Origin of the sequence: Vibrio sp. 10N.239.311.G01, assembly GCF_041465805.1 — a bacterium.
GTDB lineage: Bacteria > Pseudomonadota > Gammaproteobacteria > Enterobacterales > Vibrionaceae > Vibrio > Vibrio crassostreae_C.
This window is the reverse complement of sequence record NZ_JBFSRM010000021.1, coordinates 1-57,671: the sequence shown is the minus strand read 5'-3', so window position 1 is coordinate 57,671 and position 57,671 is coordinate 1. Positions and strand designations below refer to the sequence as shown.

Sequence of the window (57,671 nt, the reverse complement as noted above, 5' to 3'; positions counted from 1 at the left end):
CCCGCCGCCACACAACACGGTTTTAGCTGAACCCGGCATCGATTTTTGGCTCTTGGAGCGAATCGACAATAGCATTTGCAACGCCAACACCAAAACAATCACACCAAAGACTTTTGGTAAGTATTGAGCTGGAATTACATCGGCCACGAAAGAGCCGAGGAAGCCACCTATCACCACACCTGGCATCAACCATTTAACGACAAACATCTCTACGTTACCCAACTTTAGATGGTTAATCGCAGACGATCCCGACGTAACGATGATGGTTGATAGCGAAGTAGCCAATGCCATTTGCATCGCAAACTCTTGGGGGATACCCGCTTTAGGAAGCAAAAACAGTAAGGCAGGAACAACCAGCAAACCACCACCAATGCCTAGCAAGCCTGCTAAAACACCAACAATAGCACCAAGGCCCGCTAACAAGCCTATCAGTTCATATGACACGTTAAATCCTATTTTTTACCTGCTCGAATGAAGCCTGTAAATTCACGCTCTTCGAAATAGTTCAGCATCATACTATAGATGTCACTACCATACGGTTTTGAAAGTGCCTTATTTGCCAAATCCTGTAATTCAGCCAAGTTCGATTGACGAATCAAATATTTGGTTCTTGCGACATTCGAGGTATTCATACTTAACGTCTCATACCCCAATCCAATCAATAGCAGCGCGCCCATCGGGTCACCGGCTAACTCGCCACAAATACAAACAGGTAATTGATATTGCTTACAAGTATCATGAATTTGTTTTAATACCATGATCACCGCAGGGTGCATTGATTCATAGACATCGGATACTCGTGAATTGTTCCGATCAACCGCTAATAAATATTGGGTTAAGTCGTTGGTACCGACTGAAACAAAGTCGACCTTGTGCGCAATCAGCGGCAGTATGTACAGCATGGATGGCACTTCAATCATGATACCAACGCGAGGCATACGCACTCGGTTATCAAGCTCATGCACTTCATCATACGCTTGTTCAATCAACTGTAGCGCGTCATCCAACTCCTGTGCACCAGAGATCATCGGCAGCAAAATACTCAAGTTATGGCTTTCACAGCTCGCACGTAGCATGGCACGTAACTGAATAATAAAGATGTCAGGATGATCGAGCGTAAACCGAATACCACGCCAACCAAGGAATGGATTGTCCTCTTCGATAGGAAAATACGGTAAGGCCTTATCACCACCGATATCGAGTGTACGCATCACCACTTGTTTCTCTGGGTAGCTTGCCAGTACAGAACGATACTGCTTGAATTGTTCATCCTCTGACGGGAATCTTTGCTGCAACAAGAAAGAAATTTCAGTTCGATACAGCCCTACGCCATCAACGCCTTGGTTGATAGCGATGTTAGTGTCTGCACTTAAACCCGCATTAAGCAGAATCTCGACTTGCTTGTTGTCTTGCGTTTTTGCCGGTAGGTACAGCTCGCGATTGACCATAGAGGAGAGCTCACTCTCTTCTAGAATCAGCCCTCGATACTCTTTGAGCAGGCTTTTAGTCGGCTCAATAAAGATCTCACCGCTATACCCATCAACAATCGCTCGCTTGCCATTAGCTTGAGCTAGGTTGAGGTTTACCCCCATGACGGAAGGTATGCCAAGCGCTCGAGATAAAATCGCTGCGTGCGAGTTCGCCGCCCCTTCCAAGGAAATCACCGCTAAGAGCTTTTCTTTGGGAATAGACGCTAATACCGAAGCGGTTAACTCACGAACCACTAGGATAATCGGCTTCTCTAACGTGCGAAGTTCATGTTCAGAGTTGTGGAGGAAATAGAGCAGCCTTTGTCCGAGCTCTCGGATGTCTTGTGCTCTCTCACGAAGATACACGTCCGACATACGAGCAAAGCGATTAGAATAACTCTCTACAACCTGTCTTAGTGCCCAATCGGCTTTATCGCCTTTCTGGATTTGGCTTTTTAGATCCTTACGCAGCATAGGATCGTTGAGTAAGTGAGTAAACAGGTCAAAGATCGCCAACGCATCTTTATTGATTTCGCTATCTAAGCGCTTTCGCATGCGCTTAAAGTCATTGAGGGCGTTTTCAACCGCTACCGCCAACAACTCATGCTCTCTCTCTATATTGAGCGTCGAAGCAGGATAAACATCGGTGAGTTCAGGCTGAGTGTTGTCCCACCATAAGTCACCAATCGCCACGCCCGATGAAGCTGCAATACCTTTAGTAGCCGGTAGCTTCTGTTGCTCTAACAGCCAATGGCCTTGAGTTTGGGCGTGCGCCACAATAACTGCAAGTTGTGCAGAGAGCGTGACAAGGAAGGATTCTTCCATCTCACTAAATAAACGTGGGGTCTTCTGTTGAATGACCAATACACCGAGCACTTGCTTGCGGTGGATAATCGGAGTACCGAGAAAAGAGTGATAGACGTTTTCTCCAAGCTCTGGAAAAAACTTATAAGCAGGGTGAGCAGACGCTTGTGCAAGGTTGATAGGTTCAGCACTTCTTTTAACAAGGCCAACCAGACCTTCGTCAAAACCAATGTGAATGCTATTGCCTTTGAAGATCAGGCCTTGAGTTGCCATCAACTCAAGGCGCTGCATATCATTATTTGCCAAATACACGGTGCAACATTCCGTCTGCATCGCACTGCATGTCTCTTTAACCAAAATATCAAGAGCCGTCGACACATCTTCAACTCTTGATACGTGTTCAACTATTTCCCTTAGTTGACTGAGCATGCTTAACCTCTACGCAATTTGCGCTTTCCTTTTATTTTTCGCTCTTTAAACGGCATTGCTAAAGATGCGAACTCTTTCATCGCTCGACGGTAAACATCTCGCTTGAAAGAAACAACTTGTCGAACTGGGTACCAGTAACTCACCCAACGCCAACCATCAAACTCAGGTGTACTTCCACGCTGCATATTGATATGCGATTCATCGCAATCTAAGCGCAAAAGGAACCACTTCTGTTTTTGTCCAATACAGACAGGTTTAGAATCCCACCGAACCAGTCGTTTGGGTAGCTTGTAGCGTAACCAATGACGACTTGTCGCGACGATCTTTACATCCTTTTTAGTAAGGCCAACCTCTTCATACAACTCGCGGTACATTGCCTGTTCCGGAGTCTCACCTTCATCTATTCCCCCTTGAGGGAATTGCCATGAATGTTGCCCGTATCGTTTAGCCCAGAAGACCTGACCATGGTTGTTACAGATTACAATACCAACATTTAATCGGTAACCATCGCCATCTATCACTGGCCAACCTCTATCTAAATTTTTAATTACTCTGATTTTTCCACATATCCCCAATCGGAGCAAACTTAGTGACGTGATAAGCGCTATATTTATGAATAATAACTAGGAATATGGATAAGTTTTGCTCAAATTTTAGTTACCCACACAATAGTGAGACATAGACCACATTTATTCACCTTTTCTGTGAGTAACTATGTGAAGAATTACCCGCAATCGTTTTTTTTAATCCATAGATTCATCAACACCAAAAACAACAAATCAGTCAAAATAATTTTATTATTATATAAATCAGTAAATTAAAATAACATTCTAGTTTTAAAAAACATTAGAAATGTAAAAGATCTTTCAGAAACCTGACATGGTTAAAGATCAACCACTCCGATGTTTATCCACACTACTAAGTGAAAGATTCATTTTGAACCCCATTTGGCAAGCATTTTATCCACCATAAACCCCTGTTTATTTATCCACTAAATTAATATTTCAATTAATTACCTTTATGTCCTGTGGATAACCCTGAGTTTGATCCCTTTTCTCGCAAGGAGATCATTTCTTAACCAGTCGTCATATGGTGATAACTTCTGATAAAATCATTTTTTTGATCATGCCTTTTATTATGAAACCAGAACCACAAACACAACAAGAGCTGTTAGACAGAGCCTACGCGATTGCCGGAATGACTTTCAAAGAGCTCGCTGACGAAGCCGAAATGGACATGCCGAACGACCTAAAGCGTGATAAAGGCTGGGTTGGACAGCTTTTGGAATGGCACTTAGGCGCACCTGCTGGCAGTAAGCCAGAACAAGATTTTGCCAAACTAGGCATCGAGCTAAAAAGCATTCCGATTGGCTACTCTGGCAAGCCACTCGAAACCACCTTTGTTTGTGTTGCGCCACTGATGGGCGTACAAGGCATAACATGGGAAACTAGCCACGTTAGAAATAAACTGTCTAAGGTGTTGTGGATCCCTGTCGAGGGAGAAAGAGAGATCCCGCTAGCAGAGAGGCATGTAGGATCCCCATTATTATGGACACCTAGCCAAGCTGAAGACGAACTCTTGAAGCGAGATTGGGAAGAACTGATGGAGTTGATCGTTTTAGGCAATGTTGAACAGATAACAGCAAGACACGGTGAAGCACTGCATTTACGTCCGAAGGCTGCTAACAGTCGTGTGTTAACGGAAGCTTACGGTGCAAGCGGAAAACCTATCAAAACTAAACCACGTGGTTTCTATCTGCGAACTCAATTCACCCATAAATTACTGACAACACATTACGCATAGATCGTTTAATCGAGCCTCGATAGCCAAAACTATCAGTGCGTTAAAAAACAGTCTGGAATTAGAATCAATATCTCGCTACCAACGCCTCTTAATGAGGTTTGAGCGCCAGTTCAATATCACAGTAGCTTTGGCTTAGCTCATTACCAAACTCATCATAGGCGTTGTGTAAGCGAAGATACGCCTTTTCAAAGCCGAGCCGGAGTAACTCCTCTTTCACTTGATCCAAGGATCCAAAGTGAAGCGGCTCGCCGTCTTGCTTTACCGGTTCTAGCTTATGTTTGTACTCCACCGCCAATAGATATTCTGAAATATCAGAACAGCCAATAACGTACACTTTGGGTGTTTGATAAGAGTCTTTGTGCTCTCCATGTAACCACATGTCTAACTGATGCTTTTGCATAACCGGCCTCCCTTGCTCTCTATAGCTTAGTAGAACTCTATTTCTTTACTAGGGCACGTTGATTTTTCTCGATTAAAAAAACAAAAAAGAGAAGCCAATGCTTCTCTTTTTTGTCCAGTTCTAGTTCAAAAGCGCTCACTTTTGACACCTAACTATCACCGTCAATGATTTAGGGGGTTGAAAGGTGCGATCAACCCCGAAAGATTACGTCGGTATTCGCGCGCTAAGAACACGACGAAGATGACGAACGCGACGTTCAATGGTGACAACTTCAGGCTCAGAGAAACCAATTGGACGACCATCGGCTTCAAGGCCAATATCTCTTAGCAAATGAGTGTTGTGCCAAGGTAGGTCTAGTGAACTACGACGTACTTTTCGCTGCCATTCCCGCTCTTCACGACGAAGATCGGCACGGATAAGGACTGTTGCTAATTTTAAATATACTGAGTGACGCATAATAACTCTCCAGTTGTTGAGTCAACTGAGGAAAAATAGCGTGTTAGATAGTATGAGGGCTTCTCACTTAGCTGCTATTTTTCCGCAGCCAAATAAGGATACGGATCTATTAGTTAGGTTTATCTTGGGTGTTTCGATCGGCTATGGCTGATGTGAGTGACATATCAGTCACCATGTCAGTACACGGATCAAACGACGCGCAAATATGCTGTATAAAATCGAAATGTTTCATTTGCGCCTCCAAGCTAACTAAGAAATCCAAAAAGAAATGGGGTAGTGAAAGCAGACAAGTCTTTGTTAAAACGCTGCTTTCACGGTTAAAGTCTAACCAAGTGAGTATATTATTCAACCGCTAATTGGCTCACATTTTTAAAACAATGCATTCACCTGGAATATCAGTTGCATATTCATTTATATATAAGATATTCACTATTATTATATAAGATCACAGAACATATCTCTTAGTGACCTAGGGGGCATCTCTCAATTGTTCGAATGTGAACACAGCGACTAACAACAAAAAGAGCCACGCATGATGCGTCGCTCTTAAATTTACACTAACAGATTGAATCACTTAGCAAAGAATTCTAAATAACGCCCTCAGAAATAAGGCTGTGTTTATTCAATAAACGGTACATCGTTGCTCGTGATACTCCGAGCTCCTTAGCAGCCAACGAGACCTGTCCACCGTAAGATTCCAATACAATCAACAATGCATCGCGCTCTGAACGCTCACGAATGCTTTTCAAACTGCGACGTTCATCATTCTGTTTTGGTAAATCCAGTTGGTGATCCTCAATGATCACAGCATCAGACATCAACACAACACGCTTAATCTGATTCATCAGCTCACGCACATTTCCAGGCCAATGGTATCGATTCATCGAACGGATAGCATCGTCTGAGAAGCTCTTCGCTTGAGCATTAAACTCTTTCGAGTACTCACGCAGAAAATGATTCGCCAGTACTGAAATATCGCTCACACGTTCTTTTAAGCTTGGAACATGAATACGCAGAACATTGATATAGTGATAAAGCTCTTCATTGAAGTCGCCCTCGATCAACGCCTTCTCGATATCAGAGGAGTTCGCGGCCAGAATACGCACATCGACAGATTTAGGTCCATTCGCAGTTTCAATCTTACCTTCTTGTAGAAAGCGCAACAGGTTCAGTTGTTGATTGCGTGGCATCGCTAAAACATCATTAAGCAAGATGGTTCCGCCATCGGCTTCTTCCAACATACAAGGCGCAGTCGCTGACTGTGCTGATATGCCAAACACCTCGGCCTCTATTCTCATTTCAGACAAGGCACGACAGTTAACCGTTAAAAATGGTTTCTGTGCTCGCGACGAATTTTGATGAATCGAGCGTGCAATCGTCTCTTTACCAGCCCCACTCTCGCCATAAATCAAGATACTGACATCAGTCGGCCCAATACGCTTTACTTGGTCTCTCAAGCGCTTCACGGCCACAGAATCGCCTAGCAGTCCCATGTTGTTATTGATGCCGTAGTTTGGCCATACCTTCTGCTCAAGCTTAAGCATACCCAGTTGGTGACCAATGGTACTCAGCAATTGAGCATCTGGGATTGGTGCCGTGAAAAAGTCGATACAGAAGTTGACGATAAACTGGCAGATCGTATCAGAGCTTAATTGAGATTCACGGATAAAGGCGAGCCATCTCACCTGCTTGTTATTGCTCACAAGGTTAGCAATACCGTTGAGACTGAACTCATCATGACTAAGATCGACAATACCAATACATGGGCCAATATCAGCAATCAAAGCATCGGCTTTTCGTAAATCTGCACACTGGGTACACTGCCAACCCACTTGTTCTAACACTGATAACCAGGGTTCGTACGCACCACCAACGACGATAAGAGAACCTGGTAAGGAATCCATCTTAAATTGAGTTCCCATCCTTCTTCCTTATTCTATTTTTATTTAAATCAGACTAATACGAGTCACTGCTTCATCGTTCGACAAAATGCCGCGAGAGCGTATTCAGCGCAGAGACGTATAGTAGTGAGACTATCTTAGATTTTATGTCTCAATAGTAAGACTATGTCAGAAATAACGATTTTTCGAATCAAGAGTGCGGTACAGACTAGGTTTTGAAGCCCCAAAACAGAAAAAGCCACCCGAAGGTGGCTTTTTAATTACATAGGCTGTTACGCCCTATAAGCGAGAATTACGCCTGTGGACGCATTGCCGGGAACAAGATCACGTCACGGATTGTGTGCGTGTTTGTAAATAGCATTGCTAGACGGTCGATACCGATACCTTGACCCGCTGTTGGCGGTAGGCCGTGCTCTAGTGCAGTAATGTAGTCTGCATCGTAGTACATCGCTTCGTCATCACCCGCGTCTTTCGCGTTAACTTGCGCTTTGAAACGCTCGTCTTGGTCTTGTGCATCGTTAAGCTCAGAGAAACCATTCGCAACTTCACGGCCACCGATGAAGAACTCAAAACGGTCTGTGAAGAACGGGTTGTCATCGCTACGACGAGCTAGAGGAGAGATGTCCGCTGGGTAGCCAGTGATGAACGTTGGTTGAATTAGCTGAGGCTCAGCCGTTTCACCAAAGATCTCTTCTAGAAGCTGACCACATGTCCAGAACGTTTCTACGTCTACGTGTACAGATTTTGCGATAGCAACCATCTTTTCACGGTCTTGTAGGTCTGCTTCTGTTAGCGCTTGAATCTCAGCGTGCTCAGGGTTGTAGTGTTTGATTGCATCGAACATGCTCATGCGAGCGTAAGTGCCACCGAACTCAACCGTTTCGTCACCGTAAGGCATAGAAGTAGAACCAAGAACGTCCATTGCTGCCGTGCTTAGCATCTCTTCTGTCAGATCCATAAGGTCTTTGTAGTCAGAGTACGCTTGGTAGAATTCCATCATTGTGAATTCTGGGTTGTGACGTGGAGATAGACCTTCGTTACGGAAGTTACGGTTGATCTCGAATACACGGTCAAAACCACCCACCACTAGACGCTTAAGGTAAAGCTCTGGTGCAACACGTAGGTACATGTCGATGTCTAGTGCATTGTGATGAGTGATGAACGGACGTGCAGTTGCGCCACCCGGGATCACGTGCATCATTGGCGTTTCAACTTCTAGGTAGCCTTTCGCGCTCATGAAGTTACGGATTGAAGATACAAGCTTAGAACGCACGATGAATGCATTACGAGAATCTTCGTTCACGATTAGGTCAACGTAACGCTGACGGTAACGCATCTCTTGGTCAGTTAGACCGTGGAACTTCTCTGGTAGAGGACGAAGTGCTTTAGTCAGCAATTCAAACTCTTCCATGTTCACGTAAAGGTCGCCTTTACCTGATTTGTGAAGCGCACCTTTAGCACCGATGATGTCACCGATATCTAGGCCTTGGTACTTCTCTTTCAGTACTTTTTGAACGTCTTTCGCTGCGTATGCTTGGATACGACCAGAAGTTTCTTGAATCGCAAGGAATGGACCACGCTTCGCCATAACACGACCAGCGATCGCAACGATGTGGTTAAGCTCTTCTAGCTCTTCCTTAGTCTTCTCACCGAATTCCGCTTGAAGATCGCCAGCTAGGTGCTCACGACGGAAGTCATTTGGGTGACCGTTAGCTTTGCAGTTTTGGCGGATGTGATCCAGCTTGCTGCGGCGCTCAGCGATTAGTTTGTTCTCTTCAGGTGAAGAAGCTTCTTGTGCGTTTTCGTTTTGAACAGCATCAGTCATTAGAGATGTACCCTGCTTTTAAAATTTGGACCGCTATATTTTTGCAAATATAGGCATTTTTACCAATATTATTGGTAAAGCTTAATAGTTGATAAAGCTTACAGACCTGATTTCAGGCTAGCTTCAATAAACTTGTCTAAGTCACCGTCAAGAACCGCTTGAGTATTACGGTTTTCGATGCCGGTGCGTAAATCTTTGATACGAGAATCATCCAGCACGTAAGAGCGGATTTGACTGCCCCAACCGATGTCTGATTTCGTCTCTTCGCTCGCTTGTTTTTCAGCATTTTGTTTTTGAATCTCAAGTTCAAAAAGCTTAGCACGTAGCTGCTTCATCGCTTGATCTTTGTTCTTATGCTGCGAACGGTCATTCTGACACTGAACCACAGTGTTAGTCGGAACGTGAGTAATACGTACCGCTGATTCCGTGGTGTTTACGTGCTGACCACCAGCGCCAGAGGCACGGTATACGTCAATACGTAGGTCAGAAGGATTAATGTCGATCGTAATGTTGTCATCAATCTCAGGATAGATAAACGCAGATGCAAATGAAGTATGACGACGACCACTTGAATCAAATGGTGACTTACGAACTAGACGGTGAACACCAGTCTCTGTGCGTAACCAACCGTAAGCATACTCACCAGAAATACGTACCGTTGCGCCTTTAAGGCCAGCAACATCGCCATCCGACACTTCGATAACTTCAGTCTTGAAGCCTTTCGAATCTGCCCAACGTAAGTACATGCGCAACATCATTGAAGTCCAGTCTTGAGCTTCTGTACCGCCCGAACCTGACTGTAAATCGATGTAGCAATCTGATGCATCGTGATCACCAGAGAACATACGACGGAATTCCAGCTTCTCTAGCTTAGCTTCAAGCTCGGCCAGTTCTGGTTCAATTTCATCGAACGTTTCTTGATCTTCTTCTTCAACCGCAAGCTCTAATAGGCCATCAACATCCTCAACACCTTGGTCAAGTTGGTCGATCGTTTCTACTACCGCTTCCAATGCAGAACGTTCTTTACCTAGCGCTTGAGCACGCTCAGGTTCGTTCCATACATCCGGTTGTTCTAATTCTGCGTTTACTTCTTCTAGACGCTCTTTCTTAGCGTCATAGTCAAAGATACCCCCTCAGGATATTTGTGCGCTCAGACACATCCTGCAGACGGTTTTTTATAGGATTGATTTCAAACATTTTAGCTCATCATTTATGAGTAGAATTTAACCGAAGAATTGTACTCAAAAGTGTGACGGAGATACAGAATTTTTTAGAGTGGTGAACCAAGATTCAACAACTTAATGGGATATAAAATTGACAGGCATAAAAAACACGTAAATTTTGTAAGGGCAGGAAGGAAAACAAGCCCTGTTTTTGAACAGAGCTTGTTGAATTTGGCACTATATGATGAGCATTATTGAGCCCAAAATCACTATTTGGCTTCGATATGATCAATCATCAGCTGCAACGATTGGTTGCCGCGAAATTCGTTGATATCGAGCTTAAATGCAAGATGAACGGTTTTTACTGATGCATCAGGCCAGCGACGTAGGTCGACGTTAAAGGCAATACCGTCAATCATCACATTGGTTGGGTGGCCTTTGTAGAGCGGCTCAAGCATCAGCTTAAGGTGCTTTTCACCCACCAGCTTTTGGTGCAGCACTTTAAACTCACCATCGAAGATTGGCTCAGGGAAAGCTTGTCCCCACGGGCCACCTGAACGCAGCGTTTCAGCGGTGTGCATCGAGAACTCTTCTGGTAACAGCTCACCATCAGACAAGATAATGCCCTTCAGTGCTGTTTCTCCAAGTTCATTCTTCACCACATCATTGAACAGCTTGCTGAAGCGTTCAAAGTCCTTTTCCATGATGGTTAAACCAGCCGCCATTGCGTGGCCACCAAATTTAAGAATCAAGCCAGGGTTTTGAGTATCAATTCGGTCCAATGCATCACGCATGTGCAGACCCGGAATTGAACGACATGAACCTTTGATACTGCCTTCGCCGCCATCTGCAAACGCAATCACTGGGCGGTGGTATTTGTCTTTGATACGCGAAGCCAAAATACCAATCACACCTTGGTGCCAATCACGTTGGAATAGTGCCAAGCCAGAAGGTAGGTCGTCTTTACCAAATTCAAGGCGCTCACAAAAAGCCATCGCTTCTTGCTTCATACCCTCTTCGATCTCTTTACGTGTTTGGTTCAAGCCATCTAACTCACTCGCCATTCGACGAGCCGCATGGATGTTGTTACTCATTAGCAGCTCAACACCAAAAGACATGTCGTCTAATCGACCAGCTGCATTGATACGAGGACCAAGAGCAAAGCCAAAGTCAGACGCCACCAAACGCTTAGCGTCTCGCTTAGCAATTTCGATCAAGGCTTGAATGCCCGGACGAGCTTTACCCGCACGAATACGTTGCAAACCTTGATGAACTAAAATTCGGTTGTTTTCATCGAGTGGAACCACGTCGGCAACCGTACCCAGCGCCACAAGGTCAATCAGTTCCATCAACTTAGGTTCTGTCATGCCGCGCTCTGCAAACCAACCCAATTTACGCATGTGAACACACAATGCCATCATCAGGTAAAAAGCGACACCAACCCCCGCTAGGGCTTTCGAAGGAAAAGCACAACTTTCAAGGTTTGGGTTAACCATAGCATCGACCATTGGCAGTTCATTGCCCGGCAAGTGATGATCGGTAACCAGAACCTCTAGCCCTTTCTCTTTAGCAAAGCGAACACCTTCAATTGAAGATACACCGTTGTCGACCGTCATGATCACTTCAGCACCAAGCTCGATTGCCTGTTCAACAACCTCAGGGCTCAAGCCATAACCATCTTCAAAACGGTTTGGTACCAGATAGTCGACGTTAGAGCTGCCGAGCATACGTAACGCTAAAACAGACAGCGCCGAGCTGGTCGCGCCATCGGCATCAAAGTCACCAACAATGATGATGCGTTTTTGCTGCTGAATAGCTTTGAACAACAGCTCAACCGCAGCATCAATGCCGCCCAGTTTTTGATAAGAGTGCAAGCCTTTCGCTGCTGTCTCTAGTTGGTCGGCACTGTCGATTCCACGACTCACATAAATGCGCTTTAACAAGTCAGGTAAGTGAGCAGGTAAGACTGAAATGTCGACCTCAGGACGGCGTTGGATCTCTATCATATAAAAATGGGCCCGATATCAATCAGGCCACTCCTTAAATCAAAAACATGGGGGATAAATTGGCAATACAGAAAACGAGATTATTGCTCTAAACGTTGAAGAAGTTGTGCTGGCGGTAAGTAACCACTCACCAACTCACCACTTGCTAGCACGATAGCCGGTGTGCCATTGATGCCAAGCTCACGACCCAGTTGGTATTGTTTAGCAATGATCTGCTTTTGCTCTGCTAGGTCTTTACCAGACGCTGGCATTTGACGGTTTACTTTAGCGTCATGCATCGCTGTTTTTGGATCATCTGACGCCCAGATTGCTGCCATTTGATCGGCAACTTGCCCTGTCGCACCTTGGCGTGGGTAAGCCATGTAACGAACGGTGATACCCAAATCGTTGTAGCCTTGCATTTGGCTGTGCAGACGAACACAGTAGCCGCACGTAATGTCAGTAAATACCGTCACAACATACTTTTCGTTATCGGCTTTGTATTCAATAACCGTATCCGACATCGCTGCCACTTTTTCAGCATTCAGCGGAGCTTGACGCTCAGCCAAAACATCACTGAACTTTCCGTTTTCATCCAAAGAGTAAAGAGTGCCGGCTAGAAAGTGATCGCCCTCTGGAGAAGAAAAGATAATGCCGCTGTTGGTTTGAACTTCTAAAAGACCATCGATATCCGAAGGCACAATCTTATCGACCTTAATACCGATTTTTTCAAAACGCTTAGTTAACGCAGCTGTATCAATAGCTTGAGCTGGAGCAGCTTCTACGGCTGTTGATGTTGTTTCTACTTTCGCTTCTGATGCATTACATGCAGTAATCATAAGAGGAAGCGCTAGTAGAGGAAGACGGCGTAATACGCTCATTAAGTTCACCTTAAAAATAAATGGATTTAAGCACGTGGGTGATGCTGCGCGTGAATTTGCTTCAGCCTTTCAGTCGCCACGTGAGTATAAATTTGGGTTGTCGATAAGTCACTATGCCCAAGTAACATCTGTACGACCCTGAGATCTGCGCCATAGTTCAGTAAATGCGTCGCAAAAGCGTGTCTCAATACGTGTGGTGACAACAGCTCTGTATCGATCCCAGCGACGACCGAGTAGTGCTTAATACGATACCAGAACGTCTGACGGGTCATTTGCTTGGCGCGTTTACTCGGAAAAACCACATCAGAACTGTTTTCGCCAAGTAGATGTGGACGACCTTGTTCAATAAAAGTCTCTATCCAATCCACCGCATTTTCGCCCATTGGTACTAAGCGCTCTTTGCCACCCTTACCAATAACACGCACCACGCCCTGTCTTAGGCTGATGTTTTCCATCGTCAAGCTAACCAGTTCTGTCACACGCAAACCGGTTGCATAGAGTAACTCAAGCATCGCCTTATCGCGAAGCTCAATCGGATCGTTCGGATCTGGCGCATCGAGCAAAGCATCAACCTGCTCTTCGCTCAAATCTTTCGGCAAGCGTTGCGGCAGCTTCGGGCTGATCAACAAGGCACTTGGATCATCGCCTCTGATTTTCTCGCGGTGCAAATATTGGAACAAGCGACGAATCGCCGACAACATACGGGCACGAGAGGTCTGCTTAAAATCGGCGTCGGCTAACCAGCCTTGATAATCCTGTAAACCTGAAAGGCTAATGAAGTCGAGGCGGTAATTGTTCTTTTCCATCCACGCTAATAACTTGGACAAATCGGTACGGTACGAGACAAGCGTATTCTCCGATAATCCTCGCTCCATCCACATAGCATCTAAAAACTGCTCAACGAGACCGTGGTCTGCGCTCTGCCCTTGAGGCGACTGCATAGTGTTACTCACAATATTGGAAACTGTTTTGAGAGTATGCCAGAGCAAATATGAATGCCATAAAAATTACGACTTGAGCGGATAATCGCTGCAATCGAAGTCGATTTATGGTTAGAATTCGCCATCTGAAATTAAAATCGAACGTTTGCTATGAAAATTGGATTATTTTACGGCTCAACCACCTGCTACACAGAAATGGCAGCAGAGAAAATTCGCGGCATTATTGGTGAAGACCTAGTTGATATCCATAACGTGAAAGAAAGCCCTCTTTCATTGATGGCGGACTACGACCTTTTATTGCTGGGCATCTCGACTTGGGACTTCGGTGAAATCCAAGAAGATTGGAATGAACTGTGGGAAGACATCGCAACCACGCCTATGAAAGGCAAGGTTGTGGCTCTGTTTGGTTTGGGTGACCAAGAAGGCTACGGCGAATGGTTCCTAGATGCGATGGGTCTATTGCATGATGAACTGAAAACCGCGGGTGCAGAGTTTGTTGGCTTCTGGCCAAACGATGACAGCTACGAATTCGAAGCGTCTAAAGCGTTAACCGAAGACAAATCTCAATTCGTTGGTTTGGCGCTTGATGAAGATTCACAATACGAGCTAAGCGACGACCGTATCGCAAGCTGGGTTGAGCAAGTACTGGTTGAGTACAGCGAAAAGCTATAACCAAACAGAAGTACTCCCGGCTAAGTAGCTAACCAAGTAACTAGCTGGATATAAAAAGACCACAGAATACAAAAAGGCCTCATTACTGCGAAGTAATGAGGCCTTTTCTATTTCATCTCGAAGGACAATCTAATCTCAACGGAAGATTAAACAGTCTCTTCAGCCATCTCTTGTTCTGTTGACTTGCCAACAAAGAACATACAGATGATTGCAGCCGTTGTTGGAAGCAACCAACCCATACCGATCTCAAACAGTGGCAGCATCTTAAGTGCAGACACGTCTACACCCGCTACTTTAGCGCCATCAATAAGAGCAAACAGCAGTGACACTAATACCACTACGCGGTAAGCCGCTTTTGGATTAGGGAAACGGCTACGTAAGAATGTCAGAGCAACCAACGCGATAGCGACTGGGTACAGTGCAAACAGTACTGGAACAGACAGAGAAATCAGTTGAGAAAGACCAACGTTCGCAACGGTTGCACAAGCTACACCATTGATGATTACCCAAGTCTTGTAAGACAGAGGCGTTAGCGAGCTGAAGTAATCAGAACATGCTGACACAAGGCCAATCGCCGTAGTTAGACATGCTAATAGTACGATCACAGAAAGCACTAGCTGACCAGAAGGACCAAACAACGATTGAACGTATAGGCTTAAAATAGCACCGCCATTGTCTGCACCAGCTGCGACTGTTGCACTTGTTGCGCCTAGGAAAAATAGAGAGATGTAAACAAACGCCAGACCCGCTGCGGCAATACAACCCGCGCTAATTAGGTACTTAGTCGTCGCTGCACGGTCAGTAATGCCCTTGCTACGAATCGCATCAACAATCAGCATACCAAACATCAAAGAAGCAAAAGTATCCATGGTGTTGTAGCCTTCAAGGAAACCTTTGGTCAGTGGTTGAGTGATGTACTCACCGTGAGCCGCAAGAACGTCGCCTTGAGGGTTAACGAATACAGCAATCGCCAGCACAACCAAACCAACGAACAGTGCAGGTGTTAGCACCTTACCAATGACGTCAATAAGCTTACCTTGCGACCATGAGAAGAACATCGCTACTGCAAAAAATGCAATCGAAAAGAGAGTTAGGTGAGCTTGAGAGGCATCGATGAAGAACGGTTTCACCGCCATCTCATAGGCAACAAGGCCAGTACGCGGTGCAGCAAATGCAGGACCGATAATAATAAAGATCAGTACAGCCATGATGGTTGCTGCTTTCTTAGGAAGATCTTTAGTTAAGTGACCCCAAGAGCCACCAGCCACTGCGACCGCGACGATAGTGATTAACGGCAGACCAACGGCAGTCAGCAGAAAACCAGACATCGCTGGAAGGAAGTGATCACCGGCTAATTGGCCAGCTAGAGGTGGGAAGATGATGTTACCCGCACCCAAGAAAAACGCAAAAAGCATAAAGCCCAATGCCATTATATCTGTTAGTTTTAGACTCTGTTTCACAGATAATCCTTAATTATATTTATGAATTTATGTTGTGCTTACATGAATGTTACAGCTCAAAGCTGCCAATCAATCTATAAAATAGTCGCGCATAATGACGAAACAACTGGCTAGCTGCAAGTCACCACACAAAAACACCATATAAATTTGCATATGAGAACAAAAAGCAGTGGATTCCACTAGCTATAGAAAAATAGCCACAATTATAAACTAACCATAATGCACAACAATATTTTTCCAAGCAGAACATTGATTCATACAAGCGGTTAACATTAGAGCTAATCACTTAAAATATCTCGATACTCAGAACATTAATGAAAGACAAAACAGTGCAAACTAAAAGCTTCAATTTTAAGCAATTCTCAATTTACGGCGGGAAAAGCGGTATGCCAGTCAGTACCGATGGCGTATTACTTGGCGCGTGGGTAAGCCTGCCACAAAGATCATGTGTACTCGATATTGGAACCGGGACAGGTCTGCTGGCTTTGATGGCTGCGCAGCGTTTTGAAGATGCTTCAATCTCTGCGATAGATATTGATCAACACGCTATTGATGCTGCCACTGTCAATATTGAGCAGTCGCCTTGGCAAAATCGTATCTCCCTTGATCACGGCAGCGTGTTAACAGCCGACTTTCCACAAAGGTTTGATGCGATCATCTGTAACCCGCCCTACTTCAACTCTGGAGAACAGGCGCAGCAAAGCCAAAGAGCCACCGCCAGGCACACCGACAGCTTGGATCATTTAGCGCTTGCCCAGCGTTGTTTCGAGATAACAACCGACGCCGCGACTGCCAGTTTCATCCTACCGACGCCTGAGGGGGAAGGTTTTATCAAGCTTGCCGAGCAATGTGGTTGGTATCTAGCAAAACGCCTTGATGTAAAAACAACAGATAAAAAGCTAGCTAGCCGAATTTTATTCGAGTTATCTAAAGATCCTGCTTGCGAGCAAGATTTGCAGCGCGAATCGCTTACAATTCACCATCAAGGTGGTTATAGCGAAGCATTTATTGCGCTCACTAAAGATTTTTATCTCAAGATGTAGCAAATACCATGTGATCCTAATCACTAATGCTTCTATAATGTCCGACTACTCTTTTTTATCGTCTGCTTTTTGAGGCAGAAACATTTATTGCTTGTGGAGAAACAACAGTGATCAGAACCTTTGCAGAACTCGATCTAAACCAAGAGCTGCTTAAAGCAATTGACGAAATGGGCTACGAACGTCCAACACAGATACAAGCTGAAGCAATCCCACAAGCGTTAGATGGAAGAGACGTTTTGGCTTCTGCGCCAACAGGTACTGGTAAAACAGCATCATTTGTATTGCCAGCACTGCAATACCTACTGGATTTCCCACGTAAAAAATCTGGCCCTGCACGTATGCTTATCCTGACGCCAACGCGTGAGCTAGCAATGCAGATCACCGAACAAGCACGTGAGCTTGCTAAATACACCAGCCTAAATATCTTCACGATCACGGGCGGTGTGATGTACCAAGAGCACGCAGATATCTTAAGCACCACTCAAGATATCGTAGTAGCAACACCTGGCCGTTTGATGGAATACATTGAAGGCGAGCGTTTTGACTGTCGTGCGATTGAATGGCTGGTTCTAGATGAAGCCGACCGCATGCTAGACATGGGCTTTGGTCCTGTTGTTGACCGTCTGTCTGCAGAGTGTCGCTGGCGTAAACAAACTTTACTGTTCTCAGCAACGCTAGAAGGTAAAGGCATTGAAGGCTTCACTGAAGATCTACTGAAAAACCCAGCGGAGATCGATGCGAAATCATCACTTCGTGAGCGTAAGAAGATCACTCAGTGGTACCACCGTGCAGACACAGCAGAGCACAAGCTGAACATCCTAAAGCACGTCATCACAGAGCAAGCTGAGCGCAGCATCGTATTCTTGAAGACGCGTGATCGTCTAGGTGATCTACGAGCTCAACTTGAAAGCGCGCAAATCCCATGTGCGTGGATCCAAGGTGAAATGCCTCAAGATCGTCGTAACAACGCGATTGCTCGTTTCCGTGACGGCTCTGTAAACGTACTACTAGCGACTGACGTTGCTGCTCGTGGTATCGACCTTCCAGACGTAAGCCACGTAATCAACTACGACATGCCACGTACTGCTGACGTATACCTACACCGTATTGGCCGTACTGCTCGTGCTGGTAAAAAAGGTAACGCGGTTTCTATCATTGAAGCGCACGATCAACTAATGATTGAGCGTGTGGCTCGTTACACAGACGAACCAATCAAAGAACGCTTTATTGAAGGCATGCGCCCTACGCATAAGAAAGCGGCCGTGACTAAGAAGAAGAAGCCGAAGAAAGAAGATAAGAAAGCGGTAGAGAAACAAAAAATCGCGAAGAAGAAAAAAATCGCGAAGAAAAAGAAAGCAGCAAAGAAGAAGTAATCTACCAGCTTCAACGATTCAATAAAAAAGCCCCATGCAGTTCGCTGCATGGGGCTTTTCTCTATCTGGTCTGTTATCAGGCTAAAACCGAGAGCTACTCGTTAGCCAAGGACTACTAGTTTTGCTCTTCGCGCTTAAAGACAAGCTCTTTCGCGTTCGACTCTTCTTCAACGAAGTAGTAGCCCGCCGTATCAAACTGGGTCAGCGCCTCAACCGAGTCGATCTTGTTCTCGATGATGTAGCGAGCCATCATGCCACGCGCTTTCTTCGCGTAGAAACTGATCACCTTGTACTGACCGTTCTTGCAGTCTTTGAATACAGGGGTAATCACTTGGCCATCCAAGTTCTTCGGCTTCACGGCTTTAAAGTATTCGTTAGACGCCAAGTTGATCAACACATTGTCGCCTTGAGCATTCAACGCTTCATTCAGCTTGTCTGTGATGATGTTGCCCCAGAACTGGTACAAGTTAGTACCACGAGCATTGGCTAAGCGTGTACCCATCTCTAGGCGGTATGGCTGCATCAAATCTAATGGCTTAAGCAAGCCATATAACCCAGAAAGCATGCGCAGGTGGTCTTGTGCGTAGTCAAAATCTTCATCCGATAGCGTTTCAGCGTCTAGGCCAGTGTATACATCGCCTTTAAAGGCTAGGATTGCTTGGCGTGCGTTGTCTTGGGTAAAGGTCTCGCTCCACTGCTCAAAGCGCGCTACGTTCAACCCTGCGATTTTATCGCTGACTTTCATCAGTGCAGAAATATCTACTGGCGTCAGTTTGCGGCACTCTTCAATCAGCTCAGCAGAGTGTTCAACAAACTCAGGCTGACTAAAGCGTTCCGTCGCTAATGGTGATTCGTAATCAAGTGTTTTGGCTGGAGAAACGACAACTAACATAACTTTACCCTAATCGGTTATCTAACTGGATGCTGCTAGAGTATAGAAAAAACATCAACTTGTCTTTATGACTGTTCCTATTACTTCGATAGGGAGAATGAGCTTCGATAGACAGAATGAGACAAATGACAGGCAAACAAAAAGGCTAAGGTCGAAACCTTAGCCTTTCTAATCACTTTAGGATGAGCCGTTTATCGCTCCAACAAGATTACTTCTTGTTGTTGTCCCAAATACCGTCTTCCAGCTGAGACTTAAGCTCTGGGAAGTCATTCGAATCGAATGTTGGTACTTTACCCGCGTCTAGTTGGCGGTTGTAGTCTTTCGCTAGCTTAATCACGATACCTGATAGCAGGATAATCGCCACCAAGTTAACAATCGCCATTAGGCCCATCGATACGTCAGCCAGTGCCCATACCGTTGGTAACGTCGCTAGAGAACCGAACATAACCATACCCAGAACAACGATACGGAACAGCACTAGGCCCTTCTTGTTGTTGTGCTCAAGGAAGATAAGGTTCGTTTCAGCGTACGAGTAGTTTGCAATGATTGAAGTGAAAGCGAAGAAGAAAATCGCTACCGCTACAAAAATGCCGCCCCATTCGCCCACTTGTGCTGTTAGTGCACGTTGCGTTAGTTCGATACCCGTTACTTCACCGTGTGGTACATACTCACCAGACATCAGGATGATTGCGACTGTTGCTGAACAGATAACAATGGTGTCCATGAACACGCCTAGCATTTGCACGTAACCTTGTGATGCTGGGTGCGGTGGGTAAGGCGTAGCAGAAGCTGCTGCGTTTGGCGCAGAACCCATACCCGCTTCGTTCGAGAACAAACCACGTTTGATGCCGTTAATCATCGCTTGTGCGATTGCGTAACCTAGGCCACCCGCTGCTGCTTCTTGCAGACCGAATGCACTCTTGAAGATAAGAGCCAGTACTTCAGGCACTTTCTCGATGTTCGCGAACATCACGTACATAGCGATCGCTAGGTAAGCCAATGCCATGATTGGAACGATGATTTCTGCTGTGCGTGCAATCTTACGGATACCACCGAAGATAACGAACGCAGAGATGATTACGATACCAACACCAACGTAGCTACGCTCAAGGTCGAATGCCGTATTCATTGCGCTTGCAATCGCGTTCGCTTGAACCGCGTTGAATACAAGACCAAATGCAATGATGAGGAAGATAGAGAATAGAACCCCCATCCAACGCATGCCTAGGCCTTTCTCCATGTAGTATGCAGGGCCGCCGCGGTAGTTACCGTCGTTATCACGCGTTTTGTATAGCTGTGCCAGTGTGCTTTCTGCAAACGATGTTGCCATACCTAGCATTGCGATTAGCCACATCCAGAAGATAGCACCAGGGCCACCAGCGGTTAGTGCTACAGCAACACCTGCCATGTTACCCGTACCTACACGAGCAGCGAGACTAGTACAAAGAGCTTGGAAAGAAGAGATACCAGCACTGTCTGCTTTACGGCTGTTTCTAAGAACAGAGAACATGTGGCCGAAATGGCGGAATTGAATGAAGCCTAGTCGTACAGTGAAGTAGATACCCACACCAACCAGTAAGTAAACTAAGATAGATCCCCAAAGGAGATCGTTCATCAAATTGATTAAGTCTGTCACGTGAACCTCGTAATTGAGTTTAAGCACCGATCATGCTTCCTAGCCTTCCTCTTAATCACCTATGCCTCTGTCAATGTTGTGTCGGCACTCTTGTTATATTCTTGCGGCGATTGAGACTGTAAATGTCGCTTCATGCATCCATTTTACGTATCAGTGTATTTTTTGACGGGCGGATAATGCAGCGAGACGGCCTAAAAATCAATATGCAAATACACTTATATTAAAATGACATTTCACTAATAACACACCTTTTGTTAACACAACTTTCAACAATGCAGCCCAATAAAAGTCACATTATCGGGACATAATATCAACAACAGCCACGGCACTACCCCAACAAGAACACCATCCTATAAAAATGACGTCAGCCTAGGTTTTACAAGGTATAGTGAAGATCTTCGTTTTTTTCTAGGCCAATGAGATCCCTATACCGCACGGTACCATGTGCACTTCAATGCATTGTAGTCAAAACGCTATTCCATTCGCACAATGAATTAACATTCAATAACCCCCAATTTAATCGTTTACTTAGGTTTGTTTGCCTGTTTTTTATACATAATAATTCTCACAATGTGTGAGCATGCATAAGAAAATAGAACAAAAGCTTCATGGATTTGAAACAAATGAGAAACAAATCAAAGTTATTGTGAACCTAAATATGATATTTATTGGTTCGTAAGAACTAGTCCCACGGAAGGAGATATGGCTTATGGATAGCTTTCAATTCGATGAAGTATCAGAACTAGAAATGCCTCGTGTAACTCAAAAATCACGCTCGAAACCACTCAAGCGTAAGTGGCGTGAAATCGAAGCCATCAACGATCGTAGGCAGCTTGAGAAAGAGCTGAGAGAGATGAACCTAGGTCTTGATTTTAGCCTTGACGATATAAAACTTTAATCAGCACGATAAGAAATCAGATAGCAAAAGGCACCTATATAGGTGCCTTTTTTATTTTTTGAGGTAGTTAATCCGCTCAAAGCGCCATTTGGAAACCAACCCTCTAATATAGAGGACACCTAAAATAGGTGCACCTCAACATTACAACGGGCTAAACACACTCTTGTTCATTTTGTCGAACCCGAGCCGCGAGTTGGCGATATTGATCGGCGATGGTCTCTCCAAAAACAGGGTCATCTTCCGGTTGAAGCCATTGAGACTCCACTTCTTGCCAATCTTTCACCGTGAACGCCTCAACAATCATGGGTAGCACATGCTTCTCTTCATATTCCATGTGCTTTCGCTGAGCCTTAACAAACGCTTCAAGCTGCTCAATAAAGACTTGCTGAGGAACCACCGCATCTTGAAGGATCATATCGACCAAACCTAAAAAGTCCGCCGTTTTCTCAGAAAGCAATTGATGCTCTAACTCCAAGTCTTCAATCGCTTGCTCGCTGCCATATTGCTTAAGATAGTAGCGATAAATGACGTCTTCTTTAGGGTGATGCACTTTGTCTGAATGGTTCATAAGGTAATGAACCACCTCTGCGATCAGGCTATAGTTTATTTCTCGCTCCTGTTTCAGAAACTCTAACTTACTGTTGAGTATCGCGAGTAAACGAGCCATATAGCCATGCTCTCGTCTTATCCTTTCAATCATCATAGTATTGCACTCCATTACACCTACTATTTATAAGTGTATACGAATATGCTGATTTATGATTTGACCCTGCTCAGAAAACCACCAACCTACACTTCTGTTGGTAAACGCCAGTCAATAGGTTGTTGATCCATAGAAGAAAGCAGCTTGTTGGTTGTAGAGAAATGCTGACAACCGAAGAATCCACGGCGTGCCGATAATGGCGATGGGTGAGGTGCAACCAACACATGATGCTTGTCGTCATCAATCGCTTGACCTTTCTTCTGGGCGTGTGCGCCCCACAACAAAAAGATGATCGGTTCAGAGCGCTGATTGAGCTCAGCAATAATGGCATCGGTAAAGGTTTCCCAGCCACACTTAGCATGTGAGTGTGCTTTTGCCTCTTCGACTGTAAGGACTGTGTTCAACATCAACACCCCTTGCGATGCCCAAGAATCGAGATAACCATGACTAGGAATCTCAAAGCCCTCTATATCTTGTGCAAGCTCTTTGTACATATTGCGTAGAGAAGGTGGGATTTTCACACCAGGAAGCACTGAGAATGCTAAGCCGTGAGCTTGGTTAGCACCGTGATAAGGATCTTGCCCTAAGATAACCACTCGCACGGATTCGAAAGGCGTCATATCAAAGGCACTGAACACCTGTTCTTGTGGCGGGTAGACGGTTTTACCACTATTACGTTGCTGTTCAACAAACGCGAGGACACTCTGAAAGTACTCTTTATCACGTTCATCATTAATAATGGATTCCCAAGTCTTTGGTGCGCTCATCGTTTTACTTCCCAATCATCAAGGTTTCTAGCGGCTTTCGCCAGACAAAAAAATAGCTGTATCGGCTAACTGTCCTAAATAAGGCTCTAGTTATACCTCATACAGCTATCAATAAACATGATGTGTAGGGTTCACTTGTTGATGAATCATAATAATCAGTTCAAGTTGTGCTTATCTCGATTAACCACTTTTCTGCTGTGTACGATGGTGGCCGTGGTTATGCACGTGACGGTTTGGTGTAGGTAAACGGCGTGCGACAGCAATAGTTGAAGTTTGGGTGATTGAATACATAAAGGCACCTCCTCTAAGACATCGTGAACTACATATTCACTTTAATACTATGAAAGAAAGGTGCCAATTTTTAGAAATAGACGGAAATAAATTTCCCCCTCTATTATTACGCTTGTTCGCTCGCTAGCGTTGCTGAGCGATGAAACATTCTAAGTTGTTGAATTTCCTCTTTCCAGATCGTCGAATCAATGGTTTCCAAGATAAGAGGGATACCATTAAAGCGAGAATCAGAGGCAATATACTCAAAACAATCCCAGCCAATTTCGCCATTTCCTAAAGAATGGTGTCGATCGACTCGGCTCGCGAACTCAGCTTTTGAATCATTGATGTGCATTGCTCTTAGATAGTGCATACCCACGATGCGGTCGAACTCAGCAAAAGTATGCTCACACGCCTCTTTTGTACGTAAGTCATAGCCAGCAGTAAACGTATGGCAGGTGTCTAAGCACACACCAACACGTGACTTATCTTCTACCTGTTCGATAATCTCTGCTAGATGTTCAAACTTCCAACCCAGATTAGTGCCCTGCCCAGACGTATTCTCGATCACTGCGATTACGTCAGGTACCGCTTGATGAGCTAGATTGATCGATTCAGCGATCTTCGCCAAACATTCGCTTTCTGAGATTTTCTTTAAATGACTCCCAGGATGAAAATTCAAAAGCGTTAATCCAAGTTGATTACAACGCTCCATTTCATCAATAAAAGCCGCGCGTGATTTCTCTAGCTTCTCTTCTTCTGGTGCTCCTAGGTTAATAAGGTAGGAGTCATGAGGAAGAATGTGCTCAGCACCGAAGCCCAACATTTTGCAATTAGCTTTAAAGGCACTAATGGTTTTCGCTTCTAGCGGTTTTGCCGCCCACTGTCTCTGGTTCTTGGTAAACAGTGCAAACGCATTGGCGCCAATTTCACGTGCACGCATAGGCGCCTGATCAACTCCACCAGCAGCCGAGACATGAGCGCCAATAAACTTAATATTTGTTTCCGGTTTTGAGGATGAATTATTGTTTGTCATTAAATCACTTTACACTTTCAGAATGCTTAATAAATAAAGGGTCGTATCGGTTGTAGTTCAATAAAAACACAACAAATGTAGTAAACTTACAACAAATATGACTGTTAAATATTTTTTATACTTTAAAATATTTTGTAATTACTTTGTTTTCAAAGGTTTTATTGATTTACCTCAATATAATCACCTTTGTAAAAATATGGTTTTTGGTTGTTTTTTGACTTAAATCAATGTTAACCTTACTAATATTAGGTATATATTACCCAGCTCAATAAAAATCGAAAGTTAACACCATAATCAAACCACATTTAGTGGACTAGGAGATAGTTATGATCCAAGGTATTCAAATTACTAAAGCAGCAAACGATGACCTACTAAACTCAATCTGGCTACTAGATAGCGAGAAGAATGAAGCTCGTTGTGTTGTTGCTACTGCAGGTTTCGAAGCTGACCAAGTTATCTCAGCTGCAGACCTAGGCGAGTACGAAAGCCGTGAAGTTGCAATCGAAGCAGCACCACGCATCGAAGGTGGCCAACACCTAAACGTTAACGTTCTTAAGCGTGAAACGCTAGAAGATGCAGTTGCTCACCCAGAGAACTACCCACAGCTAACTATCCGTGTATCGGGTTACGCTGTACGTTTCAACTCTCTAACAACTGAACAGCAACGTGACGTTATCGCACGTACGTTCACTGAGTCTCTATAATTTTTAGAGCTTAAATTAGAATACAAAAACGGCGCTCATTGAGCGCCGTTTTTATTTGTTCGAAAAACAAATGGACGTTACGGTTGAACTCGACGAAGCACAGCTTTTAGCGCTTCAAAATCGTTATCAAGATCTTCAGACAACAATTCCATCGCCGCGTGTTTTGCTAGCGGGCCAGGCAGTTCGATATCAGAACCTAGGATGTCATCAACCACTTCTTTGAATTTCGCTGGGTGTGCTGTACACAGGAACAAGCCAGTTTCGTTCTCTTGCAGTTGCTCTTCCAGTAGACGGTAAGCAATCGCACCATGTGGTTCACATAGGTAACCTTGTGCTTTTAGGTCGCGAACTGACTCAGCGCTCTGCTCGTCAGATACTTTACCTTTGCCTAGTGTATCTAAGCCCCAACCTTTCAGTTGGCAAAGCTCTTCGATACGAGGCCAGTTGTTTGGTTGGCTTACGTCCATCGCGTTCGATGTTGTCGCAACAGTCGGTTTTGGATCCCATTGACCTGTTTCTAGGTAACGAGGAACAGTGTCATTTTCGTTAGTTGCTGCGATAAAACGCTTAACAGGTAGACCTAGCGCTTTAGCCAATAGACCAGCCGTTAGGTTACCAAAGTTACCACTTGGTACAGAGATAACGAGGTTTTCACGTTGCTCTTTAGTCAGCTGAGAAGCCGCCTCAAAGTAGTAACAGATCTGAGCCATTAAACGGCTGATGTTGATCGAGTTTGCCGAATTAAGACCGATCTCTTTACGCAGTTCAGCGTCATCAAATGAGTCTTTAACTAGAGCCTGACACGCATCAAAGTCACCATCAATCGCCACAGTGTGGATGTTCTTGCCAAGCGTACAGAACAGCTTCTCTTGCAGTGGGCTGATCTTGCCTTTCGGGTAAAGAATCACAACATTGATGTCTTCCATGCCGTAGAAAGCATGCGCAACCGCCGCACCAGTATCACCTGATGTTGCCGTTAAGATAGTGATTTGACCACCATCAGAAACAGCTGCTAAAGATTGAGCCATAAAGCGGCCACCGAAATCTTTAAACGCCAGTGTTGGACCGTGGAAAAGCTCAAGCGCGTAAACGCCGTCTTTTACTTGGTTGATTGGTGCAGGGAATTGGAACGCTGCATCCACCATTTGGTCGATCTGTTCTTTTGGTAATTCATCACCAATCAATGCTGACAGAATCTTTGAGCTACGAGGGACAAAGTCCTCTGCTAGCAGCGCATCGATGTCATCAAACTTTGGCAGTTCAGATGGGAAAAATAGACCTTGATTGCGGCCTAGACCTTGACGAACGGCTTGGCCAAAAGAGACTTGCTCGTCATTTTCTTTGATGTTGTACAGCTTCATAACTCACTTCCTGTAACGATCGAACCTTGCTTATCTAAACGACAAACGTGGACGAATCCTTCTTCGTTTTGTACGTAATTTTGTTCTAACCAGCGTGCAACACGCTCGGCGACATCTTGTTCTTTGCAAATGCTAAATAGAGTTGGGCCACTACCGGAGATCCCAGTAGCAAGCGCTCCAGCTGAGGTTGCGTATTTACGCGCATCAGCAAACCCTGGAAGCAGTTTCTCACGATATGGTTCAGCAATCACGTCTTTGATCATCTTAGCGGCTAGCTCTGGCTGACCAGAATGACACGCGTGGATGAAACCCGCTAAATGGCGACCATGAGCAATCACATCCTGGCGACGATATTGAGAAGGTAGAATCTCGCGAGCTTCTGCCGTTGAAACCTTAATGCCCGGATACGCCATTACCCAGTACCAGTCATCAAAACATGGTACTTCTTGACTAATGATACCTAGCTCTTCCAGCATTAATTGCACACCACCAAGGTAACAGGGTGCAACGTTATCGTAGTGGATACCGCCTGAAATTTTACCTTCCATTTCGCCCATCAGAGCAAGCAGTTCAGTTTCATTCAGGGGCTGACCATGAAAACGGTTTAAAGCATCCAGTGCCGCGACAATTGAACAGGCACTTGAACCTAAACCAGAACCAATAGGCATGTTCTTTTCTAGTGTCATTTCCAAAGGCTTAACCGCAACGCCTTTTTTATCAAGCTCTCGAGAGAATACCACCCAGCAGTCGTAAACGATGTTTTCTTTGGTTTCAGTTGGCAGCTTAGAAACAAAACTGCCTGCTGTTTTTAGTGAGAATGATTCATCACCTGCTTTAACCATTACTCGGTCACCGAGCAGCGCGCCATCCACTGGAGACACAGCGGCCCCCAGCACATCAAACCCTACACTGACATTGCCGATTGATGCAGGTGCATAAACAACAACATCCATATCACTTGAACTCATTCCTAAACTCCTAATTTCCAACCAAGAGTACGCATCACATCAGAGAATACGCCTGCTGCTGTAACTTCAGTACCCGCACCGTAACCACGCAATACTAGAGGGATCGGTTGGTAGTAACGGCTGTAGAATGCTAATGCGTTCTCGCCATCTTTAATCTTGAACATTGGGTCGTCGCCATCAACAGCTGCGATACGAACTTTACACTTACCATCGGCGATTTCACCAACATAACGAAGTACTTTGCCTTCTTCTGCTGCGATCGCTGACTGTTCTTGGAAGTAAGCATCAGCTTCTGGCAAGCGAGCCATAAACTCTTCAACCGTGCCTGAATCATCAAAACCCGGTGGCAATGCTTGGTCAACTTCAACATCTTCAAGCTCAAGTGCCATACCCGCTTCACGAGCAAGAATAAGCAGCTTACGCGCAACGTCCATACCAGACAGATCATCACGAGGATCCGGCTCAGTGAAGCCGTTATCTTTAGCAATATTAGTTGCTTGACTGAGTGTCATACCTTCATCAAGCTTACCGAATATGTAAGACAGTGAACCAGAAAGAATGCCGTTGAACTTCTCAAGCTCATCACCCGCAGAAATTAGGTTCTGTAGGTTTTCGATAACCGGTAGACCTGCGCCTACTGTTGTCTCGTACATCAACTTACGACGTGAGTTGCGTGCAACTTCACGAAGCTGATGGTAGTAAGCCATGCTTGCTGTGTTTGCTTTCTTGTTTGGTGTTACTACGTGGAAACCAGCCGCTAGGAAATCAGCGTACTGCGCCGCAATACCTTCGCTAGACGTACAATCAACCAATACTGGGTTGATGATGTGGTTACGTTGAACCAAAGCCGCTAAACGCGCTAGGCTGAACTCTTCAGTCGCACTCGACATACGGTCACGCCACTGCTCTAACGGTAGACCATCGCTGTCTAGCAACAAACCTTTACTGTTTGCTAAACCACATACGCGAATCACGATGCCTTTTTCAGCCAGTTTGCCTTGCTGACGTTGGATCTGGTCAACAAGCTCGCCACCAACACCGCCGACACCCACAACGAATACATCTAGGAAGTGCTTAGAGTTAAATAGGTTCTCGTGACACGCTTTGATTGCTTCAGAGATTTTGTCTTCAGGGATAACCGCTGAAATAGCGCGCTCTGAAGAACCTTGAGCAATAGCAACAATGTTGACGTTCACTTCAGCTAAAGAAGAGAAGAACTGAGATGCTACGCCACGTGAAGTGCGCATACCGTCACCCACCAGCGTTACAATCGCAACGTCATCCATGAACTCAACCGGCTCTAACAGGCCATCTTTAAGTTCAAGTTCAAACGCGTCTGACAACACTTGTTTCGCTTTCACCTTATCAGCCGATTCAATACAGAAGCTGATGCTGTACTCAGAAGAAGATTGAGTAATAAGGACAATAGAAACGCCAGCAGAAGACATCGCGCCGAATACACGACTCGCCATACCTACCATGCCCTTCATGCCTGGGCCTGATACGTTAACCATGGTTAGGTCACTTAGCGTCGTAATACCTTTGATTGCTAGGTTATCTTCGCCAGTGTCTTGACCAATCAAAGTACCTGCGCCTTGTGGGTTGAAGCTGTTTTTGATCAGACAAGGAATGTGGAATTGCGCAATAGGAGCAATGGTTTTCGGGTGTAGAACCGAAGCACCAAAGTAAGAAAGCTCCATCGCCTCTTGGTAGCTAAGAGACTTAAGAAGACGAGCATCATCCACTAAACGCGGGTCACAGTTGTAAACGCCGTCTACATCTGTCCAGATCTCACAGCAATCAGCACGTAGACATGCCGCTAGAACTGCAGCTGAATAATCAGAGCCGTTACGGCCAAGTGTGACTAGCTCACCTTTATCGTTACCTGCTGTAAAGCCCGGCATGATATTTACGTGACCTTTAGGCAGTGGCGACTGACGGAAGTTCTGAGTTGAAACGTCCACATCGACCATAGCTTCAAGGTGATCACCTTTAGCGTATAGGTATTGGACAGGGTCAATCAGACTTGCTGGTTGGCCTTTCGCTTCCAGTACCGCTTTCATTAACTGGATAGAGATTCGCTCACCTTTACTGATGATGCGAGCATTAACGTGGTTCGGGCACATACCAAGTAGGTTGATGCCATTCACGAACTGCTTTAGCTGAGCAAGAGAGGTATCCACCTGCTCTTGAAACGCGGCACCATCGATAGAAGGCACGACCGCTTTGATCTCTGCAAACAGTGTGTTAAATGAAGATTCGATCTCTGTAATCTGTGCGTCAGCTTCACCATTTTTCAGTGCAGCTTCAATAACAGCGACCAACTTATTGGTTGTTTTTCCTGGAGCCGATAGTACAACGGCTAGCTCTTCTTGCTGGGCATTATTAGCGATGATATCAGCCGCTCGTAAAAAACGATCTGCATCAGCTAATGATGAACCTCCAAACTTTAAAACGCGCATCCCTTTCTCCATAAGTCATAAAAATGGTACAAAAAAAGGCCTGTATCTTGTTGGATACAGGCCTTTTTTTTAAAATCAGTTACTTAGCAGCCTGCCCCAACAATGTTAATGTCGGTAATAATAATGGTTGTGGTCATTACTAGGTGGCTTACGTGCTGCATATCAAATTCTCTGCTTGTGCTTTACTCTACGTGTATCAATTTTTACCACTGGACGTCAATGAAAAGTTGCGTTTTTTTCACATTCGCACCGTTTTTCAGAGCAAACCGTCATTTAAGGGATAAAACACCCTGTATAAACCTTCACTTAAGATACTGGATTTACTCATTGAACAGGCAAGAGTGATCAATTGCATATATAGTCATAACAAAATGCTATATCAATTGTGCAGCGAACGTACAAGTTCTGTGCTTTAATTGAACGATAACGTTCGAAGAACAATAATAATGACATCAGGAGTGGGAAATGAAGAGATTACTTATTCTTTTGGCTTTTGCTATGCCTGTTGTTTGTTCAGCGAATAGCTTGCCTCTACTACCCAGCCAGATCGATAGTTCTTCTCATAAATTCTTTATCTCCACACAAAACGCGTCGAGTGAAAGCTTCGATACTTGGAAGATAGACAGTGGCTACTCTTATAGCTTGTTTTCAGATGTGGATCTTTACGTCGGTACACGTATCAATAGTGCGGCACTGAAACAGGAAAGTGGATTCTTGAGTGGTGTCAGTTATCAGTTCTCAGAAAGAGTCTCTTTTAACAGTTCTCTACACACCTATAAAGACGAGACCGAAGACAATGAGAAATCGGTAGCCGCAGAGGTTTCCAGCCGAGTGCAACTAACAGATAACCTAGATTTGCATGCCACCCTTGATTATGAAGAGTGGCAGCAAGGTGTTGAAGTGGGACTAGGGTTTCGCTTTTAGTCTCTTTAGCTTGTTCTTTATTAACAGATTAGTGCGGATTGAGATCCAAACTTTTAGTACATCACAAACCATTCCCCGTTCTAATCTATCAACGGCATTCAATTTGAGTCAGTTACGATTCAATTAACAGCTCAGATGAAATTAACACGCCATTCCAATCGGCATAAATATAGTCACCAGGCTGAATCAGTTGATTATGTATAGAGAGTGTCACATTCACTTGGCCGACACCGCGTTTCTCTGTTTTGAATGGCGATGCACCTAACGCCTGAACGCCAAGGTCCATTTGCGACATCATGCCTACATCACGCACCGCACCGTTTACAATCACGCCTTCCCAACCGTTTTCTATCGCGAGAATAGCGAGTTGATCGCCAAGCAGCGCCTTCTGGCATGAGCCATTTCCGTCAACGACAAGCACTTTGCCACAGCCGTCGGTCTCTAAAACCTCGCGAACCTTGGAATTATCGTGATAACAACGAACTGTTACAATTTTTCCAAAGAACGCACCACGTTGGCCGAAGTTCTGCAATGGCATGTTCAGTAGGGTGACTTCGCTTTCAAACTCATCACACAAGTCGGGTGTTATATCGTGCATATATCCTCCGTGAGTAAGGCGTTACCGGTTATGTCAGGCTAGCCTCTATGCTTTTATATGTTATTAAAATTAATCCTTTGTTTTCATTGTTCTATGCTCAATTTACTACTCAATAAAAGTTGATTGAGCATATTTATCTACTAGACTCTTAAGACAGCTTTCAGCTTCCTTGGTTCATAATCCGGTCTTTAGCAGGCAAGATGTGAGAAGCATCTCGAATAATCATTCTTGTTTTGGTGCTAAATAGTCACCATAACATTGGTTAAGTTGTAGCCATACTATTAAAGTTTGTTGCGATACGGCAATTGATGTAAATCAACAAAGTGAATGGAATTAACATTCTCGCGTTGTTAGCATGCTGTTAACATTATAGAATCCACTCCAATCACTAAAAGAATGATTGAAAGGCGTACTGGATCTACGTTATTGGGCAATACTTCAAGGAAGGCAGATAGCTGGAAGTAAGTGTTTTTTTGAAAACTTTAAGTTATCATCAAAAATACATTACCTGTATGTTATGTTTTTGCCTAGAATTTATTCTATTAGCACAGTTTCGTCACAAATTTAGGTACCGCCAAATGCAAACCCCGCAGATTCTTATCGTTGAAGATGAGCAAGTAACTCGTAACACTCTAAAGAGTATTTTTGAAGCAGAGGGATATGCTGTTTTTGAGGCTAGCGACGGTGAAGAGATGCACCAAGTGCTATCTGACAACCAAGTTAACCTTGTAATTATGGACATCAACCTTCCAGGTAAGAATGGTCTACTACTTGCGCGTGAACTACGTGAGCAAGCAAACGTAGCGCTTATGTTCTTAACTGGTCGTGATAATGAAGTTGATAAGATCCTTGGCCTAGAGATCGGCGCTGATGACTACATCACTAAGCCTTTCAACCCTCGTGAACTGACTATCCGTGCACGCAACCTTCTGAACCGTTCAATGAGCACAAGCTCTGTTCAAGAAGAGAAGCGTAGCGTTGAGAAGTATGAGTTCAACGGTTGGGTACTAGATATCAACAGTCGTTCTCTGGTTAGCCCAGATGGCGAAGGCTACAAGCTACCTCGTTCAGAGTTCCGTGCTCTACTTCACTTCTGTGAGAACCCAGGTAAGATCCAAACACGTGCTGACCTTCTTAAGAAGATGACTGGCCGTGAGCTTAAGCCACACGATCGTACTGTAGACGTAACAATCCGTCGTATTCGTAAGCACTTTGAATCTGTTTCTGGTACGCCAGAAATCATCGCAACGATTCACGGTGAAGGCTACCGCTTTTGTGGTGACCTAGAAGACTAATTCGATTCGCGCCTCTTACCATTTAGCACTACTCACCAGTAAGTGTTTTGAACACTAGAAGCGTCATCAATAGTTATTAAAAAGGGAGAATGCCAACGCATTCTCCCTTTTTTATTGTTCTTAATTGGATAAGATTTTAGTAAACCGTATCCACCTTAACGTCTTTCTCTACTAACCACTTCACGGTTTCGCCATCTTTAAGTTCCACCGCCACATCAACAGGCTTGTCACTGTCGATTTCTAGCTGCCATACAAACGCGACTTCCCATTGAGTTTCACTGTGTGTTCTTAAATCAAGATCGTCAGCCGTTACCAACAAGGTGTCTGCACCCTGTTTAACCGTAACACTTTCAACCGCAAGCGTTGCTGGCAGTTGTGAGTCTGACTCTAGGTAGATAGCACCATGTAGGGTCTTATCTTGAGTCCCGCCAATCGTTGGCATCTTGTTGTGCCAAAGGTTGCTTTTCATGGTAACTGTTGCTGCAGATACTTCGACTTGATTATCTTGCTGCCATTCTACTTGTGGCGCAGAACAACCCGCTAATGCCACTACACATGCGGCGAATGCTAATTTTTTCATTATTCTTCTACCTTTGATTTAACCAACTCTTTAAAACTTCAATGTCATTCTGGTATTCGTTATTTATCTCATCAACCCAATCTGAAATGTTCTCCCACCACGCAGGCAAATCTGGAGATTGAGCTTTCTGGGCAACTTGTTGGATGCGTTTCAGACCAATAGAACCTGCAGCACCTTTAATCTTATGTGCCTCAGAAACGATACTGGCTTTATCTTTCGCGACCATGTTGGAGTTCAATATTTCCATATACTCCGGCATCATATCTTCGAACATCGCGATGCTATCCAAAACCGGTTTCGGTCCAACAATATCAACATAAGACTCTAGCATATCAATATCAAGCAAAGTGGTATCAATTTCTGAAAGAACAGGCTTACTCGCGTCGACTTTATCAATGCTCTCAACCTTATCGGTGCCCGCTACCTTCTCAATTACCTCTGGTGCATCTTCGATAAGTTCACTGATGACATCTTGGATAGCTCGAACCGACAAAGGTTTACTGATCGCTTCGTCCATGCCTTTCTGGAAGTACTCTTGCTTGTTGTTTAATACGTTCGCAGTTAACGCCACCAAAGGCGGTAGCTGGCTGTATTTCTCGCGGTAGTATTGAGCAATATCGAAACCCGTCATATCTGGCAGTTGGATATCCAACAACACCAAATCATAGTCTTCAGGATTGAAAGCAATTTGCGCCTCTTTACCCGTCATCACGACTGTCACTTCATGGCCAAGGCTTTCAAGTAGAGAGCGAGCCACTGTGATATTGAGTTCAATGTCTTCGACCATAAAGATCTTAAGATTCGACTGTTTTCTTGGCGTTTTGATCAGAGCCTGAGTATCGTGATTCACTGGAACTCGAATCGAAACCGTAAAGGTACTGCCAAAGCCCTCTTCACTGATGACTTCAATGTGGCCATCCATCATATTAATTAGCTGTTGAGAGACAGCGAGACCAATACCCGTGCCGACAGCGTGCAAGTTGTCCGTGCCCGATTTCACCTGATAGTACATCGCGAAGATCTTCTCGATTTCACTTTCAGGGATACCAATACCAGTATCTTCCACTTCCATCGTAATGTTGGCAAAGTCACCATCAATGTCGGCGCTGACTGTCATCACCACTCCACCATCTTTGGTGAACTTCATCGCGTTACTAACAAGGTTCCACAGTACCTGTCTAAGACGAGTACCATCCACCTCAACAGCAGCTGGAAGATCAGACAATCTTTCTAGATCGAACCTTAACCCTTTCTGCTCAGCCATCAACGCAGAGATACTTTCGATCTCGACAACGAAATCTTCAAAGTTAATAGGCGTAGGGAAGAGTTCAAGCTTACGGCGGTCGAACTTATCCATATCAATAATATCGTTGAAGATATTACCCAGTGTCACCGCGCTCACCTTGATGGTTTGCATCTGCTTGCGCTGTTCGGTGGTCAGTTGGCTATCAAGCAGCATGCGGCTCAAGCCAATGATGCCGTTGAGCGGCGTTCTTAACTCGTGGCTAATAGTTGAGATAAAGGTGGTCTTATCGCGGCTGGCTTTTTCTAACGACTCTTGATGCTCTTTACGTTCAGTAATATCGCGGCCAAAACCAACCAAGCCCAAGTGACGACCATCTTTGCTGTAGAAAGGCACTTTACGCAGTTCGAAGTAACTCTTGCGGCCATCTGGGTATTCAAGCCATTGGTCATAAGTCAGTGCTTGGTTGTCAGCAAATACTTTCTTATCGGTTTCAACAACTTGCTGAGCGACCTCTTTACTGTAAACATCCCAAGGAGTTAAACCAACTAGCTCTTTTTCTGTTTTACCAGTGAGCTCTTCAACCGCACGGTTACAACCAGAGAACACACCATCTTCATTACGGTAGTAAATAAGGTCAGGCGAGGCATCGATAAACGAGCGTAACAGTGCAGTACGTTCTGCGAGTTCAAGCTGAGTACGCTCGCGCTGGAACACCTCGTTTTCGAGATCTTGCATTGCTTCTGCGCGCGCTTCTTCCGCTTTTTCACGCTCTTCAATTTCTTGATTAAGCTTCTCGATATTGAGCTGCATTTTATTGTTGAGTTCTTGGTCTCGCTCACGCATGTCGCCAAGTTTAGAGACCAATTTCGCTAACCTTTGACGTGATTCTTCCAACTGGTCCACGACCACTGACAGAAAATAAACCGCCCAAGGCGTGATCACTAAACCGAAGAAAACTGAACGGACAATGTCGATGTCATCAACATTGCCTTTGAGTGCAAGGGTGATACCGACTTGCACAACAACAGCGAGGGCAACAAGCGCTAGGGCGAGTAAGATAGAAAAGCGGACAATCCCCAGTTTTACGAGTAGATCCACGTAATACTGGGCAAGATTTTTCATGGGTTTCATTTAGCGCTCCATGCGATAAGACTAGCAACATTCTACCCTGTTTGAAGATGGGAGGTAAGCTAGCTACATCACACGCAGCAAGTGTTCAGCGGTAATTTCGAAGGTTAATTAACCAATACAAATACTAACTAAGCAAAAATAGCCGGGGATAATCAAATTGCCAATTTTATAGCGTTAGCGAATTGAGTATGGATGCACCATTGAACGGTTGCGACCGTCTGATTTCGCTTGATACAACGCACTATCAGCCAAGGCAACAGCCGATTCCATTTCATCATCAGGTGTAGGAATGTAAGAGATAATACCAATACTCACCGTGATGAATTCAGAGACTGTCGACTTCTCATGCGCAAGTTCCAATTTTAGGACTTCATCATGAATACGCTGCGCCACCAGCTGAGCACCTTCGGTCGTTGTATTTGGCAGAATAAAGCCGAACTCTTCACCACCATAACGAGCCACACAATCAGATGAACGATTCAACACCTGCTTAAATGCCTGAGAAACCTGAATCAAAGCATCATCGCCTTGTTGGTGTCCGTAAAAGTCGTTGTAGCCTTTAAAGAAGTCGATATCACATAGCATGATCGTCAGTGGCAGCTTCTCACGCACATGATAATGCCACAGTGTAGAGAGCTGTTCATCGAAACGACGTCGGTTAGACACTTTAGTCAGGCTATCCATAAAGCTGAGGCGTTCAAGTTCAAGGTTGGCTTCTTCAAGCTTTTGTTCTGCTAGATAACGCTCTGTAATATCACGCGCCATGATCAACACACCATTAGTGCTCGATGCTGGATCTCTAAACGGTGATTTGACTACATCATACCAAGTAAATGTTCCATCACTTGAGACCACTTTGTCGATATAACGCAGTGATTTACTTTGATGAAGCACTTGATGATCGGTTTCTGATATTCGCGTATAGATGCTATGTGGCACCACATCTTGTAAACGTTTACCGATCAAGTCACTGACTTCAGAGATACCCAGCGCAGCCACAAATGGTTTATTACACGCTTGATAAACCATGTTTTCATTAAAGATACCAATCGAGTCTGGGCTGGCCTCCAGGAGGTTTTGCAAGATGGTGTCACGCTGCGCAAGTGCCACTTCGGTATCTTTTCGCTTCTCCATCTCGCCACGCAGTTTCTGCTGCATGTCATGCCAATCGGTCACATCATGACTAATAGAGAGCGTGCCGATGGTTTCTCCATCTTGGGAAAGCAGCACACTTTGGTAGGTTTCAAGCAAGCAGCTTTTTCCATCTTGATCTGTAGTCCAAGAGCGTTCACTTACACGACCTTTTAATACTCCACCAGAAACACTCAGGGTGCCCTCTTCAGCACGACCATGCCAAAACTTTTTAAACGAGCGATTACTCGTCACTAACTGACCTTTCTGATCTTTCACGTAGATCAGCTCAGACAAAGAATCCAAAGCGGTACGAGCAACATTCAGTTCTCGAACTTCTTGGGACAGTTCTTCGTTAGTGTTTTTATAAGGTGAGGCGTGAATCATCCAAGCCTGCTTATTTCTAAAATGGATCTTACGACCGATCAAGTTGATCTTGAACGACTCAAATTCAGAAAGCGCCCACAGGGAGACCTGCTCGAAGGCTCGAGAGTTGATGTGGTTGGTTAAGTAGTGACGAAAGCTGTTCTCGCTTTCCACAGTAGGAAAGCGAAAATTAACACCGATTTGGCGGATACCAAGCAACTGCATGGCTTGGCGATTGGCATAGAGTATTTCGCCACTTCGAACATCAACAAAGTAGAGTGGCGACGGGGTAGCAAGTAGAAGCGTTTCGATATGCGACTGATAACGAGAATAGAGATGCCAGCAGATGAGAGCAATCAGCAATACAACAACGATATAAATACCGTAGCCATACGCCCTGTCCCACAACCAAGTCATTACCAGTTCCATTTACTCTCAATCTATACCATAAAATCTATTAGGGAAATGTTACCACTATTTATTGGTTTTATCTGCTGTTACCTACAGTCACCCATTTCTATTAATTGGCCGCGTTTAAAACAGGCAACGTGTACTCGAATGCAGAGCCCGTTTTGATGCCTTGAGCACCGGTTTTATCCAACGAACGACCTATTTCAGTCATCGCTAACCAGCGGTTCTCACACCATAAAGGAGAAAGTAAGGTTGGGCGTCTCGCCGCTGAAGAAACACGGTGATAAACCACGTCCGCAGGAGTGCGTTGAATGATCTCACTCGCGATATCGATGTACTCTTCAAGGCTTGGGGCTTCTAGCTTTCCTGCCTTCCACGCCTTAGCCATGGTACTGCCCTCTACTATATGAAGGCCGTGCAGCTTAATACCATCGGTGCCAACGGCTAATACCTTGTCTAAGGTTTCAAGGTTATCCGCTTTGGTTTCTTTTGGTAGGCCAACAATCAGATGAGTACACACCTTGATACCTAAAGCGCGTGCGCGTTGGGTGATCGTTTCATACACTGCAAAATCGTGGCCGCGGTTAATTCGCTTGAGGGTTTTATCATTGGCGGTTTGCAGGCCAAGCTCGAGCCAAATCTCATAGCCTTGTTTAACGTAGCCCGCTAACAGATCCAACACCGCATCAGGCACACAGTCTGGTCGCGTACCAACACAAAGGCCGACGATCTCTGCACCGGGTGCTTTTAGCGCCTCTTCATACATATTCTTGAGCACTTGCACCTCAGCATAAGTGCTGGTGTACGCCTGAAAGTAAGCCAGGTACTTCTTGGCACGAGCAATCTCACCCGCACGATCTTTTAGCTGGTCAGCAATACTTTGAATTTGAGTTTGTTCATCGGCAAAGGAAGCCACGTTACAAAACGTGCAACCTCCACGGCCAATTTTCCCGTCTCGGTTTGGGCAGCTGAAACCACCATGAAGCGTCAGCTTGTGAACCTTCTCGCCATAACGGCGTTGAAGGTCTTGGCCGATAGTATTGACCAACTCGTGTAATTGCATATTTTCAAAGCACTCAAGTAAATAAGAATGAATATCAGTCTTTTTTGAAAAAAAATTACATCCCTGCAAAATTCGACCAATTAGTTTACTCAAGGCTTTTTGCGAGCAACCTAACAAATATCAATAAACATGCAAAAAATCGGCTCTATTTGCCTAATGTTGCACATTTGTTAGGCATTAAATTCAAAATAAAACGAAAAAAATGGTCTACATGGGTCAACTTTCATTGCAATTCGCCTAGACAAAATTGTAGGATACTTACACATATTGGCTATTTTTGAGTATTTACTTACAACGAAAACTTGCTAATAAGTCGGTGATATCTAACTCCCACCTATATAAACCACTAGTTTGTGGTTAAAAATAAACAGGTATCACTAAGGATTGTTTTTCTCGCAATACTTTTCCTGCGAGATACGGAAAGGATTCAAACCGCCAGCATAGGCAGGTTTAGACCCATAAATATAAAAGGACAAGGCTGACTTTATACAAATAAGTTGCGCCTAGATTTAACTGGAAGGATGTATCTATGGTAGATCAAGAGCAGAACTCACAGGGTCTGTATACTCCTGAATTGGAGCATGACGCTTGTGGTATCGGTTTTGTTGCGCATCTAAAGAATCGCAAATCTCATGATGTAGTAACTCAAGCACTCGATATGCTTGCACGTATGGAACACCGTGGCGGCCAAGGCTGCGATCCGTGTTCTGGTGATGGTGCAGGTATCCTGCTACAGAAGCCGCACGAATTCTTACTAGAAGAAGCCGTAAAGCTTGGAATTAAGCTGCCATCTTTTGAAAAATATGGTGTTGGTGTTGTACTTTTCCCTAAAGATGAACACAAACGTGCACAGTGTCGTGACATTCTAGAACGCAATGCACAACGCCTTGAGTTAGAAGTTATCGGTTACCGTGAACTTCCAACGGACAATTCAATGATTGGTGCTGACCCACTAAGCACTGAACCTCAATTTGAACACGTATTTATTTCTGGCGGCCCTGGTATCACACCAGAAGAGCTTGAGCGTAAACTGTATGTTCTACGTAACTACACGGTTCGTGTATGCCTAGAAAGCGTTTCAAATATCGGTGATGACTTCTACATCAACTCTATGTCTTACAAGACATTGGTGTACAAAGGTCAGCTAACAACTGAACAAGTTCCTCAGTACTTCCTAGATCTGCAAAACCCAACCATGGTGACAGCTCTAGCACTAGTACACTCTCGCTTCTCTACCAATACATTCCCACGTTGGCGTCTAGCTCAGCCTTTCCGTTACATCGCGCACAATGGCGAAATCAATACGGTTCGCGGCAACCTGAACTGGATGAAAGCACGTGAAGCAATCCTAGAATCGGATCTGTTTACACAAGCTGAAATCGACATGCTGCTTCCTATCTGTCAGGAAGGTAGTTCGGATTCATCAAACTTCGATATGGCACTTGAGCTACTTGTTCTTTCAGGTCGTACTCTGCCACACGCGTTGATGATGATGATCCCAGAAGCATGGCAAGAAAACAAAAACATGGACCCAACTCGTCGTGCGTTCTACCAGTACCACGCGAACGTTATGGAACCATGGGATGGCCCAGCATCAGTATGTTTCACCGATGGTGTTCAAGTAGGTGCAACACTGGACCGTAATGGTCTGCGTCCTTCTCGCTACACAGTAACTAAAGACGACTTCCTAGTAATGGCGTCTGAGTCTGGTGTTGTTGAGATTGCACCTGAAAACGTTGAGTACCGTGGTCGTCTGCAACCAGGTCGTATTTTTGTTGCTGACCTTGAGCAAGGCCGCATCATTTCTGATGAAGAAGTGAAAGACAGCATTGCTAAAGCACAACCTTACGAAAAGTGGGTTGAAGAGAACCTTCTGAGCTTGAAAAAGCTACCTGATGCGAGCAACGAATTTAGCCAACCTTCTCCAGAGAAACTACTACACAAACAACAATCGTTTGGCGTGAGTTCTGAAGAAGTAAACGAAATCATTCTACCTCTTGCGAAAACAGGCTACGAGCCACTTTCTGCAATGGGTGCTGACTGGCCGCTAGCGATTCTTTCTCACCAATCGCAGCACCTTTCAAACTACTTCAAACAGTTGTTTGCACAAGTAACTAACCCGCCGATCGACCCGATTCGTGAGCGCATGGTTATGTCTCTGAACACTTACCTAGGTAAAGACCAGAACTTACTTGCTGAAACACCTGAGCACTGTCAAAAAGTAGAACTTGAGTCTCCAGTACTGTCTAACTCTGAGTTAGAAAAACTGCGTGCAATCGATAACGAGCACCTTCAGGCGAAGACGCTGGATATCGTATTCCAAGCAAATGGCGACCAAGGTAAGTTAGAGCGCGCACTTAAGCGTATCTGCCAATACGCAGAAGACGCAGTGATTGATGGCTACTCTATCATCCTACTGACAGACCGTGCGGTTAACTCTAACCATGCCGCTATTCCAGCAATGCTGGCGGTTGGCGCGGTTCACCACCACCTAATCCGTAAAGGTCTACGTGCTAAGTGTGACATCGTTGTTGAAACGGGCGACGCTCGTGAGACACACCACTTTGCAACGCTTATCGGTTATGGTGCAAACGCAGTTAACCCATACCTAGTTATTGAAACGATTGTTGAACTGCAACGTACTAAGAAGCTAGATCCAAACGTACACCCACGTGAGTTATTCGATAACTACCGTAAAGGTGTTAACGGCGGTCTACTTAAGATCTTCTCTAAGATGGGGATCTCTACGCTGCAGTCTTACCACGGTGCACAAATCTTTGAAGCACTTGGTGTTAGCAAATCAGTGGTTGAAAAATACTTCACAGGTACTGTTTCTCGTATTCAAGGTCTGACGATCGACGATATCGCACGTGAAGTACTGGTTCGTCACCGTGTTGGTTACCCAGCTCGTGAAATCCCAGCTCAAATCCTTGATGTTGGCGGTGTTTACCAGTGGAAACAACGTGGTGAGAAGCACTTATTCAACCCAGAAACCATCTCTCTACTTCAGGAGTCGACGCGTAACAAAGATTACGGTCAGTTCAAGAAGTACGCAAAAGCAGTTGATGACCAAGGCGACAACGCAGCAACGCTACGTAGCCAACTTGATTTCATCAAAAACCCAGCAGGCTCTATTCCTCTAGCGGAAGTAGAACCAATCGAGAATATCCTTAAGCGTTTCGCTACTGGCGCAATGAGCTTTGGTTCAATCTCGCATGAAGCTCACTCAACACTCGCTGTTGCTATGAACCGCATTGGCGCGAAATCAAACTCAGGTGAAGGTGGTGAAGATCCAGCACGTTTCGAACGCAAAGAAAACGGTGACTGGGAACGTTCAGCAATCAAACAAGTAGCTTCTGGTCGCTTTGGTGTAACGTCTTACTACCTATCTAACGCTGATGAGCTACAAATCAAGATGGCTCAAGGTGCAAAACCGGGCGAAGGTGGTCAACTACCTGGTGATAAGGTTGATGACTGGATCGGCGCAACGCGTCACTCGCCTCCGGGCGTAGGTCTTATCTCGCCACCGCCACACCACGATATCTACTCAATCGAAGATTTGGCTCAGCTGATCTACGATCTGAAAAACGCGAACCGTAATGGCCGTGTAAACGTGAAGCTAGTATCAGAAGCTGGCGTAGGTACGATTGCATCGGGTGTAGCGAAAGCGAAAGCTGACGTGGTACTTATCGCAGGTTTTGATGGTGGTACGGGTGCATCTCCGATGTCTTCTATCCGTCACACAGGTCTGCCTTGGGAGCTGGGTCTAGCGGAAACGCACCAAACACTACTGAAAAACGGCCTACGTAACCGTATCGTTGTTCAGTCTGATGGTCAGATGAAAACACCACGTGACCTTGCAGTAGCAACGTTACTTGGCGCTGAAGAATGGGGCGTAGCAACAGCAGCTCTAGTGGTTGAAGGCTGTATCATGATGCGTAAGTGTCACAAGAATACCTGTCCTGTTGGTATCGCAACACAAAACAAAACTCTGCGTGAGCGTTTCGACGGCCGCGTAGAAGACGTAGTGACTTTCTTCCAATACATGGCTGAAGGTCTGCGTGAGGTAATGGCTGAACTTGGCTTCCGCTCTATCGATGAGATGGTAGGTCAATCGCACAAACTTAAAGTTCGTGACGACATCGGCCACTGGAAGTACAAGAACCTAGATCTAACACCTGTACTGCACATTGAGCAGGCACGTGAAGAAGATGGTATCTACAACCAGACGCAACAAAACCACAACCTAGAAGACGTTCTAGACCGCAAGTTGATTCAAGCTGCGATTCCAGCTCTTGAGAAAGGCGAAGCCGTGAATGCGAGCTTCCCTATCATCAACACGGACCGCTCTGCTGGTACCATGCTGTCAAACGAAATCTCGAAGGTTTACAAAGACCAAGGTTTACCACAGCCAATGAACGTTAAGTTCCACGGTAGTGCTGGTCAATCTTTCGGTGCGTTCCTTGCGAAAGGCGTTAAGTTCGAAGTAGAAGGCGACGCGAACGATTACTGGGGTAAAGGTCTGTCTGGCGGTACTTTGGTACTGTACCCAGATGCGAAATCTTCTATCGTTGCTGAAGATAACATCGTGGTTGGTAACGTATGTTTCTACGGTGCGACCTCAGGTGAATCTTTCATTCGCGGTATGGCAGGCGAACGTTTCTGTGTTCGTAACTCAGGTGCGAAGGTTGTTGTTGAGGGCGTTGGTGACCACGGTTGTGAATACATGACTGGTGGTGTTGCCATTATCCTTGGTTCAACAGGTCGTAACTTTGCTGCGGGCATGAGTGGCGGTGTCGCTTATGTTTGGGACAAAGCGGGTGACTTCGAAACCAAGCTTAACCCAGAACTTGTAGACCTAGATCCAATTGAACAAGAAGATAAAGATCTTCTACTAGATATGCTAACCAAGCACGTTGAATTCACAGGAAGTGAAGTTGCTCAGTCTTTCCTAGACAACTTTGAAGCAAGTGTTGCATCACTGATTAAAGTTATGCCACGCGACTACAAAGCAGTTCTTGAGAAGCGTAAAGCTGAAGCACAACAGGCACAAACGGAAGAAGTGGAGGCAGTATAATGGGTAAGCCTACTGGATTTTTAGAACACGGTCGCGAGCTTCCAAAGAAGCTCGATCCATCGGTTCGTATTGAAGACAACAAAGAGTTCGTACTTAACGAAGAGTTTGGTGACAAGATCAATACTCAAGCATCTCGTTGTATGGACTGTGGCGTACCTTTCTGTCACAACGGCTGTCCGATTGGTAACATCATCCCAGAATTCAATGATGCGGTTTACCGTGACAGCTGGGAAGAGGCTTGGAATATCCTAAGCTCTACCAACAACTTCCCTGAGTTTACCGGTCGTGTTTGTCCTGCTCCTTGTGAAAGTGCCTGTGTTCTTGGTATCAACCAAGACCCAATCACTATCTGTAATATCGAGAAAACGATTGTTGAAACTGCGTACCGTAAAGGGTACGCAAAACCTAAAACACCACGCTCTCGCACAGGTAAAACTGTCGCAGTTATCGGTTCAGGTCCTGCTGGCTTAGCCGCAGCGGAGCAGCTAAACAGCGCTGGTCACTCGGTAACGGTATTTGAACGTGACGAGAAAGTCGGTGGTCTACTTCGCTTCGGTATCCCAGATTTCAAACTGGGTATGGACGTGATTGATCGTAAGATCAACCTAATGGCTGAAGCGGGCGTTGAGTTTAAAGTTAACCAACACATCGGTGTTGATGTTAACGCTCAGCAGCTACGCCAAGAGTTTGATGTGGTATTGCTAACGGGTGGTTCTACGGTTCCACGTGACTTGCCAATCCCTGGTCGTGAGTTGAAAGGCGTTCACTTTGCCATGGAATTCCTTGGTCAAAACAACCGCCGTGCTAACAACCTAGATCTTAAAACAGAAGAGATTCACGCTAAAGATAAGCACGTTGTGGTTATCGGTGGTGGTGATACTGGTTCTGACTGTGTGGGCACATCAAACCGTCATAAGGCAGCGAGCATTACTCAGGTTGAGATCATGCCGATCCCACCAGAGAAGCGCCCTGCAAACATGCCTTGGCCTCAATACCCAATGATCATGAAAACCACCACTTCTCACGAAGAAGGTTGTGAACGTCACTGGAACATCTTAACCAAAGAGTTCATCGGTAACGAGCAAGGTCAAGTGACGGGTCTACGTATTGCTGACATCGTTTGGCAAGATGCGAAACCAGGTGAGCGTCCAGGCTTTGATGAAGTCGCGAACTCTGAACGTGTTATTCCTTGTGACATGGCATTCCTAGCAATGGGCTTCTTACACCCGGAGCCAACCGGCGTGCTTGCTCAACTAGACATTAAACTGGACGAGCGCGGTAACGTCGCTTCTGAAGGTTTTGCAACGAACCAGAAAGGCGTTTTCGCTGCTGGTGATATGCGTACTGGTCAATCTCTAGTTGTACGTTGTATTAATGAAGGTCGTGAATGTGCAATTGCCATTGATGACTTCTTAATGGGTAACTCAAACTTAGAAGCGAAAGCTGATTCACTCATGCTTTCCGCATAATATTTCTCGGGCTAACGTCAATTACGTTAGCCTAGAGGAAAAGCAATACCCTTCCTAACTTTTATATTTGGCTAGCACTCGATGCTAGCCTTTTTTCTATCTGGCATTTGTCGTTTTCAAAATCATCCTGTTGTATATGTTAAATCTCGTTAACATTCACCTTATATATCTCATTGATATCCATCGACTATTTTAGATTATTAAGTGGCTAATCGCGTTTATGCATGATAATTAACCATGAACTTGACCTTAAACACAATTAGCTATACGTTGTAAAGCTGATGAAAATAAAATCAATCGGTTTTGTTAACACAACCAATAACGTTTTAACTGGCTAAAGCAAACTATCAGTTTATAAAAAACAACAAGTATATGAATAGTTAGTCATTTACTGTCTGGATGACAGAGAAGCAAAAGGGAGAATTGCAATGGCTCTATATGATCCTAGTCTTGAAAAAGACAACTGTGGATTTGGTTTAATAGCGCAAATGGAAGGCCAACCTAGTCATAAGTTGGTAAGAACTGCTATTTCAGCCCTCGATCGCATGACACACCGTGGTGGTATCGCTGCGGATGGTAAAACCGGGGATGGCTGTGGCTTATTACTACAGAAGCCTGACTCTTATCTCAGAATTATTGCTGAAGAGAATAACTTCAAGCTCGGCAAGCAATACGCTGTCGGCATGATTTTCTTCAGCCAAGATCCAATCAAAGCGCAATCCGCGCAAGACATCGTCAATAAAGAGCTAGCTCAAGAGACCTTAACGGTTGCAGGTTGGCGCGTAGTACCGACCAACACCGACGTATTAGGTCCGATTGCCAAAGATTCAGTTCCCAATATTCAGCAAGTGTTTATCTCGGCCCCCGCGGGTTGGCGTGAACGCGATATTGAACGACGCCTTTATATCGCTCGTCGCAGAATTGAAAAACAGATCACCGAAGACAAAGATTTCTATATTTGTAGCCTTTCAACACAAGTAATGGTCTACAAAGGTCTGTGTATGCCAGCCGATCTTCCGCGATTTTACCTCGATCTTGCAGACTTACGTATGGAATCTGCAATATGTCTGTTCCACCAGCGTTTCTCAACCAATACTCAACCACGCTGGCCACTGGCTCAACCATTCCGCTATTTAGCGCACAATGGTGAGATCAATACCATTGAAGGTAACCGACAATGGGCTAAGGCTCGTGCCTATAAATTCTCTTCGCCGTTGCTGCCAGATTTACAAACCGCCGCACCCTTTGTGAATGAGACAGGCTCAGATTCATCAAGCCTAGATAACATGCTCGACCTGTTCCTTGCCGGTGGTATGGATGTGTTCCGAGCGATGCGCATGCTTGTGCCGCCCGCTTGGCAAAACCACCCAGATATGGACCCAGATCTACGTGCATTCTACGACTTCAACTCCAAGCACATGGAACCGTGGGATGGCCCTGCAGGTATCGTACTTTCTGATGGTCGTTACGCTGCGTGTAACCTCGATAGAAACGGCCTGCGTCCTGCGCGTTATGTGATTACCAAAGACAATCTAATCACGCTCGCATCAGAAGTCGGTATCTGGAACTACGCACCGGATGAAGTCGCAGAGAAAGGCCGTGTTGGCCCGGGCGAACTGTTGGTAATAGATACTCGCCGCGGCAAGCTATGGCAATCTAATGAGATCGACAATGACCTCAAAGGCCGCCACCCATATAAAGAGTGGATGGAAAAGAACGTTCACAAGTTAACGCCATTTTCTGCGCTGCAAGATGAGCAAGTCGGTAAGCGCAGCTTTGACGATGACACGCTCAAGACCTACCAAAAACAGTTTGCGATGAGCAACGAAGAGTCCGACCAAGTGCTGCGTGTGCTTGGTGATATGGGACAGGAAGCGGTAGGCTCAATGGGCGATGATACGCCGATGGCTGTGCTCTCTTCAAAAGAGCGTCTGGTTACTGATTACTTCCGCCAGAAATTTGCACAGGTCACCAACCCACCGATTGATCCACTGCGTGAAAAACACGTGATGTCTTTGGCGACCAGTATTGGTAAAGAGATGAACGTGTTCTGTGAAACAGACGGTCACGCCTATCGTGTCACGTTTGATTCACCAGTACTGCTTTACTCTGACATGCAGCAGCTTCTGCAGTTGAGTCAAAAACATTATCGTCATGTCATTCTCAGCATGCACTACGATCCTAACCATCAAGACCTTGAACAAGCAATCAAAGCAGTATGTGATAGCGCCGAACAAGAAGTCAGCGAAGGTGCGGTTTTAGTTGTGCTGTCGGACAAAGGTTTAGATAAAGGAAAACTACCGATCCCTGCAGCCATGTTGGTTGGTGCGGTGCAAACAAGGCTTGCTGATACCAACCTGCGTTGTGATGCCAACATCGTTGTTGAGACAGCAACTGCGCGCGACCCACACCAATTTGCTGTGCTGCTTGGCTTCGGTGCAACCGCGGTTTACCCATACCTCGCTTATGAAGCGTTAGGTAAAATGTTGGATGATGGCTCTTTAGATAAAGATTATCGTGCCGCAATGCAAAATTACCAAAACGGCATCAACAAAGGTCTGTACAAGATCATGTCGAAGATGGGAATTTCAACCATTGCCTCTTATCGCTGTTCACAGCTTTTCGAAGCCGTTGGCCTTCATTCCGATGTTGTTGAGCTCTGTTTCCGCGGAGTTACTACTCGAATCCAAGGCGCAAGCTTTAGCGATTTCCAGCAAGATATCTATAACTTATCTCGTAAAGCCTGGACTAAGCGTAAGCCAATCGAGCACGGTGGTTTACTCAAATACGTACACGGCGGCGAATATCACGCCTATAACCCTGATGTGGTTGGCACTCTGCAAACTGCAGTAAAAACAGGTGAGACATCGGATTATCTCTCTTTTGCTAAGCAAGTAAATGCTCGTCCAGCTGCGATGTTACGCGACTTAATGAGCCTCAAAAAAGCCGATCAGCCTCTACCACTAGAGCAAGTCGAGCCTAACAGCGATCTGTTTAAACGCTTCGACTCTGCGGCAATGTCGATCGGTGCTTTGAGCCCAGAAGCGCATGAAGCATTAGCAATGGCGATGAACCGCTTGGGTGGTTACTCAAACTCTGGTGAAGGTGGTGAAGACCCTCGACGCTTTGGTACTGACCGTAACTCTCGTATCAAGCAGATAGCTTCCGGTCGTTTTGGTGTGACGCCACATTACTTAACCAATGCGGATGTTTTGCAGATCAAGGTCGCGCAAGGTGCGAAGCCTGGAGAAGGTGGTCAACTGCCCGGCCATAAAGTTACCGCAGAAATCGCTAAGCTGAGATATTCAGTTCAAGGGGTGACACTGATCTCCCCTCCTCCACATCACGATATTTATTCTATCGAGGATCTAGCGCAGCTGATTTTCGACCTTAAACAAGTGAACCCTAAAGCCTTGGTTTCAGTAAAGTTAGTATCGGAACCGGGTGTAGGCACGATTGCAACTGGTGTAGCGAAAGCCTATGCCGATCTGATCACCATTTCTGGCTACGATGGCGGTACCGCGGCAAGCCCTCTAACCTCGGTAAAATACGCAGGTTGCCCTTGGGAGCTTGGCTTAGCAGAAACTCAACAAGCACTGGTTGCTAACGGGCTTCGTCATAAGATCCGCCTGCAAGTCGATGGTGGTTTAAAAACTGGCCTTGATGTGATTAAAGGTGCGATTCTCGGTGCAGAAAGCTTTGGTTTTGGTACCGCGCCAATGGTCGCAATGGGTTGTAAGTTCTTACGAATTTGTCACCTAAACAACTGTGCGACGGGTGTTGCGACTCAAGATGAAACACTACGCCGCGAATACTTCAAAGGCCTGCCAGACATGGTGGTGAACTACTTTACAGGCCTAGCCGATGAAGTTCGCCAATACCTTGCAGAACTCGGCGTAGAAAAACTCACGGACCTGATTGGTCGTACTGACTTACTTGAAGCCGTTCAAGGCCTCACCGCGAAACAGAACAAGCTCGATCTCTCTTCAATACTCGAAGCTCCGGTATCTCCAGAAGGTCACCCACTGTTTTGGACCGAGCCAAACGCACCATTTGATAAAGCTCAGCTCAACCAGCAGATTCTGGATGATGCACTCGATGCAATTGAGAAACGTCAATCCACCAGCCTTTACTACAACGTGATCAACACAGACCGCTCGATTGGTGCTCGTATCTCTGGTGAAATTGCTAAGCGATACGGCAACCAAGGGATGGCAGGTTCACCAATCAAGTTATATCTCGACGGTACAGCAGGCCAATCTTTTGCGGTTTGGAACGCAGGCGGCGTTGAGCTTTACCTAACAGGCGATGCCAATGACTATGTTGGCAAAGGCATGGCTGGCGGCAAAGTGGTTATCAAGCCTCACCAAGGCACCGCATTTACTTGTAACGAAGCGACCATCATAGGCAACACCTGTCTGTATGGCGCAACTGGAGGCAAGCTGTTTGCAGCTGGTACGGCTGGCGAACGATTTGGCGTACGTAACTCAGGTACGGTTGCTGTGATTGAAGGCGCTGGTGACAACGCCTGTGAATACATGACCGGCGGTATTGTTGCCATTCTTGGCGCAACTGGCGTCAACTTCGGCGCCGGTATGACAGGTGGTTTTGCTTATGTCATGGATAAGAACGAAGACTTCCAAGGTCGAGTAAATAACGAGTCGGTCGAGGCACTTTCTCTGTCTGACTTATTTATCCACCAAGAACATCTGCGTGGCTTAATTGCAGAGCACTTAGAAGAGACTGGCTCAGTACACGCTGAAGCTATTCTGGCGAACTTTGATGAATGGATTCCGAAGTTCTACCTAGTGAAGCCGAAGACGGCGGACCTTAATACCTTGCTCGGTCATCAAAGCCGCAGCTCTGCTGAACTTCGTGTTCAAGCGCAATAATTGGAAGGAGCCAATAATGAGCCAGAATGTATACCAATTTATTGATGTGAATCGCGTAGATCCAGCGAAGAAACCAATCAAAATTCGTAAGATTGAGTTTGTAGAGATCTACGAACCTTTCACTAAACAACAAGCTAAGGCGCAAGCTGACCGCTGTTTAGACTGTGGTAATCCTTACTGTGAATGGAAGTGCCCAGTCCACAACTACATCCCTCAATGGCTCAAGCTTGCCAATGAAGGGCGCATTATCGAAGCGGCTGAACTGTCCCACCAAACCAACAGCTTGCCTGAGGTTTGCGGACGAGTTTGTCCTCAAGACCGTTTGTGTGAAGGCTCTTGTACCCTCAACGACGATTTCGGCGCAGTAACCATCGGCAACATTGAAAAATACATCAATGACAAAGCGTTTGAGATGGGTTGGAAGCCAGACATGTCGCATGTCGAATGGACTGATAAAAAGGTCGCAATCATCGGTGCAGGCCCCGCAGGTCTTGCTGCTGCTGATATCTTAGTTCGAAACGGTGTGAAGGCCGTAGTATTTGACCGCTATCCGGAGATCGGTGGCCTACTGACGTTTGGTATTCCATCGTTCAAGCTTGAGAAAGGCATCATGGAAAATCGTCGCCGTATCTTTAGCGAGATGGGCGTCGAGTTCCAAATGAATACCGAAGTCGGCAAAGATGTACAACTTCAGCAACTCGTCGATGACTACGACGCTGTTTTCCTTGGTGTCGGCACCTATAAAAACATGCGTGCGGGTTTAGACAACGAAGATGCACCGGGTGTTTATGATGCTCTGCCATTCTTGATTTCTAATACCTACAAGGTCATGGAACTGGAAAACCCAACCCCATTTATCGATATGCAAGGTAAGAAAGTCGTCGTGCTTGGTGGTGGTGATACGGCGATGGACTGCGTTCGAACCTCTATTCGTCAGAATGCGGCAGATGTGGTGTGTGCTTACCGCCGAGATGAAGCCAACATGCCAGGTTCTCGCCGTGAGGTAAAAAATGCACGTGAAGAGGGGGTGAAGTTCAAGTTCAACCTACAACCTATCGGCTTAGAGCTTAACAGCGCTGGTCATGTGGTTGGTGTGAAATTCGTGAAAACCGCTTTGGGTGAGCCTGATGAAGCAGGCCGTCGTCGTCCAGAACCTGTCGAAGGCAGTGAGCATGTTCTTGAGGCTGATGCCGTAATTATGGCATTTGGTTTCCAACCTCATACGATGGAATGGCTAGAACCTTTCGGTGTGGAGCTCGATCAGTGGGGTCGCATCAAGGCTCCTAACAAACAAGAGTTTCAATACCAAACCACCAACAGCAAGATATTTGCAGGTGGCGATGCGGTTCGAGGATCTGACTTAGTGGTGACCGCTATCGATGAAGGCCGTAAAGCCGCAGAAGGGATCTTGGACTACCTAGAAGTGTGACTAATCTAAGGTATCCTTTATTACTCAGGCCGTTACTATAAAAAAGGGATCCAATGATGGATCCTTTTTTGAATTAGATACGTTTATCACAAGCATATCGAAAAATACGTAAAACAATCGCAAACAAGCCAATACCTATAACTACAATTAAAACAACGCCATAGGAAACACTATGAAAAAAGCCGCTCTCCTCTCTCTATCTCTTTTGACTTTAACCGCTTGCAGCCAAGGAATCACGGACATGAAAGACAGAACTTCATCACCTTGTGGAGACAAACCAAACTGCGTATCAACTCAAGATGACCGTGAGCAGCACGCATTGGCCGCGTTTGAGTTGTCAGATTCAGCGAACTTGGATGCGATTGAGCAGGTTGCACTAACCTTACCGGGATCGAAAACCGCGAGTAAAACAGAAGATTATCTGCGTGTTGAATGTACCTCTCGCATCATGCGTTTTGTCGATGACTTAGAGCTTAAGATCACGGATGGCAAACTGATCGTGCGTTCAGAGTCTCGTACTGGCCATTCTGATTTTGGCGTAAACCGAAAACGAGCTGAACAACTTCGTGCTAGCTTGAAAAGCGAAGACCTAATCAAATAGATAAAAGAATACGCAGATAAATCACTACTATTCGGATGAGAAGTGCCTCTGGGCAGTCGCTCGACACTTCTTATCCATGCTACAATTTCGCTCTACTGTTTAAATATTATTTATTAAGAGACTACACATGAAAATCGGCATCATTGGCGCAATGGAGCAAGAAGTTGCGATCCTAAAAGCAGCAATTTCAGACATTACTGAAGTTAATAAAGGCGGTTGTACCTTTTTCTCTGGTCAGCTAAATGGTGTTGACGTTGTTTTGCTTCAATCTGGCATTGGTAAAGTAGCAGCGGCTGTTGGTACTTCAATCCTACTAAGCGAATACCAACCAGATGTCGTTCTTAACACGGGCTCTGCTGGCGGTTTTGATTCAACACTGAACCTTGGCGATGTGGTTATCTCTACTGAAGTTCGTCACCACGATGCAGACGTTACGGCTTTCGGTTACGAAATCGGCCAAATGGCAGGTCAACCTGCAGCGTTCAAAGCTGACGACAAGCTGATGGCTGTTGCAGAACAAGCACTAGCACAAATGGAAGATAAGCACGCCGTTCGTGGCCTTATCTGTACTGGTGACGCATTTGTTTGTACAGCAGAACGCCAAGAGTTCATCCGTAAGCACTTCCCATCAGTGGTAGCTGTAGAGATGGAAGCATCGGCTATCGCTCAAGCTTGTCACCAATTCCAAGTACCATTCGTGGTTGTTCGTGCAATCTCTGATGTTGCAGACAAAGAATCACCAATGAGCTTCGAAGAGTTCCTGCCACTAGCAGCGCAAAGCTCTTCTGAAATGGTTATCAAGATGGTTGCCCTACTAAAGTAAGCGACTAGACATGCAAACACTGTTTGATCAGGTATTTGCAAATGGCGTGCTCCTTGTGATGTGGGGAGCACTGCTTTTTCATTTAATTTTACCTATCCCCCATGCCGCACACCCCACGACCTTATGGCATAAGTTTGCTGAGCTTTTAGCAAGCAAGGTTAATAACAACCACAACTATTCCCAAAGCTTAATCTCAGGTACATTAGCTTGGGGGTTAATGGTACTGCCAACTCTGGTTATTCTCTTGGCACTGCAATCGTTGGTTTGGCAATCTCAACTGTTTGAATTGGCACTGTTATTACTCGCGATTGATTGGCGCAATAATGAAAAGCTGGCTAACCAACTGATCAAAGCACTTGGCCGAGAAGATAAAGCGGCCGCTCGTCAGTTACTGGCTCCGATTGTCAATCGTCAAACCGAATCACTTTCGTCACTTGGCCTCGGCAAAGCCGCCACAGAAACCATCATCATGGGTTACGCTCGTAACGTAGTTTGTGTGTTTTTCTGGTACGCCATTGGTGGTGGAATCGCTGCGTTAATGTATCGCCTTGTGGTCGAGTTAGCTCGAGCTTGGTCGCCAAGTCGCAAGCAATTTTCTCCGTTCGGCTCAACGGCGATCAAGATAGTCGCGATTCTCGAATTTATACCGATGCGTTTGTTTGCTTTGATGATCGTATGTGGTGATAAAGCAACGCACACATTTAAGATGATGTTAGTCCAAAGTCGCTCTTGGCCACTACCCGGCCCAGCCTGGTTGATCACGGCTGTTGGCAACAAGCTTGAACTATCATTGGGTGGCCCTGCGATTTACGACAACACTAAAGCCATTCGCGCAAAATTAGGCGGAAGAATCGCACCGTCAGCTCTGCATCTATCTCAGGTTCAGAAACTACTCTTTGGTCGCATCGCTATCTGGATATTTTTACAAAGCCTAGCCTTACTATTTATTCACCAAGGGATTTAGAGTGGAATCTTCAGCACTTGTTACAAGCCTTACTATTTTGTCTTCCAGCTTATGGCTGCCTTTATCATTTGCAGAAGAAGTACCACTGACTCAAGAACAAGTACAGCCGGCTCAACGCGTGGTCAGCCTTGCTCCTCATGCCACTGAACTCGCGTACAGCGCAGGTTTAGGTAACAACCTTGTCGCCGTAAGTGAACGAAGTGATTACCCACCACAAGCCGATAAGCTTGAAAAAGTGGCAAACTATCAAGGTATCAAGGTTGAGAAGATCATCGCACTTCAGCCTGATTTGATTCTTGCGTGGCCAGCGGGAAACCCGCCCAGAGAGCTCGCGAAACTAGAGCAATTTGGTTTTAATATTTACTACTCCAAGACCAAAAGCCTAGACAGTATCGCAACCAATATTGAACAACTGAGCCAATACGCTAGCGATCCAAGTATTGGCGAAAATAACGCTCAGCAATACAGAGAGCAGCTCAACGCCTTGAGACTAAAATACAAAGATGCCGAGTCAGTAAACTACTTCTACCAACTCAGTGAAAAGCCGATCATCACTGTTGCTCAAGGACACTGGCCAAGTGAGGTGTTTGAGTTTTGTGGTGGACACAATATTTTTGAAGACAGCGCCTCGCCATATCCGCAAGTTGGTATTGAACAAGTTGTATTAAGAAAACCGCAAGTGATCTTCACTTCTCAGCACGCGATTGAGAATGGAACCATGTGGCAAACATGGGAAGATGAAATCCCAGCAGTCGCTCAAAATCAGATTTGGTCCCTCAATTCAGACTGGATTAATCGCCCGACAACAAGAACTTTGAAAGCGATCCAACAAGTATGCGATTTCTTCGATAGAGCTAGGCAAAATCACTAACTATTTGCTGCGTTTTTTCGTACAATTCGCCACCGACCTGTCCCTACAATTTTAACTATAAGAGCACCAGTATCATGGACTCCATGCTGCTTTATATTATCGATTTATTTGGCACTGCCATCTTTGCTGTCTCAGGCGTATTTGTCGCAGGCCGTCTTAAGATGGATCCCTTTGGCGTAGCCGTTCTAGGCAGTGTTACCGCAATTGGTGGCGGCACAATTCGTGACATGGCATTGGGTGCAACTCCCGTGTTTTGGATCACCGATACCACCTACCTTTGGGTCATCATCATCACCTGTTTGTTGACCATGATTATTGTAAGACGCCCGAAACGTCTGGCTTGGTGGATATTGCCGGTATGTGATGCGATTGGCCTAGCGGTGTTTGTTGGCATTGGTGTAGAAAAAGCACTTATCTATCAAGATTCAGCACTAGTGGCGATCATCATGGGTGTCATCACCGGCTGCGGTGGCGGTATTATCCGCGACGTACTTGCCCGTGAAGTGCCTATGATTCTAAGAAGTGAAGTCTACGCGACCGCTTGTATCATTGGTGGCGCTTTCCATACCGTGGCGATCAGCATGGGGCACGACTCAGAAACTGCATTTCTGGCCGGCGTGTTCTCAACACTATTGATCAGGCTTGGCGCTATTCGTTGGCATTTATCATTGCCGACCTTCGCCATCAAATAAGCTATCGTTACAAAGTGAAAGGCTCCGCAAAGGGGCCTCTATCATCTACATTTTAGTGTGAACTAAGCAGCCTTCACGAAATGACCTGCTACGAAATACCAATCCCTTCCAATTTTCATCATTGATTTGTGTGCGTTTACTCGCACACGTTTAAGAGGCCTCTCTCGTACACAAATTGCAAAATATCTCCAAGTCAGTCGAACCAAGATAAATAAGTGGGGGGATTGAGGTTAGCCCCCCCCTTTAATTACACCTGTATAAGCTATCGCTCACAAACGGTAAAGTTAAATATTGGAATAAATATAAAGGTGCTGCTCACCACATAGCCATAGACTCAACAGAACTCAGGACCTTTAGAGAGAGTGAGTAAAAGATGAAAAACATGGCTCGAAAAGCAGAGAACATAGCGTAAGCTTTGACGTTGATATCCACGAAGCCATTAGTTATTAGATTAGCCTTGTAAAGCTTGGCGATAATGAGGTGATGCCAACATTATTTATTTCTTTACGTAGAAAGATCCGCGCCGTCTCAGAGGGGGGAGACTTACGACACAAAAATTCAGCACTTTGGAAAGACGGACATCCCAGAAATGAAAGAGTAACAGCTCTGAAAAATGGGATTATAACGGAGTGGAAAGCCAAGCTTGGTTATCACTACCTGAAATCGCAATGCCGCGATATAAAGGGCTATTCAGTGGTCAATTAAGCTTGAGATATTACAACGTTCAAGGGGCAAATCTTGTCGTTAATATATGATTATATTGAAATTCACCTCATTATCACGCCGAAAAACTGGTTAAGTTCGAAGATTACAAACCTCAAATTGCAACAAAAAGAATCAATTAGACACTCTCTCACAAAAAAACTTACCATCTGGTTAGTAAAAAAAGTGACCGCCATCAAACTTTCTAGTTAAAGTTCCTTATCTACAACCATAAGCTCACTCAATCAAAATAAACCCATCGATAAAAATCTGAACAAACATCACAAAAATGGAACGCTCATCGGCACCAATAAATTATGTTACAAATGGTTTCTAGTGCAAACTCAATTTGCGCATGGCTACAATGACGCGCTCAAAAGTCAATCAGACATAAGTGTTCGAAAAAGCACTTTTAAAACTCAACTAGCCCATAGAAACTGAGTTTATAGAAACAGTACGCATCTGCTTGGCGATCAATTATCGAGCAATTGAGATGGTTATTAACCTTTAATCACGAAATAGAAATCACCCAAAATAAATTATTGACATTGGAATGGTTGTACGTAAAAAACCTGACAGAACTTTTTATTACAAATATAATTTATTACACTTCCATGACAATTAACAAAAATAAAATAAAAGTGAAACAATTAATGCATTTGACTTAATTGTTCTACGTGGATTAACCTTTTAGAACACAAACACTAATTAGGGGATTAAAATGAACGACTCAATTAAAGAAGCTAGACTTAAGAACAACATGAAGAACCCAATTGTTGCCTTAGCACTTGGCTTCTTTATTCCAGGTGCTGGTCAAATGTACGCAGGAAGCGTCATGTGGGGTATTATTAATCTAATCATTGCTATTGTATGTGCAATTACCGTGATTGCATCTCCAATTAGTTTCATCATTTGGGCTGTAGCACTATTTATGGGTTACAAAGGCACAAAAGAGTTTAACAACAAAGTATTGGATACAGCGGAAAGCCAAGCCTAGTCTTTGCAAGAGCAATCGCACAATATATACACTCAATAGTTTGATTTAGTGGCTAGGGCGTGTTGATCTTTCGTGAGTGTTTTTTGAACAGCATGGTAAAGAGTTAT

At 45.1% G+C, this 57,671-nt stretch carries 43 protein-coding genes, 2 pseudogenes and 1 other annotated feature (1 of these 46 running past the window's edge); of the genes and pseudogenes, 20 read left to right on the top strand and 25 right to left on the bottom strand.

Annotated elements, in window-relative coordinates; translation table 11 throughout:
- The 3 genes in view from AB6D06_RS16310 to rppH are tightly spaced (at most 8 nt apart) and all read right to left on the bottom strand, a layout consistent with a single transcriptional unit that may run on beyond the window.
- Nucleotides 1-444 carry the 5' portion of a sulfite exporter TauE/SafE family protein gene (locus tag AB6D06_RS16310; protein WP_017059337.1) on the bottom strand. The gene continues 348 nt to the left of window position 1, outside the view, so only the first 444 of its 792 coding nucleotides appear in the window; the start codon lies at nucleotides 442-444; its stop codon lies beyond the left edge, outside the window.
- 8 nt (nucleotides 445-452) lie between these two features.
- Nucleotides 453-2,702 (bottom strand): phosphoenolpyruvate--protein phosphotransferase, encoded by a 2,250-nt coding sequence (gene ptsP / locus AB6D06_RS16305; protein WP_372111047.1) that lies wholly within the window; start codon nucleotides 2,700-2,702, stop codon nucleotides 453-455.
- A gap of 2 nt (nucleotides 2,703-2,704) precedes the next feature.
- Nucleotides 2,705-3,223: an RNA pyrophosphohydrolase gene (gene rppH, locus AB6D06_RS16300; RefSeq protein WP_017059335.1), complete on the bottom strand. Its 519-nt coding sequence runs from the start codon at nucleotides 3,221-3,223 to the stop codon at nucleotides 2,705-2,707.
- Between the two features lie 616 nt (nucleotides 3,224-3,839).
- On the opposite strand from rppH, the gene mutH reads away from it, so the two are divergent.
- Nucleotides 3,840-4,505, top strand: a complete 666-nt coding sequence (mutH, locus tag AB6D06_RS16295) for a DNA mismatch repair endonuclease MutH (protein WP_372100372.1) — start codon at nucleotides 3,840-3,842, stop codon at nucleotides 4,503-4,505.
- Between the two features lie 88 nt (nucleotides 4,506-4,593).
- Here mutH and AB6D06_RS16290 read toward each other — a convergent pair whose 3' ends face one another.
- The 8 genes from AB6D06_RS16290 to xerD all read right to left on the bottom strand — a co-directional run bounded on the left by AB6D06_RS16290 (nucleotide 4,594) and on the right by xerD (nucleotide 14,057).
- Entirely contained in the window at nucleotides 4,594-4,905 is a 312-nt protein-coding gene (locus AB6D06_RS16290; RefSeq protein WP_372100371.1) for a DUF6482 family protein, read from the bottom strand.
- Between the two features lie 204 nt (nucleotides 4,906-5,109).
- The gene (locus tag AB6D06_RS16285) at nucleotides 5,110-5,361 is read right to left on the bottom strand and encodes a hypothetical protein (RefSeq protein WP_008224444.1); all 252 of its coding nucleotides are present in this window, start codon (nucleotides 5,359-5,361) and stop codon (nucleotides 5,110-5,112) included.
- A gap of 587 nt (nucleotides 5,362-5,948) precedes the next feature.
- On the bottom strand, nucleotides 5,949-7,283 hold the full coding sequence (gene vpsR / locus AB6D06_RS16280) for a cyclic-di-GMP-binding transcriptional regulator VpsR (protein WP_372100370.1): 1,335 nt from the start codon (nucleotides 7,281-7,283) through the stop codon (nucleotides 5,949-5,951).
- Nucleotides 7,284-7,554: 271 nt separating this feature from the next.
- A complete protein-coding gene (lysS, locus tag AB6D06_RS16275; RefSeq protein ID WP_372100369.1) occupies nucleotides 7,555-9,087 on the bottom strand; it encodes a lysine--tRNA ligase in 1,533 nt (510 codons plus the stop codon).
- A gap of 98 nt (nucleotides 9,088-9,185) precedes the next feature.
- Nucleotides 9,186-10,284, bottom strand: a protein-coding gene (prfB, locus tag AB6D06_RS16270) for a peptide chain release factor 2 (protein WP_100208942.1) whose coding sequence is annotated in 2 segments (ribosomal slippage) — nucleotides 9,186-10,208 and nucleotides 10,210-10,284 — 1,098 coding nt in all. Because the reading frame shifts where the segments join, the coding sequence is not laid out codon by codon here.
- Nucleotides 10,285-10,519: 235 nt separating this feature from the next.
- A complete protein-coding gene (gene recJ / locus AB6D06_RS16265) occupies nucleotides 10,520-12,256 on the bottom strand; it encodes a single-stranded-DNA-specific exonuclease RecJ (protein ID WP_017059329.1) in 1,737 nt (578 codons plus the stop codon).
- An 80-nt stretch (nucleotides 12,257-12,336) separates the two neighbouring features.
- Nucleotides 12,337-13,116: a thioredoxin fold domain-containing protein gene (locus AB6D06_RS16260; protein ID WP_017062874.1), complete on the bottom strand. Its 780-nt coding sequence runs from the start codon at nucleotides 13,114-13,116 to the stop codon at nucleotides 12,337-12,339.
- Nucleotides 13,117-13,142: 26 nt separating this feature from the next.
- Nucleotides 13,143-14,057: a site-specific tyrosine recombinase XerD gene (gene xerD, locus AB6D06_RS16255; protein ID WP_017059327.1), complete on the bottom strand. Its 915-nt coding sequence runs from the start codon at nucleotides 14,055-14,057 to the stop codon at nucleotides 13,143-13,145.
- Nucleotides 14,058-14,207: 150 nt separating this feature from the next.
- Here xerD and fldB point away from each other — a divergent pair, with 150 nt between their 5' ends.
- Nucleotides 14,208-14,729, top strand: coding sequence for a flavodoxin FldB (gene fldB / locus AB6D06_RS16250; protein ID WP_017062875.1), 522 nt, complete (start codon nucleotides 14,208-14,210; stop codon nucleotides 14,727-14,729).
- Nucleotides 14,730-14,875: 146 nt separating this feature from the next.
- Here the strand turns inward: fldB and brnQ are convergent, their stop codons facing one another.
- Nucleotides 14,876-16,189 carry a branched-chain amino acid transport system II carrier protein gene (gene brnQ / locus AB6D06_RS16245; RefSeq protein WP_136981991.1) on the bottom strand — a complete coding sequence of 438 codons (1,314 nt, stop codon included), beginning with the start codon at nucleotides 16,187-16,189 and terminating at the stop codon, nucleotides 14,876-14,878.
- A 314-nt stretch (nucleotides 16,190-16,503) separates the two neighbouring features.
- On the opposite strand from brnQ, the gene AB6D06_RS16240 reads away from it, so the two are divergent.
- Together AB6D06_RS16240 and srmB are read left to right on the top strand one after the other, a co-directional pair.
- A complete protein-coding gene (locus AB6D06_RS16240; protein WP_372100363.1) occupies nucleotides 16,504-17,232 on the top strand; it encodes a tRNA1(Val) (adenine(37)-N6)-methyltransferase in 729 nt (242 codons plus the stop codon).
- Between the two features lie 107 nt (nucleotides 17,233-17,339).
- Nucleotides 17,340-18,605 (top strand): ATP-dependent RNA helicase SrmB, encoded by a 1,266-nt coding sequence (srmB, locus tag AB6D06_RS16235; RefSeq protein ID WP_017059323.1) that lies wholly within the window; start codon nucleotides 17,340-17,342, stop codon nucleotides 18,603-18,605.
- Between the two features lie 115 nt (nucleotides 18,606-18,720).
- Here srmB and yaaA read toward each other — a convergent pair whose 3' ends face one another.
- Nucleotides 18,721-19,497, bottom strand: a complete 777-nt coding sequence (yaaA, locus tag AB6D06_RS16230; RefSeq protein ID WP_017059322.1) for a peroxide stress protein YaaA — start codon at nucleotides 19,495-19,497, stop codon at nucleotides 18,721-18,723.
- 208 nt (nucleotides 19,498-19,705) lie between these two features.
- On the bottom strand, nucleotides 19,706-21,133 hold the full coding sequence (locus AB6D06_RS16225; protein ID WP_032545312.1) for a sodium:alanine symporter family protein: 1,428 nt from the start codon (nucleotides 21,131-21,133) through the stop codon (nucleotides 19,706-19,708).
- Between the two features lie 709 nt (nucleotides 21,134-21,842).
- Here AB6D06_RS16225 and AB6D06_RS16220 point away from each other — a divergent pair.
- Nucleotides 21,843-22,031, top strand: coding sequence for a DUF3545 family protein (locus AB6D06_RS16220; RefSeq protein ID WP_017059319.1), 189 nt, complete (start codon nucleotides 21,843-21,845; stop codon nucleotides 22,029-22,031).
- A gap of 151 nt (nucleotides 22,032-22,182) precedes the next feature.
- On the opposite strand, the gene AB6D06_RS16215 is transcribed toward AB6D06_RS16220, so the two are convergent.
- From AB6D06_RS16215 to nfo, 3 genes are all read right to left on the bottom strand, one after another.
- Nucleotides 22,183-22,734, bottom strand: a complete 552-nt coding sequence (locus AB6D06_RS16215) for a hemerythrin domain-containing protein (RefSeq protein ID WP_017070073.1) — start codon at nucleotides 22,732-22,734, stop codon at nucleotides 22,183-22,185.
- An 86-nt stretch (nucleotides 22,735-22,820) separates the two neighbouring features.
- Nucleotides 22,821-23,501 (bottom strand): uracil-DNA glycosylase, encoded by a 681-nt coding sequence (ung, locus tag AB6D06_RS16210; protein ID WP_102428207.1) that lies wholly within the window; start codon nucleotides 23,499-23,501, stop codon nucleotides 22,821-22,823.
- A 397-nt stretch (nucleotides 23,502-23,898) separates the two neighbouring features.
- Entirely contained in the window at nucleotides 23,899-24,807 is a 909-nt protein-coding gene (nfo, locus tag AB6D06_RS16205) for a deoxyribonuclease IV (protein ID WP_372111038.1), read from the bottom strand.
- A 326-nt stretch (nucleotides 24,808-25,133) separates the two neighbouring features.
- Here nfo and grcA point away from each other — a divergent pair, with 326 nt between their 5' ends.
- On the top strand, nucleotides 25,134-25,511 hold the full coding sequence (gene grcA, locus AB6D06_RS16200) for an autonomous glycyl radical cofactor GrcA (RefSeq protein WP_017059315.1): 378 nt from the start codon (nucleotides 25,134-25,136) through the stop codon (nucleotides 25,509-25,511).
- A gap of 77 nt (nucleotides 25,512-25,588) precedes the next feature.
- Here grcA and thrC read toward each other — a convergent pair whose 3' ends face one another.
- The 3 genes from thrC to thrA are packed head-to-tail and all read right to left on the bottom strand — an operon-like array spanning nucleotide 25,589 to nucleotide 30,302.
- On the bottom strand, nucleotides 25,589-26,872 hold the full coding sequence (thrC, locus tag AB6D06_RS16195; RefSeq protein WP_017059314.1) for a threonine synthase: 1,284 nt from the start codon (nucleotides 26,870-26,872) through the stop codon (nucleotides 25,589-25,591).
- Complete coding sequence (gene thrB, locus AB6D06_RS16190) at nucleotides 26,869-27,825, bottom strand: homoserine kinase (RefSeq protein ID WP_108121741.1); 957 nt, start codon at nucleotides 27,823-27,825, stop codon at nucleotides 26,869-26,871. The genes thrC and thrB overlap by 4 nt, the downstream gene beginning before the upstream one ends.
- A gap of 17 nt (nucleotides 27,826-27,842) precedes the next feature.
- Nucleotides 27,843-30,302, bottom strand: coding sequence for a bifunctional aspartate kinase/homoserine dehydrogenase I (thrA, locus tag AB6D06_RS16185; protein WP_372111036.1), 2,460 nt, complete (start codon nucleotides 30,300-30,302; stop codon nucleotides 27,843-27,845).
- A 29-nt stretch (nucleotides 30,303-30,331) separates the two neighbouring features.
- Nucleotides 30,332-30,450, bottom strand: a sequence feature (Thr leader region).
- Nucleotides 30,451-30,767: 317 nt separating this feature from the next.
- Here thrA and AB6D06_RS16180 point away from each other — a divergent pair.
- Nucleotides 30,768-31,226, top strand: coding sequence for a hypothetical protein (locus AB6D06_RS16180; RefSeq protein WP_017070076.1), 459 nt, complete (start codon nucleotides 30,768-30,770; stop codon nucleotides 31,224-31,226).
- Nucleotides 31,227-31,338: 112 nt separating this feature from the next.
- On the opposite strand, the gene AB6D06_RS16175 is transcribed toward AB6D06_RS16180, so the two are convergent.
- Nucleotides 31,339-31,824: a putative 4-hydroxy-4-methyl-2-oxoglutarate aldolase gene (locus AB6D06_RS16175; protein WP_017059310.1), complete on the bottom strand. Its 486-nt coding sequence runs from the start codon at nucleotides 31,822-31,824 to the stop codon at nucleotides 31,339-31,341.
- Nucleotides 31,825-31,871: 47 nt separating this feature from the next.
- On the opposite strand from AB6D06_RS16175, the pseudogene AB6D06_RS16170 reads away from it, so the two are divergent.
- Nucleotides 31,872-31,973 (top strand): annotated as a pseudogene (locus tag AB6D06_RS16170) (ribonuclease activity regulator protein RraA); the annotation flags it as partial.
- Between the two features lie 429 nt (nucleotides 31,974-32,402).
- Complete coding sequence (arcA, locus tag AB6D06_RS16165; RefSeq protein ID WP_004741534.1) at nucleotides 32,403-33,119, top strand: two-component system response regulator ArcA; 717 nt, start codon at nucleotides 32,403-32,405, stop codon at nucleotides 33,117-33,119.
- Nucleotides 33,120-33,255: 136 nt separating this feature from the next.
- Here the strand turns inward: arcA and AB6D06_RS16160 are convergent, their stop codons facing one another.
- The 4 genes from AB6D06_RS16160 to AB6D06_RS16145 form a co-directional block, all read right to left on the bottom strand.
- Entirely contained in the window at nucleotides 33,256-33,699 is a 444-nt protein-coding gene (locus tag AB6D06_RS16160) for a hypothetical protein (protein ID WP_372111033.1), read from the bottom strand.
- Between the two features lie 7 nt (nucleotides 33,700-33,706).
- On the bottom strand, nucleotides 33,707-36,076 hold the full coding sequence (arcB, locus tag AB6D06_RS16155) for an aerobic respiration two-component sensor histidine kinase ArcB (RefSeq protein ID WP_017062885.1): 2,370 nt from the start codon (nucleotides 36,074-36,076) through the stop codon (nucleotides 33,707-33,709).
- Nucleotides 36,077-36,250: 174 nt separating this feature from the next.
- Nucleotides 36,251-38,002, bottom strand: a complete 1,752-nt coding sequence (locus AB6D06_RS16150; RefSeq protein ID WP_017059307.1) for a diguanylate cyclase domain-containing protein — start codon at nucleotides 38,000-38,002, stop codon at nucleotides 36,251-36,253.
- A gap of 91 nt (nucleotides 38,003-38,093) precedes the next feature.
- Complete coding sequence (locus AB6D06_RS16145) at nucleotides 38,094-39,047, bottom strand: TIGR01212 family radical SAM protein (RefSeq protein WP_372111030.1); 954 nt, start codon at nucleotides 39,045-39,047, stop codon at nucleotides 38,094-38,096.
- A gap of 529 nt (nucleotides 39,048-39,576) precedes the next feature.
- On the opposite strand from AB6D06_RS16145, the gene gltB (AB6D06_RS16140) reads away from it, so the two are divergent.
- The 11 genes and pseudogenes from gltB (AB6D06_RS16140) (at nucleotide 39,577) to AB6D06_RS16090 (ending at nucleotide 57,564) form a co-directional block, all read left to right on the top strand.
- Nucleotides 39,577-44,124 (top strand): glutamate synthase large subunit, encoded by a 4,548-nt coding sequence (gltB, locus tag AB6D06_RS16140; RefSeq protein WP_372111027.1) that lies wholly within the window; start codon nucleotides 39,577-39,579, stop codon nucleotides 44,122-44,124.
- Complete coding sequence (locus AB6D06_RS16135; protein WP_372100353.1) at nucleotides 44,124-45,593, top strand: glutamate synthase subunit beta; 1,470 nt, start codon at nucleotides 44,124-44,126, stop codon at nucleotides 45,591-45,593. Before gltB (AB6D06_RS16140) ends, AB6D06_RS16135 begins: the two co-directional genes overlap by 1 nt.
- A gap of 428 nt (nucleotides 45,594-46,021) precedes the next feature.
- Complete coding sequence (gltB, locus tag AB6D06_RS16130) at nucleotides 46,022-50,485, top strand: glutamate synthase large subunit (protein WP_372111023.1); 4,464 nt, start codon at nucleotides 46,022-46,024, stop codon at nucleotides 50,483-50,485.
- A gap of 16 nt (nucleotides 50,486-50,501) precedes the next feature.
- On the top strand, nucleotides 50,502-51,914 hold the full coding sequence (locus tag AB6D06_RS16125) for an FAD-dependent oxidoreductase (RefSeq protein WP_372100350.1): 1,413 nt from the start codon (nucleotides 50,502-50,504) through the stop codon (nucleotides 51,912-51,914).
- Nucleotides 51,915-52,086: 172 nt separating this feature from the next.
- A complete protein-coding gene (locus tag AB6D06_RS16120) occupies nucleotides 52,087-52,515 on the top strand; it encodes a DUF1499 domain-containing protein (RefSeq protein ID WP_229647461.1) in 429 nt (142 codons plus the stop codon).
- Nucleotides 52,516-52,642: 127 nt separating this feature from the next.
- Complete coding sequence (mtnN, locus tag AB6D06_RS16115; protein ID WP_012603226.1) at nucleotides 52,643-53,338, top strand: 5'-methylthioadenosine/S-adenosylhomocysteine nucleosidase; 696 nt, start codon at nucleotides 52,643-52,645, stop codon at nucleotides 53,336-53,338.
- 10 nt (nucleotides 53,339-53,348) lie between these two features.
- On the top strand, nucleotides 53,349-54,302 hold the full coding sequence (locus tag AB6D06_RS16110) for a cobalamin biosynthesis family protein (RefSeq protein WP_229647462.1): 954 nt from the start codon (nucleotides 53,349-53,351) through the stop codon (nucleotides 54,300-54,302).
- A gap of 1 nt (nucleotide 54,303) precedes the next feature.
- Nucleotides 54,304-55,173 carry a vitamin B12 ABC transporter substrate-binding protein BtuF gene (btuF, locus tag AB6D06_RS16105; protein WP_017062892.1) on the top strand — a complete coding sequence of 290 codons (870 nt, stop codon included), beginning with the start codon at nucleotides 54,304-54,306 and terminating at the stop codon, nucleotides 55,171-55,173.
- A gap of 74 nt (nucleotides 55,174-55,247) precedes the next feature.
- Nucleotides 55,248-55,865 (top strand): TRIC cation channel family protein, encoded by a 618-nt coding sequence (locus tag AB6D06_RS16100; RefSeq protein WP_017070823.1) that lies wholly within the window; start codon nucleotides 55,248-55,250, stop codon nucleotides 55,863-55,865.
- A gap of 245 nt (nucleotides 55,866-56,110) precedes the next feature.
- A pseudogene (locus AB6D06_RS16095) lies at nucleotides 56,111-56,620 on the top strand (IS5/IS1182 family transposase); the annotation flags it as partial.
- 668 nt (nucleotides 56,621-57,288) lie between these two features.
- On the top strand, nucleotides 57,289-57,564 hold the full coding sequence (locus AB6D06_RS16090) for a hypothetical protein (RefSeq protein WP_017066511.1): 276 nt from the start codon (nucleotides 57,289-57,291) through the stop codon (nucleotides 57,562-57,564).
- Nucleotides 57,565-57,671 lie beyond the last annotated feature (107 nt).

What these genes read in the sequence shown, in the direction of transcription:
- ptsP (WP_372111047.1), bottom strand. Translation starts at nt 2,702, where the DNA reads ATGCTCAGTCAACTAAGGGAAATAGTTGAACACGTATCAAGAGTTGAA.
- mutH (WP_372100372.1), top strand. Translation starts at nt 3,840, where the DNA reads ATGAAACCAGAACCACAAACACAACAAGAGCTGTTAGACAGAGCCTAC.
- AB6D06_RS16290 (WP_372100371.1), bottom strand. Translation starts at nt 4,905, where the DNA reads ATGCAAAAGCATCAGTTAGACATGTGGTTACATGGAGAGCACAAAGAC.
- AB6D06_RS16285 (WP_008224444.1), bottom strand. Translation starts at nt 5,361, where the DNA reads ATGCGTCACTCAGTATATTTAAAATTAGCAACAGTCCTTATCCGTGCC.
- vpsR (WP_372100370.1), bottom strand. Translation starts at nt 7,283, where the DNA reads ATGGGAACTCAATTTAAGATGGATTCCTTACCAGGTTCTCTTATCGTC.
- lysS (WP_372100369.1), bottom strand. Translation starts at nt 9,087, where the DNA reads ATGACTGATGCTGTTCAAAACGAAAACGCACAAGAAGCTTCTTCACCT.
- recJ (WP_017059329.1), bottom strand. Translation starts at nt 12,256, where the DNA reads ATGATAGAGATCCAACGCCGTCCTGAGGTCGACATTTCAGTCTTACCT.
- AB6D06_RS16260 (WP_017062874.1), bottom strand. Translation starts at nt 13,116, where the DNA reads ATGAGCGTATTACGCCGTCTTCCTCTACTAGCGCTTCCTCTTATGATT.
- xerD (WP_017059327.1), bottom strand. Translation starts at nt 14,057, where the DNA reads ATGCAGTCGCCTCAAGGGCAGAGCGCAGACCACGGTCTCGTTGAGCAG.
- fldB (WP_017062875.1), top strand. Translation starts at nt 14,208, where the DNA reads ATGAAAATTGGATTATTTTACGGCTCAACCACCTGCTACACAGAAATG.
- AB6D06_RS16240 (WP_372100363.1), top strand. Translation starts at nt 16,504, where the DNA reads ATGAAAGACAAAACAGTGCAAACTAAAAGCTTCAATTTTAAGCAATTC.
- yaaA (WP_017059322.1), bottom strand. Translation starts at nt 19,497, where the DNA reads ATGTTAGTTGTCGTTTCTCCAGCCAAAACACTTGATTACGAATCACCA.
- AB6D06_RS16220 (WP_017059319.1), top strand. Translation starts at nt 21,843, where the DNA reads ATGGATAGCTTTCAATTCGATGAAGTATCAGAACTAGAAATGCCTCGT.
- AB6D06_RS16215 (WP_017070073.1), bottom strand. Translation starts at nt 22,734, where the DNA reads ATGATGATTGAAAGGATAAGACGAGAGCATGGCTATATGGCTCGTTTA.
- ung (WP_102428207.1), bottom strand. Translation starts at nt 23,501, where the DNA reads ATGAGCGCACCAAAGACTTGGGAATCCATTATTAATGATGAACGTGAT.
- nfo (WP_372111038.1), bottom strand. Translation starts at nt 24,807, where the DNA reads ATGACAAACAATAATTCATCCTCAAAACCGGAAACAAATATTAAGTTT.
- grcA (WP_017059315.1), top strand. Translation starts at nt 25,134, where the DNA reads ATGATCCAAGGTATTCAAATTACTAAAGCAGCAAACGATGACCTACTA.
- thrC (WP_017059314.1), bottom strand. Translation starts at nt 26,872, where the DNA reads ATGAAGCTGTACAACATCAAAGAAAATGACGAGCAAGTCTCTTTTGGC.
- thrB (WP_108121741.1), bottom strand. Translation starts at nt 27,825, where the DNA reads ATGGATGTTGTTGTTTATGCACCTGCATCAATCGGCAATGTCAGTGTA.
- thrA (WP_372111036.1), bottom strand. Translation starts at nt 30,302, where the DNA reads ATGCGCGTTTTAAAGTTTGGAGGTTCATCATTAGCTGATGCAGATCGT.
- AB6D06_RS16180 (WP_017070076.1), top strand. Translation starts at nt 30,768, where the DNA reads ATGAAGAGATTACTTATTCTTTTGGCTTTTGCTATGCCTGTTGTTTGT.
- AB6D06_RS16175 (WP_017059310.1), bottom strand. Translation starts at nt 31,824, where the DNA reads ATGCACGATATAACACCCGACTTGTGTGATGAGTTTGAAAGCGAAGTC.
- arcA (WP_004741534.1), top strand. Translation starts at nt 32,403, where the DNA reads ATGCAAACCCCGCAGATTCTTATCGTTGAAGATGAGCAAGTAACTCGT.
- AB6D06_RS16160 (WP_372111033.1), bottom strand. Translation starts at nt 33,699, where the DNA reads ATGAAAAAATTAGCATTCGCCGCATGTGTAGTGGCATTAGCGGGTTGT.
- arcB (WP_017062885.1), bottom strand. Translation starts at nt 36,076, where the DNA reads ATGAAACCCATGAAAAATCTTGCCCAGTATTACGTGGATCTACTCGTA.
- AB6D06_RS16150 (WP_017059307.1), bottom strand. Translation starts at nt 38,002, where the DNA reads ATGGAACTGGTAATGACTTGGTTGTGGGACAGGGCGTATGGCTACGGT.
- AB6D06_RS16145 (WP_372111030.1), bottom strand. Translation starts at nt 39,047, where the DNA reads ATGCAATTACACGAGTTGGTCAATACTATCGGCCAAGACCTTCAACGC.
- gltB (WP_372111027.1), top strand. Translation starts at nt 39,577, where the DNA reads ATGGTAGATCAAGAGCAGAACTCACAGGGTCTGTATACTCCTGAATTG.
- AB6D06_RS16135 (WP_372100353.1), top strand. Translation starts at nt 44,124, where the DNA reads ATGGGTAAGCCTACTGGATTTTTAGAACACGGTCGCGAGCTTCCAAAG.
- gltB (WP_372111023.1), top strand. Translation starts at nt 46,022, where the DNA reads ATGGCTCTATATGATCCTAGTCTTGAAAAAGACAACTGTGGATTTGGT.
- AB6D06_RS16125 (WP_372100350.1), top strand. Translation starts at nt 50,502, where the DNA reads ATGAGCCAGAATGTATACCAATTTATTGATGTGAATCGCGTAGATCCA.
- AB6D06_RS16120 (WP_229647461.1), top strand. Translation starts at nt 52,087, where the DNA reads ATGAAAAAAGCCGCTCTCCTCTCTCTATCTCTTTTGACTTTAACCGCT.
- mtnN (WP_012603226.1), top strand. Translation starts at nt 52,643, where the DNA reads ATGAAAATCGGCATCATTGGCGCAATGGAGCAAGAAGTTGCGATCCTA.
- AB6D06_RS16110 (WP_229647462.1), top strand. Translation starts at nt 53,349, where the DNA reads ATGCAAACACTGTTTGATCAGGTATTTGCAAATGGCGTGCTCCTTGTG.
- AB6D06_RS16100 (WP_017070823.1), top strand. Translation starts at nt 55,248, where the DNA reads ATGGACTCCATGCTGCTTTATATTATCGATTTATTTGGCACTGCCATC.
- AB6D06_RS16090 (WP_017066511.1), top strand. Translation starts at nt 57,289, where the DNA reads ATGAACGACTCAATTAAAGAAGCTAGACTTAAGAACAACATGAAGAAC.